This window comes from Haloarcula sp. MBLA0138, from assembly GCF_055632455.1.
Genome location: NZ_JBVMVU010000002.1, coordinates 391634 through 445772, shown reverse-complemented (window position 1 = coordinate 445772; position 54139 = coordinate 391634). Strand labels below are relative to the sequence as shown.

The 54139-nt window shown below is 68.2% G+C and carries 59 protein-coding genes and 1 pseudogene (2 of these 60 cut by a window edge); 27 read left to right on the top strand and 33 right to left on the bottom strand.

The window, feature by feature from the left end; translation table 11 throughout:
* From ACV7JO_RS17670 to ACV7JO_RS17645, 6 genes are all read right to left on the bottom strand, one after another.
* Nucleotides 1-439 carry the 5' portion of an HAD family hydrolase gene (locus ACV7JO_RS17670; protein ID WP_470355982.1) on the bottom strand. Its footprint begins 251 nt before the window's first position, so the window shows 439 of its 690 coding nt (coding positions 1-439); it begins with the start codon at nt 437-439; its stop codon lies off the left edge, out of view.
* A complete protein-coding gene (locus ACV7JO_RS17665) occupies nt 429-1532 on the bottom strand; it encodes an ATP-grasp domain-containing protein (protein WP_470355981.1) in 1104 nt (367 codons plus the stop codon). The genes ACV7JO_RS17670 and ACV7JO_RS17665 overlap by 11 nt, the downstream gene beginning before the upstream one ends.
* Nucleotides 1529-2605, bottom strand: coding sequence for a glycosyltransferase family 2 protein (locus tag ACV7JO_RS17660; protein ID WP_470355980.1), 1077 nt, complete (start codon nt 2603-2605; stop codon nt 1529-1531). Before ACV7JO_RS17660 ends, ACV7JO_RS17665 begins: the two co-directional genes overlap by 4 nt.
* A 23-nt stretch (nt 2606-2628) precedes the next feature.
* A complete protein-coding gene (locus ACV7JO_RS17655) occupies nt 2629-3369 on the bottom strand; it encodes a polysaccharide deacetylase family protein (protein ID WP_470355979.1) in 741 nt (246 codons plus the stop codon).
* An 85-nt stretch (nt 3370-3454) separates the two neighbouring features.
* On the bottom strand, nt 3455-4030 hold the full coding sequence (locus ACV7JO_RS17650; protein ID WP_470355978.1) for a metal-dependent hydrolase: 576 nt from the start codon (nt 4028-4030) through the stop codon (nt 3455-3457).
* A gap of 134 nt (nt 4031-4164) precedes the next feature.
* Nucleotides 4165-4995, bottom strand: a complete 831-nt coding sequence (locus tag ACV7JO_RS17645) for a formyltransferase family protein (protein ID WP_470355977.1) — start codon at nt 4993-4995, stop codon at nt 4165-4167.
* A 108-nt stretch (nt 4996-5103) separates the two neighbouring features.
* Here ACV7JO_RS17645 and ACV7JO_RS17640 point away from each other — a divergent pair, with 108 nt between their 5' ends.
* The 4 genes from ACV7JO_RS17640 (at nt 5104) to ACV7JO_RS17625 (ending at nt 7473) form a co-directional block, all read left to right on the top strand.
* Nucleotides 5104-5448, top strand: coding sequence for a DUF7344 domain-containing protein (locus ACV7JO_RS17640; protein WP_470355976.1), 345 nt, complete (start codon nt 5104-5106; stop codon nt 5446-5448).
* 34 nt (nt 5449-5482) lie between these two features.
* Nucleotides 5483-5680, top strand: coding sequence for a DUF7511 domain-containing protein (locus tag ACV7JO_RS17635; protein WP_470355975.1), 198 nt, complete (start codon nt 5483-5485; stop codon nt 5678-5680).
* A 111-nt stretch (nt 5681-5791) separates the two neighbouring features.
* A complete protein-coding gene (locus ACV7JO_RS17630; protein ID WP_470355974.1) occupies nt 5792-6367 on the top strand; it encodes an acyltransferase in 576 nt (191 codons plus the stop codon).
* Nucleotides 6364-7473, top strand: coding sequence for a DegT/DnrJ/EryC1/StrS family aminotransferase (locus ACV7JO_RS17625; RefSeq protein ID WP_470355973.1), 1110 nt, complete (start codon nt 6364-6366; stop codon nt 7471-7473). The genes ACV7JO_RS17630 and ACV7JO_RS17625 overlap by 4 nt, the downstream gene beginning before the upstream one ends.
* Nucleotides 7474-7590: 117 nt before the next feature.
* Here the strand turns inward: ACV7JO_RS17625 and ACV7JO_RS17620 are convergent, their stop codons facing one another.
* From ACV7JO_RS17620 to ACV7JO_RS17610, 3 genes are all read right to left on the bottom strand, one after another.
* Nucleotides 7591-8118 carry an Hsp20/alpha crystallin family protein gene (locus ACV7JO_RS17620; RefSeq protein ID WP_470355972.1) on the bottom strand — a complete coding sequence of 176 codons (528 nt, stop codon included), beginning with the start codon at nt 8116-8118 and terminating at the stop codon, nt 7591-7593.
* Between the two features lies 1 nt (nt 8119).
* The gene (locus tag ACV7JO_RS17615) at nt 8120-8890 is read right to left on the bottom strand and encodes a hypothetical protein (protein ID WP_470355971.1); all 771 of its coding nucleotides are present in this window, start codon (nt 8888-8890) and stop codon (nt 8120-8122) included.
* A gap of 294 nt (nt 8891-9184) precedes the next feature.
* A complete protein-coding gene (locus tag ACV7JO_RS17610; protein ID WP_470355970.1) occupies nt 9185-9844 on the bottom strand; it encodes a helix-turn-helix domain-containing protein in 660 nt (219 codons plus the stop codon).
* 173 nt (nt 9845-10017) lie between these two features.
* Here ACV7JO_RS17610 and ACV7JO_RS17605 point away from each other — a divergent pair, with 173 nt between their 5' ends.
* Nucleotides 10018-10248, top strand: a complete 231-nt coding sequence (locus tag ACV7JO_RS17605; RefSeq protein ID WP_470355969.1) for a hypothetical protein — start codon at nt 10018-10020, stop codon at nt 10246-10248.
* A gap of 78 nt (nt 10249-10326) precedes the next feature.
* Here ACV7JO_RS17605 and ACV7JO_RS17600 read toward each other — a convergent pair whose 3' ends face one another.
* A complete protein-coding gene (locus ACV7JO_RS17600; RefSeq protein WP_470355968.1) occupies nt 10327-11241 on the bottom strand; it encodes an NAD-dependent epimerase/dehydratase family protein in 915 nt (304 codons plus the stop codon).
* Nucleotides 11242-11573: 332 nt separating this feature from the next.
* Between ACV7JO_RS17600 and ACV7JO_RS17595 the strand changes: the two genes are divergently transcribed.
* Nucleotides 11574-11738 carry a DUF7837 family putative zinc-binding protein gene (locus ACV7JO_RS17595; protein ID WP_470355967.1) on the top strand — a complete coding sequence of 55 codons (165 nt, stop codon included), beginning with the start codon at nt 11574-11576 and terminating at the stop codon, nt 11736-11738.
* Nucleotides 11739-12042: 304 nt separating this feature from the next.
* Here ACV7JO_RS17595 and ACV7JO_RS17590 read toward each other — a convergent pair whose 3' ends face one another.
* Nucleotides 12043-12666 carry a DUF7344 domain-containing protein gene (locus tag ACV7JO_RS17590; protein ID WP_470355966.1) on the bottom strand — a complete coding sequence of 208 codons (624 nt, stop codon included), beginning with the start codon at nt 12664-12666 and terminating at the stop codon, nt 12043-12045.
* Nucleotides 12667-13122: 456 nt separating this feature from the next.
* Here ACV7JO_RS17590 and ACV7JO_RS17585 point away from each other — a divergent pair, with 456 nt between their 5' ends.
* A complete protein-coding gene (locus ACV7JO_RS17585; RefSeq protein ID WP_470355965.1) occupies nt 13123-13404 on the top strand; it encodes an ArsR family transcriptional regulator in 282 nt (93 codons plus the stop codon).
* Here ACV7JO_RS17585 and ACV7JO_RS17580 read toward each other — a convergent pair.
* The 3 genes from ACV7JO_RS17580 to ACV7JO_RS17570 form a co-directional block, all read right to left on the bottom strand.
* The gene (locus ACV7JO_RS17580; RefSeq protein ID WP_470355964.1) at nt 13401-13676 is read right to left on the bottom strand and encodes a HalOD1 output domain-containing protein; all 276 of its coding nucleotides are present in this window, start codon (nt 13674-13676) and stop codon (nt 13401-13403) included. The genes ACV7JO_RS17585 and ACV7JO_RS17580 overlap by 4 nt on opposite strands.
* 101 nt (nt 13677-13777) lie before the next feature.
* On the bottom strand, nt 13778-14632 hold the full coding sequence (locus ACV7JO_RS17575; RefSeq protein ID WP_470355963.1) for a 3-keto-5-aminohexanoate cleavage protein: 855 nt from the start codon (nt 14630-14632) through the stop codon (nt 13778-13780).
* Between the two features lie 56 nt (nt 14633-14688).
* Nucleotides 14689-14886, bottom strand: a complete 198-nt coding sequence (locus ACV7JO_RS17570; protein ID WP_470355962.1) for a hypothetical protein — start codon at nt 14884-14886, stop codon at nt 14689-14691.
* A gap of 436 nt (nt 14887-15322) precedes the next feature.
* Here ACV7JO_RS17570 and ACV7JO_RS17565 point away from each other — a divergent pair, with 436 nt between their 5' ends.
* Nucleotides 15323-15832, top strand: a complete 510-nt coding sequence (locus ACV7JO_RS17565; RefSeq protein WP_470355961.1) for an HTH domain-containing protein — start codon at nt 15323-15325, stop codon at nt 15830-15832.
* Nucleotides 15833-15839: 7 nt separating this feature from the next.
* Here ACV7JO_RS17565 and ACV7JO_RS17560 read toward each other — a convergent pair whose 3' ends face one another.
* The 4 genes from ACV7JO_RS17560 to ACV7JO_RS17545 all read right to left on the bottom strand — a co-directional run bounded on the left by ACV7JO_RS17560 (nt 15840) and on the right by ACV7JO_RS17545 (nt 18200).
* A complete protein-coding gene (locus ACV7JO_RS17560; protein WP_470355960.1) occupies nt 15840-16205 on the bottom strand; it encodes a DUF5658 family protein in 366 nt (121 codons plus the stop codon).
* Between the two features lie 72 nt (nt 16206-16277).
* Nucleotides 16278-16562, bottom strand: a complete 285-nt coding sequence (locus ACV7JO_RS17555) for a HalOD1 output domain-containing protein (protein ID WP_470355959.1) — start codon at nt 16560-16562, stop codon at nt 16278-16280.
* A 176-nt stretch (nt 16563-16738) separates the two neighbouring features.
* Entirely contained in the window at nt 16739-17374 is a 636-nt protein-coding gene (locus ACV7JO_RS17550) for an IS6 family transposase (RefSeq protein ID WP_470354639.1), read from the bottom strand.
* 298 nt (nt 17375-17672) lie between these two features.
* Nucleotides 17673-18200, bottom strand: a complete 528-nt coding sequence (locus ACV7JO_RS17545) for a DUF7344 domain-containing protein (protein ID WP_470355958.1) — start codon at nt 18198-18200, stop codon at nt 17673-17675.
* A 523-nt stretch (nt 18201-18723) separates the two neighbouring features.
* On the opposite strand from ACV7JO_RS17545, the gene ACV7JO_RS17540 reads away from it, so the two are divergent.
* On the top strand, nt 18724-19110 hold the full coding sequence (locus tag ACV7JO_RS17540) for a DUF7344 domain-containing protein (protein ID WP_470355957.1): 387 nt from the start codon (nt 18724-18726) through the stop codon (nt 19108-19110).
* A 7-nt stretch (nt 19111-19117) separates the two neighbouring features.
* Nucleotides 19118-19804 carry a DICT sensory domain-containing protein gene (locus ACV7JO_RS17535; RefSeq protein WP_470355956.1) on the top strand — a complete coding sequence of 229 codons (687 nt, stop codon included), beginning with the start codon at nt 19118-19120 and terminating at the stop codon, nt 19802-19804.
* 41 nt (nt 19805-19845) lie between these two features.
* Here the strand turns inward: ACV7JO_RS17535 and ACV7JO_RS17530 are convergent, their stop codons facing one another.
* Nucleotides 19846-20085 (bottom strand): hypothetical protein, encoded by a 240-nt coding sequence (locus ACV7JO_RS17530; protein WP_470355955.1) that lies wholly within the window; start codon nt 20083-20085, stop codon nt 19846-19848.
* Between the two features lie 141 nt (nt 20086-20226).
* Here ACV7JO_RS17530 and ACV7JO_RS17525 point away from each other — a divergent pair, with 141 nt between their 5' ends.
* The gene (locus ACV7JO_RS17525; RefSeq protein WP_470355954.1) at nt 20227-21558 is read left to right on the top strand and encodes a permease; all 1332 of its coding nucleotides are present in this window, start codon (nt 20227-20229) and stop codon (nt 21556-21558) included.
* A 45-nt stretch (nt 21559-21603) separates the two neighbouring features.
* On the opposite strand, the gene ACV7JO_RS17520 is transcribed toward ACV7JO_RS17525, so the two are convergent.
* Nucleotides 21604-22608 (bottom strand): alcohol dehydrogenase, encoded by a 1005-nt coding sequence (locus ACV7JO_RS17520; RefSeq protein WP_470355953.1) that lies wholly within the window; start codon nt 22606-22608, stop codon nt 21604-21606.
* Between the two features lie 174 nt (nt 22609-22782).
* Between ACV7JO_RS17520 and ACV7JO_RS17515 the strand changes: the two genes are divergently transcribed.
* Nucleotides 22783-23232 carry a TRAM domain-containing protein gene (locus ACV7JO_RS17515; RefSeq protein WP_470355952.1) on the top strand — a complete coding sequence of 150 codons (450 nt, stop codon included), beginning with the start codon at nt 22783-22785 and terminating at the stop codon, nt 23230-23232.
* Between the two features lie 295 nt (nt 23233-23527).
* On the opposite strand, the gene ACV7JO_RS17510 is transcribed toward ACV7JO_RS17515, so the two are convergent.
* Nucleotides 23528-24145 carry a nucleotidyltransferase family protein gene (locus tag ACV7JO_RS17510; RefSeq protein WP_470355951.1) on the bottom strand — a complete coding sequence of 206 codons (618 nt, stop codon included), beginning with the start codon at nt 24143-24145 and terminating at the stop codon, nt 23528-23530.
* Between the two features lie 148 nt (nt 24146-24293).
* Here ACV7JO_RS17510 and ACV7JO_RS17505 point away from each other — a divergent pair, with 148 nt between their 5' ends.
* Entirely contained in the window at nt 24294-25979 is a 1686-nt protein-coding gene (locus tag ACV7JO_RS17505) for an adenine deaminase C-terminal domain-containing protein (protein ID WP_470355950.1), read from the top strand.
* A 3-nt stretch (nt 25980-25982) separates the two neighbouring features.
* On the opposite strand, the gene ACV7JO_RS17500 is transcribed toward ACV7JO_RS17505, so the two are convergent.
* The 7 genes from ACV7JO_RS17500 to ACV7JO_RS17470 all read right to left on the bottom strand — a co-directional run bounded on the left by ACV7JO_RS17500 (nt 25983) and on the right by ACV7JO_RS17470 (nt 33550).
* Nucleotides 25983-26492 (bottom strand): hypothetical protein, encoded by a 510-nt coding sequence (locus tag ACV7JO_RS17500; RefSeq protein WP_470355949.1) that lies wholly within the window; start codon nt 26490-26492, stop codon nt 25983-25985.
* Nucleotides 26489-27013 carry an aromatic-ring-hydroxylating dioxygenase subunit beta gene (locus ACV7JO_RS17495; RefSeq protein ID WP_470355948.1) on the bottom strand — a complete coding sequence of 175 codons (525 nt, stop codon included), beginning with the start codon at nt 27011-27013 and terminating at the stop codon, nt 26489-26491. The genes ACV7JO_RS17500 and ACV7JO_RS17495 overlap by 4 nt, the downstream gene beginning before the upstream one ends.
* Nucleotides 27014-27018: 5 nt before the next feature.
* Entirely contained in the window at nt 27019-28377 is a 1359-nt protein-coding gene (locus tag ACV7JO_RS17490) for an aromatic ring-hydroxylating oxygenase subunit alpha (RefSeq protein WP_470355947.1), read from the bottom strand.
* A gap of 105 nt (nt 28378-28482) precedes the next feature.
* Nucleotides 28483-29607, bottom strand: coding sequence for a BMP family ABC transporter substrate-binding protein (locus ACV7JO_RS17485; RefSeq protein WP_470355946.1), 1125 nt, complete (start codon nt 29605-29607; stop codon nt 28483-28485).
* Between the two features lie 207 nt (nt 29608-29814).
* The gene (locus ACV7JO_RS17480; RefSeq protein ID WP_470355945.1) at nt 29815-30807 is read right to left on the bottom strand and encodes an ABC transporter permease; all 993 of its coding nucleotides are present in this window, start codon (nt 30805-30807) and stop codon (nt 29815-29817) included.
* Nucleotides 30807-31910 (bottom strand): ABC transporter permease, encoded by a 1104-nt coding sequence (locus ACV7JO_RS17475; RefSeq protein WP_470355944.1) that lies wholly within the window; start codon nt 31908-31910, stop codon nt 30807-30809. The genes ACV7JO_RS17480 and ACV7JO_RS17475 overlap by 1 nt, the downstream gene beginning before the upstream one ends.
* The gene (locus ACV7JO_RS17470; protein ID WP_470355943.1) at nt 31910-33550 is read right to left on the bottom strand and encodes an ABC transporter ATP-binding protein; all 1641 of its coding nucleotides are present in this window, start codon (nt 33548-33550) and stop codon (nt 31910-31912) included. Before ACV7JO_RS17470 ends, ACV7JO_RS17475 begins: the two co-directional genes overlap by 1 nt.
* Nucleotides 33551-33815: 265 nt before the next feature.
* Between ACV7JO_RS17470 and ACV7JO_RS17465 the strand changes: the two genes are divergently transcribed.
* From ACV7JO_RS17465 to ACV7JO_RS17440, 6 genes are all read left to right on the top strand, one after another.
* Entirely contained in the window at nt 33816-35309 is a 1494-nt protein-coding gene (locus tag ACV7JO_RS17465) for an amidohydrolase family protein (protein ID WP_470355942.1), read from the top strand.
* A gap of 102 nt (nt 35310-35411) precedes the next feature.
* Nucleotides 35412-36536, top strand: coding sequence for an XdhC family protein (locus tag ACV7JO_RS17460; RefSeq protein ID WP_470355941.1), 1125 nt, complete (start codon nt 35412-35414; stop codon nt 36534-36536).
* A 131-nt stretch (nt 36537-36667) separates the two neighbouring features.
* Complete coding sequence (locus tag ACV7JO_RS17455; protein ID WP_470355940.1) at nt 36668-37162, top strand: (2Fe-2S)-binding protein; 495 nt, start codon at nt 36668-36670, stop codon at nt 37160-37162.
* Nucleotides 37155-39539, top strand: coding sequence for a xanthine dehydrogenase family protein molybdopterin-binding subunit (locus ACV7JO_RS17450; protein WP_470355939.1), 2385 nt, complete (start codon nt 37155-37157; stop codon nt 39537-39539). The genes ACV7JO_RS17455 and ACV7JO_RS17450 overlap by 8 nt, the downstream gene beginning before the upstream one ends.
* A 1-nt stretch (nt 39540) precedes the next feature.
* Nucleotides 39541-40416, top strand: coding sequence for an FAD binding domain-containing protein (locus ACV7JO_RS17445; RefSeq protein ID WP_470355938.1), 876 nt, complete (start codon nt 39541-39543; stop codon nt 40414-40416).
* Nucleotides 40417-40679: 263 nt separating this feature from the next.
* Nucleotides 40680-41594, top strand: a complete 915-nt coding sequence (locus tag ACV7JO_RS17440; RefSeq protein ID WP_470355937.1) for a D-2-hydroxyacid dehydrogenase — start codon at nt 40680-40682, stop codon at nt 41592-41594.
* A gap of 13 nt (nt 41595-41607) precedes the next feature.
* Here ACV7JO_RS17440 and ACV7JO_RS17435 read toward each other — a convergent pair whose 3' ends face one another.
* The 3 genes and pseudogenes from ACV7JO_RS17435 to ACV7JO_RS17425 form a co-directional block, all read right to left on the bottom strand.
* Nucleotides 41608-42942, bottom strand: a complete 1335-nt coding sequence (locus ACV7JO_RS17435; RefSeq protein WP_470355936.1) for a 5'-deoxyadenosine deaminase — start codon at nt 42940-42942, stop codon at nt 41608-41610.
* Between the two features lie 55 nt (nt 42943-42997).
* A complete protein-coding gene (locus ACV7JO_RS17430) occupies nt 42998-44374 on the bottom strand; it encodes a dihydroorotase (protein ID WP_470355935.1) in 1377 nt (458 codons plus the stop codon).
* 64 nt (nt 44375-44438) lie between these two features.
* A pseudogene (locus ACV7JO_RS17425) lies at nt 44439-45290 on the bottom strand (uracil-xanthine permease family protein); the annotation flags it as partial.
* Nucleotides 45291-46197: 907 nt separating this feature from the next.
* On the opposite strand from ACV7JO_RS17425, the gene uraD reads away from it, so the two are divergent.
* From uraD to ACV7JO_RS17395, 6 genes are all read left to right on the top strand, one after another.
* The gene (gene uraD, locus ACV7JO_RS17420; protein ID WP_470355934.1) at nt 46198-46713 is read left to right on the top strand and encodes a 2-oxo-4-hydroxy-4-carboxy-5-ureidoimidazoline decarboxylase; all 516 of its coding nucleotides are present in this window, start codon (nt 46198-46200) and stop codon (nt 46711-46713) included.
* Between the two features lie 174 nt (nt 46714-46887).
* Nucleotides 46888-47847, top strand: a complete 960-nt coding sequence (pucL, locus tag ACV7JO_RS17415) for a factor-independent urate hydroxylase (protein ID WP_470355933.1) — start codon at nt 46888-46890, stop codon at nt 47845-47847.
* On the top strand, nt 47844-48176 hold the full coding sequence (gene uraH, locus ACV7JO_RS17410) for a hydroxyisourate hydrolase (RefSeq protein WP_470355932.1): 333 nt from the start codon (nt 47844-47846) through the stop codon (nt 48174-48176). Before pucL ends, uraH begins: the two co-directional genes overlap by 4 nt.
* A 14-nt stretch (nt 48177-48190) precedes the next feature.
* Complete coding sequence (locus ACV7JO_RS17405; RefSeq protein WP_470355931.1) at nt 48191-49483, top strand: hydantoinase/carbamoylase family amidase; 1293 nt, start codon at nt 48191-48193, stop codon at nt 49481-49483.
* Nucleotides 49484-49562: 79 nt separating this feature from the next.
* Nucleotides 49563-49982, top strand: coding sequence for a DUF3830 family protein (locus ACV7JO_RS17400; protein ID WP_470355930.1), 420 nt, complete (start codon nt 49563-49565; stop codon nt 49980-49982).
* Between the two features lie 144 nt (nt 49983-50126).
* Nucleotides 50127-50939 (top strand): IclR family transcriptional regulator, encoded by an 813-nt coding sequence (locus ACV7JO_RS17395; RefSeq protein ID WP_470356243.1) that lies wholly within the window; start codon nt 50127-50129, stop codon nt 50937-50939.
* A gap of 396 nt (nt 50940-51335) precedes the next feature.
* Here the strand turns inward: ACV7JO_RS17395 and ACV7JO_RS17390 are convergent, their stop codons facing one another.
* Nucleotides 51336-52145: an ABC transporter permease gene (locus ACV7JO_RS17390; protein WP_470355929.1), complete on the bottom strand. Its 810-nt coding sequence runs from the start codon at nt 52143-52145 to the stop codon at nt 51336-51338.
* Nucleotides 52146-53222, bottom strand: a complete 1077-nt coding sequence (locus tag ACV7JO_RS17385) for an extracellular solute-binding protein (RefSeq protein WP_470355928.1) — start codon at nt 53220-53222, stop codon at nt 52146-52148.
* Nucleotides 53223-53287: 65 nt separating this feature from the next.
* Between ACV7JO_RS17385 and ACV7JO_RS17380 the strand changes: the two genes are divergently transcribed.
* A complete protein-coding gene (locus tag ACV7JO_RS17380; RefSeq protein WP_470355927.1) occupies nt 53288-53986 on the top strand; it encodes a TOBE domain-containing protein in 699 nt (232 codons plus the stop codon).
* A gap of 104 nt (nt 53987-54090) precedes the next feature.
* A protein-coding gene (locus ACV7JO_RS17375) for an MmgE/PrpD family protein (RefSeq protein WP_470355926.1) crosses the window boundary here: on the top strand, nt 54091-54139 show its 5' end (the start). It continues 1304 nt past the right edge of the window; the window shows 49 of its 1353 coding nt (coding positions 1-49); its start codon is at nt 54091-54093; its stop codon lies off the right edge, out of view.

Genomic DNA, 54139 nt, shown 5'->3' with positions numbered 1-54139 from the left:
TCCCCAGCGGCGGTGTGACGACGACGGCGTCGAACCGGTCGCCCAGCCCCAGCGCCGCGAGCTTCGCGCGCCCGTTGCGCCCGTCGGTCACGAGTCCGAGCCGGCGGCCGGGGGCGAGTTCCGCCAGCGCCGCCGTGGCGTCGGCGTAGGGCTCCAGCGGACCGACGGCCCCGTGAAACGCCGCCACGAGGTCGTCGACGAGCGACGCGGACAGGTCGTGGCGGTCCAGTAGCCGGTCGAAGGTGCCGTCGACGACGCCCTCGTCGAAGTACAGCGCCCGCAGTTCCCCGTGCAGTTCCCGCCCGGTCGCGGCTTCGAGGCGGTCGGCGGCGTTTCGCAGGCCCGCCGCCGCGTAGTCGCGGTACGGGTACAGCGTGTCGTCGAGGTCGAAACACACCGCCGCGGCCCGCCCGCTCCGGGGCGTCGCCTCAGACCCCATCGTCGTCCCCCGGCCGGAGCGGTGCCGCGTCGAGGCGACGGGTCTCGCCGTCTGGCGTCCGGAACAGCTCCTGCCAGTACCGGACCATCCGCGTCCCCCACTCGATTTCGACCTCGGGAAGCTCCTCGCCCAGCGCGTGTTTCAGCCCGAGATACGGCATGTTCACCCCGGCCCCGACGCACATCACGATGGTTCCGGCGACGCGCGGGTTTATCTCGATGACCTTCGGCGTCCCGTCGGCGTCGTACTTGAACTGGACGTTGACGTTGTACTCCAAGCCGAGTTCGCGGCAGATGCGGTCGGCCGCGGTGACCAGTTCGACGCGTGGCTCGACCGTCCCGGCGAAGGAGATGCCGGCCCGCGTCTCCGAGCGCGACCGGGGGACCACCGGCCCGGTCAGGTCGCCCAGCGCCAGCACGTCGACGCTGTACTCCTCGCCCGGCAGGTACTCCATGACGACCAGTTCGGGGAACGTCTCGGCACCCTCCAGCACGGGCCGGACCTTCTCCAGCGTCGTCACGGCGCTGTTGGGCTTCTCCGAGAGCAGCCGCTCTAACCGGTCGGTCTCGGGTTTCAGCACCCGAAAGCCGCGCATCCCGCTCGCCACCGGCCGCTTGAGACAGACCGGCCGGTCGGGGTAGCCCAGTTCGTAACAGGCCGTCTCGAACGCCGACAGCGAGTCGACGCGGCGATACACCGGCGCGCTGACGAAGTCGTTGTCCGCGAGGAACTCGTAGAGCCGCCCCTTGTCGTTGGCGACGCGCAGGGGCTCGGGGTCCGAGACCATCACCGTCGCGTCGAAGGCGTCGCGGTTCCGGGCCAGCGGCTGTAACTCGGCGGTCGTCAGGGGCAAGACCACGTCCGCGTCCGTCCGCTCGGCCAGCGCCGTCATCCGGGGGACGTACTCGTCGTCCCCGCCGCGGGGGACCGTCGCGTGTTCGTCGACGAGTTCGAACCCGTAGGCGTCGGGGTCGGCATCGACGCCGACGACCCGGACCGAGCGCTCCTCGGCCAGCCGGAAGCTCCGGACGATGCCCGAGGCACCGGGTGCGCCCGCGCCGGTCAGCAGCACCGTCACCGGGTCGGCGCTCATTCCGCACCTCCCTCCCGGTCGCTGCGTCCACCGTCGGCAGCCACGCCCGGCGGCTCGGTCTCCGTTCGGTCCCGCGCGACGCCTCCCGTGTCGGTCGGCTCCGCGTCGACGGCGACCTCCAGATGGTCGTCGTCGGCCCGGTCGAGCATCGTGGCGTAGACGAACACCAGCGTACCGGCGAGCAGGCCCAGCAGCCACCCGGCCGCCCCGTCCGAGCGGTCCCGCAGCGCGGCCAGCAGGCCGAGCGCGCTGGCTCCCGCGGCACCCGTTCCCAGCGGGTACAGCACCGAGACCGGGTGGTAGTCCGCGAGGACGTCCTTCCGGAGGAGGCGGCGACCGAACGCCCGCAGGAGCATCAGCGAGACGCGGGGGACGTACTCGTCGTACTCGATGTGGCTCTTCCAGTCGCCGGCGTAGGCGAACTCCGAGGAGCGCGGCACGTCCGCCACGCGCATCCCGGCGGTGTTGAGTCGGACGAGCAGGTCGTTGCAGTAGCCGTAGTACTCGTACATCCCGTCGATGTCGGTCGCTTCGAGCGCGCGCAGCGAGATGGCGCTGTAGCCGTTTTGGGAGTCCATCGTGTGCCAGTAGCCGCTCGCTATCTTGGTGAGATACGAGAGGACGACGTTGCCTACGAGGCGAAACCGAGGCATCCCCGTCCAGTGGGCGGGCCGCGAGAAGCGGTTCCCCTTGGCGTAGTCGGCCCGGCCGGCGACGACGGGGTCGAGGTAGCGGCCGAGTTCGTCGGGGTCCATCTGCCCGTCGCCGCCGAGGACGGCGGTCACGTCGATGCGCTCCGCGCGTGCGCGCTGGTACCCCGTCTTGATAGCGCCGCCGACGCCGCGGTTCTCCTCGTGCTGGATGGGGACCACGAGGTCGTCGAACTCACCGTCGTGGTCGGCGTTGCGCTCGGCCGCGTGGGCCTGTATCTCCGCCCACGTGTCGTCGGTCGAGCCGTCGTCGACGACGTAGACGCGGTCGGCGACGGCGGGGAGGTCGTCGATGACCTCGCCGACGTACCCCGATTCGTTGTAGGCCGGGACGACGACGCCGACGGTGTGGCCGTCGTACATTCACCGGCCCTCCGTCGCGGCCATCAGTCGTGCACCCCGTCGACGAACTCCAGTTCGGCCCGCGTCCGGGCGTGGCCGGTCGAGCGCTCGATAGCCAGTTCGACGCGCTCCTCGAACGTTCGGTCCTCCGGTCCCCACAGGCCCGGGTGGACCAGTATCTGGACGGTCTCCGGGAAGTCGGACACGTCGGGTGGCGCGTCCCGCCACCGCTGGCCGGAGTCGGCGACGTAGCCGATGTCCGAGAAGTACTCCGGGGCGTAGGTACTGTGGATAGCGTCGAACGAGCGGTCGAGTACCCACTCGGGCGGGATGTGGAAGGAGACGGCCGAGCGCACGTCGCCGGCACCCACGCCTTCGAGCGCCGTCTGTTCGGCCTCGACCCGGTCGACCAGTTCGGCCGCCGTCGCCGGCCGCTCGCCGTCCCAGTAGCCGTGGGTGTCGAAGTGCAACGCCACGTCGTGGCCCAGCGCGTCGATGCGCTGTATTCGCCGTCGGGTGGCCGAGTCGAAGGGGTTGTACAGCGGCGACGAGAGCAACACGTGATACGTCGCCCGAACCCCCAGCTCGGTCTCCAGTTCGGCCATCCGGAGCGCGGCCGGGACCGACAGGTCGACGTCGTGTCTGAGAAACACGTCGCCGGGGTCGCCGCCGTCGCCGAACGTCCGGAACTGGTAGCCCGCCGCCGAGAGCGATTCGAGCAACTCCTGATACCGGTCGAGCGTGAACGCGAGTGCGTCCGCCTGCCTGCGTGCGGGTTCGCTCATGCTACTCCGAGGGGCGGGCGGAAACCGGCATTGTAATGTGTCACATTCCCGGTGCCTTCCGCGAGTAAGCGGGGGCTTCGGCGGCTCACCGCCGAGCCGCGACGAGCAGGTGGTACAGCGCCCGGGTGCCCGGCGCGCCGTCGGCGAGCCAGAGCAGCGCCGCGAGCGCCGGCAGCCCGAGGTAGAGCCCCGCCGGCCCGGTCAGGTCCATCGTCGGGACCGCGGCGACGAACTCCCGGATGTAGACCAGTCCACGGCCCAAGCCCAGTTCCTCGTCGTAGGGGTGCTGTTCGACGACGGGCCACAGCACGCGCGAGAGGGCCACGCCGCCGCCGTACCGCAGCGGGTCGATGACGTCGGCGACCAGATGCGACCAGTAGCCGACGACGAGCGCGACCGGGACGCGGGGCCGGCCGACGTGTAGTCCAGCGGCGACGAGGGTCACCCCGCCCGGCAGCGCGACGAGCGCCGAATGCCCGACGGCGTACCCGGTCGGGAAGACGCCCAGTCCCCACGACAGCGACTTGTCGACCACGTCGGGCAGCACCGTTCCGGCCACCAGCGCGAGCGCCGTCCGGTCGTCGGGAGCCCGACCCACGACCAGCCGGGAGAGCGCTGAGTACCACAGGTAGCCAAACGCCGCGTGTTCCCACGGCCACATCAGCGCCGCACTCACCTACCCCGAGCGTGCCGCCCGTCTCGGGCGCGTCGGTGTTCGGCAAGCCGACACAGCGCAGTGTCCATGTCCGGCGGTTGCGCGAGCGCCCACAAGAATATACACCGCGTATCGCCGGCCTACGCGGAGGTCGGGTGGTCGGCCGGTTCCCCGTCCAACCACGCCCGGAGGTGGCCGGCGGCGTTCTTGCGGGCGAACGTCGCTACGGGGCGGCCGGTCGGGTGCGTGTAGAGGTCGCCGAGTTCCGCCGGTGCCCACGTCTCGCCGGCCGCCGCCGTGCGGACCGCCTCCGTCAGCATGTCCCGGGACGCGGCGAACAGCCGCCGCTTGACCGCCTCCCACGTCCGGCAGTCGTCGATTCGGACCGTCTTGAGCGCGGCGACCCGGCCGGCGTCGAGTTCGTCGGTCAGCTGCTGGACGGTGACGCCGGCGGTCGCCTCGCCGTCGACGAACTCCCAGAACCCCATCGGCTGCCCGCGGTAGGCCCGCAGGTCGCCGTGGTGGTAGCTCAACACCCCGTGGTCGAACGTCGTCAGCACCGGTCCGACGACGAACCCGAACCCGAACCGGACCGCCACGTCGGCGGCCTCGGCCAGCGGGCGGACCGCCGCCGCCGGCAGCCGCTGTTTCCACCCGTCGACCGGCGTCGGCGCTATCGTCCGCGTGGTCGCGTCCGTCACGTCACAGACCGTCGACAGCGACACGCGGGCACCGGTCGGGTCCGTCGGCCTGACGGCCTCGTTTACCGCGCCGACCAGCGCCCACTCCCGTAGCTCCGCGGCCCGCCGGAGCCGGTCGGCCAGCGAGCGCTCGGTCTCCGTGCCGTTGTACCCCACTGCCGTCACCCGCGCGTCGGTCTCGTCGAGCAGGTGTGTGAGCGCGTCGGCCTGCCACTCCGGGACCGTCGGGCCGTTCACCAGCAGACAGATGTCGGGCGTCTCCGTTGCCATCGCTTTGACCCAGCGCCCCGTCTGGGGTTGTTATATCCGGGCTACCGCCGCTCAACCCAACCAAGTAGCCTCGCAATAACAATTCCGACACCACCACCGGGACGGAGTATGCCCCCGGACACTTCCGACCCCGGCTCACCCACTGTCGACGTGACGACGGCCCACGAACTGCTGGCGTCTACCCCCCGCCGGGAACTCCTCCGGGACCTCCGCTCGCGGCCCGCCGAGACAGCGGCCGTCGCTACCGTCGCCGCGGCGCTCGACGACCATCCGGCGACGGACGGCGACGCCGACCAGCTGCGCGGCCGGCTTCACCACCTCCACCTCCCGAAGCTCGACGCCGCCGGCGTCGTCGCCTACGACCCCGCCGCCGAGACAGTGACGTACCTCGGCGACGACACCGTCGAGCGCCTCCTCGACTGCTCGGCCGACCGCGACGAAAGGTCCGCATAACCAACTCGCCGCGGACGGTGCGTAGCTGACGACTATGCGAGACGATACGCGAACCGAGACGCCCTCCGAGTCGCCCACCGAGACGCCGACGCTCGCCGCCGTCGTCGAGCGCTACGACGACCGGCCCGACGAGTGTACCATCTTCGCGCCGAACCCGCCCGAATCCGCCCGCCTCTCGACGTGGATAACGGCCACCGAGGGGTCGTACGTCGACCTCCGTTCGCGTCGTTGACGCCCCGTTTTCGTCCTCGCTCTCCCCGGTCGGCGGCGGCCGTCGGTCCCGGCGTCCGGAAAACGCTGCATAACAAAACGGTCACTCGGCGACCCGATAGACGACACTGCTATGACACGAGTGACGATAGGCGACGGGAGCGACGTCTCCGAGGCCGCAGTCGTTGGCCGCGACGGCGAGGGCGAGACGACCATCGGCGCGGACGCGACGGTCCGCTCGGGAACAGTGATATACCGGGGCGTCACGGTCGGCGACGGCTTCACGACCGGGCACAACGCGGTCGTCCGCGGCGACACCACCGCGGGCGACGACGTGCTGGTCGGGACCAACGCCGTCCTCGACGGCTCGGTCACCGTCGGCTCCCACGTCAGCCTCCAGACCGGCGTCTACGTCCCGCCGGAGACGACGCTGGGCGACGAGGTCTTTCTCGGCCCCCACGCGACGGTGACGAACGACCCGTACCCGATACGGGACGACAGCACCATTGAGTCGACGACTGTCGAGCGCCACGCCTCTATCGGCGCGAACGCATCCCTGCTGCCCGGCGTCACCGTCGGCGAGGGCGCGTTCGTCGCGGCCGGCGCGGTCGTGACCGAGGACGTCCCGCCTCGGACTCTCGCCGTCGGCGCACCGGCCGCCCACGAACCGCTGCCGGGCCACCTCGACGGGGGGAACCGAATCGCATGAGCCGACAGGACACCGTCGACGTGCCCATCGCTGCCCCGTCGGTGAGCCGCGCCGCCGCCGAACGCGTCCAAGCGGTACTGGAGAGCGGGGACCTCGCGGCCGGCGAGGTCGTCCGGCAGTTCGAGCGGGAGTTCGCAGCCCACGTCGGCGTCGACCACGCCGTCGCCACCGCCAACGGCACCGCGGCGCTGCACGCGGCGCTGGTCGGACTGGGCATCGGGCCCGGCGATACCGTCGTCACGACGCCGTTTTCCTTCGTCGCCACGGCCAACGCGGTCCGACTGGTCGGGGCCACGCCGCTCTTCGCCGACGTGGACCCCCGGACGGGGAACATCGACCCGGACGCCGTCGAGCGGACGGCCCGGGCGGCCGACGACGGTATCGACGCCGTCCTCCCCGTCCACCTCTACGGCCGCCCGGCGGCGATGGATCACCTGCGGGAACTGGCCGAGCGCTACGACGCCGCGCTCCTCGAGGACGCCGCGCAGGCCCACGGCGCGCACCACCGCGGCGTCCCGGTCGGCGGCATCGGCGACGCCGGCTGCTTCTCTTTCTACCCGACGAAGAACATGACGACGGGCGAGGGCGGGATGGTCGTCACCGACCGCGACGACGTGGCTCGGCGGGTGCAGTCGTTCACCAACCACGGCCGGACGCCCGACGACGGCTCCGTCCACGAGCGCGTCGGCCACAACTTCCGGATGCCCAACGTCGCGGCGGCCATCGGCCGCGTCCAGTTGGAGCGACTCCCCGACTTCGTGGCCGCGCGGCGCGACCACGCCGCGACGCTGACCGACGCGCTGGCGGACACGTCGCTCTCGCTTCCGGCGGACCCCTCGCGGGGCCGGCACGCTTTCCACCAGTACACCGTCCGAACCGAGGAGCGCGACCGGCTCCGCGACGCCCTCACCGAGTTCGGCGTCGGCACCGGCGTCTACTACCCGACGCCGATTCACGAGCAGCCGGCCTACGACGACGTGACCGCGTCCGCGCCCGCGGCCGAGCGCCTCGCCGACCGGGTCCTCTCGCTGCCGGTCCACCCCGACCTGTCCGCGGAGGACTGTCGGACGGTGGCGACGGCGGTGCGGTACGCGCTCGGAGAATGAGCGCCCGGGACCGCGCCCCGGGTGGGTATCGCAGCGTCGAACGGAGTGGTGTCGCCGCGTCGCGGTAGCCGCCGGCGCGGGCCGACGGACCGCCGACACGGACGACGGCGGGCAGCGTCAGTGGAACCCGATTCTGTGGCCCCGGACCTCTTCGAGCTTCGGAATCTCGACGCGGCAGACGCCGTTCTCGAAGGTGGCGTCGGCGTCCTCGACGTCGACCGGAATCGGGAGGCTCACGACGCGCTCGGCGCGCGCCGTCCGCTCGCGCAGGTGGAGCGTAGTGTCCTCCTCGACGGCCAGTTCGCGCTCGGCGAGTATCTGGAGCCGTTGGTCGATACCCTCGATGACGATGTCTTCCTCGGTGAACCCGGGGAGTTCGACCAGGACGACGACGGCGTCGGCGGTCTCGAAGATGTCCACCGGCGGGACGGCCACGGGACGACCGCCCGAGGGTGGCCCGCCCGGCTCGCCCGGGACGAACCCCTGTGGAACGGCGACGCCCTGTGGTTGGACCGCCTGTCCCCCTATCGTCACCGTGTTGGCGGGGCTCTCCGACCCCGCGTTGGGCACGCTTCCGCTGGCCCCGGTGTAGGGGGACGACGCGGTCTGCCCGCCCCGCGGTGCGACCGTCTCCTTTCGGCTCATCTCAGAGCCCCTGTGTGTTCGGTTGTGTCGTCAGTTCGGCGGCCTCGCTCCCGTAGGCCGGCTGCGCGACGGGCTGTTGGGCGGCCGGCTGCGCCATCGCCTGCTGGCCCAGCGGTTGCTGTGCCATCTGTCGCTGTTCCGCCAGCCGCTGTTGTGCCATCGGCTGTCGCGTGACCGGCTGCTCCGTCAGCGTCGACTGGGACGCGCCCGCCGATGTCGGAATCTGCTCGGCGGTCCGGCCGGGGAACTGTTGGGCGGACTGGGCCGGGAGTTGCTGAGCGGACTGGGTCAGCGGCTGCTGGACAGGCTGTGTCGACACCGGCTGTGCGGGGACCTGTCCCGCGGCCTGTCCGGGGTTCGCGGATGCGGTTCCCGGATTCGCAGACAGGCGCTGTCCCGGGTTCGCGGACGGGAGCTGTCCAGTCGCGTCGACGCCGCTCGACGCCGCCGGAATCGACTGCGGGGCGGGCTGGCGCTGTTCGGCGTGGGCCTGCACCGGCTGACTCTGACGCTGCTGGGGTTGCTGCCAGACCGGCTGTGTCTGTGCCGCCTGCGGCTGGAACTGTGTCGGCTGCGATTGGTACCCTTGGATTGGCTGATTCTGTGCTTGGATGTCGGCTATCTGTGGGTGAATCTCGCTTGGCTGTGCTTGTATCTGGCCGAAGCCGTACTGTTCTTGTGTCGGTTGTACCGCTCCCTGTCGGAACTGTCCCGTCTGGGAGACGATTTCTCGTGGTTGTGCGAGCTGTGGTTGCTGGAGCTGTTGGGTCATCTCTCGATGCCTCCGGGCGAAACGATACGCGGCGCTTGTATTGTTATACCGGTGGTATCCGCGGTAATCCCGAAATATGCCCGGATATTCCTCGGTATGTCGGTCATACTGTCAACGAAACTCACATTATGTAGCGGAGGAACCGCGGGACGCCGGCGTTCCGGCTGATTCGACGGCCGGTCGCGGTGTGATGTGGCAGCGTCCGCGACGCCGACGGCGCTGTCGCGGTTCGCCGTCCCCCGACGCGCTCCTCGAGTACGACCCGGCTACCGGTCGATAACGAACGTACTACTGTTACACCGTCTCGTCGCCGGGCGCTCGGCCGAGATGGCCCCGCACGAGCGACTCTATCCCCCGGCGGAGCCGCTGTGAGGTCGCCGTATCGGAGACGCCTAACTCCGTCGCCAGCTGTTCGAGCGTGACCGCGCGCGGCACCTCGAAGTAACCCCTCTCTAACGCCGCCGCGAGCGTCTCGCGTTGGCTTGTCGTGAGCGCCGCGACCCGGTCACGGCGGCCCGACACGCTGCCCTCGCGGACGCGTTCGAGGGTCGGCTCGGCACCGCGGTCGCTACACCGTTGATACCACTCGACGAGCGACCCGCGGTCGGGGAACCGCAACGTCAGCCGCCATCCCGTGTCCGCCCCGACGGCCGACAGACACGTCGCGTCGCTCGCCGCGACGGTCTGGACCCACGACGCTTCGGCGGCGGCCCTGTCGACCCGGACGAGGACGGTGTCGTCGGCCGCGTCGACGACGCGGCAGTGTCGGGACTCCGAGAGTCGCTCGACCGTCGCGGCGCGGTCGGCCGCGCCGTCGGCGACAAGGTACAGCCCTGCCGGTGCGCTCAGCGGTACGGCGCGCTCGAACTCGATGTGGGCCGCCGGCGCGGCGTCGAGCACCGCCGAGAGCGCGCTCGGGCCTGCGGGAACGGTGACCGTTGCACGGACGCTCATGCGCTCCGAGTTCGCCTTCGGGGTATATAAATGCGGGCCACGCTCGCTTCCGGGGGGTGTCGCGGCCGTCTGAAAAACGGGTTCGATGTCGATACACAACTATGAGGGACTGGTCGACAGACTCGTAGTACACCGGCTCGCATGACCAGCGAAGACAGCATCGGGTGGTCCCCGTGAGCGGGACCGATCCGGCCGACGAGACGGCACAGAGCGTCAGTCACCTCCGGGAGATATTCGCCGACGTGACCGGCGGGGACACCTTCGTCGAGGAACAGGAACAGTCGGCGACGACACAGCGCCTCGTCAGCGAGGGCGACCCCGCCGAATACGTCGCGCGGATGGTGCAGGCTAACGGGCTCTCCGAGACGCTGGCCGACCCCGAGCAGGAGCGCGAACCGGACTGACCGCGTTCACGCCGCGCCGACGGCGGCAGTCGAACCGATTTACGCACCGACCGCGCCGCCGTGTAGTCTGGCGTGTCGCTACGCGAGCCCGGTCAGCCCCTCTCGAAGCGGCGTCGTCGCTTCGAAGCCGAGGTCCTCGCCCGCCCGCGTCACGTCGGCCTCGCTGTGGCGCACGTCGTCGGGCCGCCCCTCGACGTGGGTCACGGGCGCGTCGCCGCCGACGGCGTCGACGACGGCCCGCGCCAGTTCGTTGACGCTCACACGCTCGCCGGTGCCGACGTTGTAGGCCCGCCCGGTCGCCGCCGTCGTCGCCGCCGCGAGGTTCGCCCGCACCACGTCGTCGACGTGGACGAAGTCCCGCGTCTGCTCGCCGTCCCCCTCGACGGTCACCGGGCCGCCGCTGCGGGCCTGTTCGAGGAACGCCTCGACGACGCCGGCGTAGGGGCCGCCGCTCTGGCCCGGTCCGTAGACGTTGAAATACCGCAGCGCCACCGTCGGCAGGCCGTACCGCTCGGCGTAGAGCCGGGTGTAGTGGTCGCCGGCCAGCTTCTCGACGCCGTAGGGTGAGGCGGGCCGCTTCGGGGCCACCTCGGGGACCGGGACCGGGGCGGACCGGCCGTATATGGCCGCGCTGGAGGCGAAGACGACTCTGGCGTCCGCCCGCCGCGCCGCCTCCAGCACCGCGAGCGTCCCGGTCCCGTTGACCGCGTGGCTGTCCTGTGGCCGGGCGACTGTCTCGGGGACGCTCACCAGCCCGGCCTCGTGGAACACTACGTCGGCGTCGGCCGCCGCTCTGGACACCGTCTCGTCGTCGCAGACGCTCCCCTCGACCAGTGTCGCCGCCTCGGGCACGCGTTCGGCCGCCCCGCTCGAGAGGTCGTCGAGGACGCGGACCTCCGCCGCGTCGGCGAGACGGGCGGCGATGTGCCCCCCGATGAACCCCGCCCCCCCGGTCACCAGTACCGTCCGCCCAGCCAGTTCGTCGACTTCCATGTGTCCAGTGGGTCCCGGCGCGGGCAGTAGTAATACTCCCCGTACCGGTCGGCCACCGGCGCGGTTCGGCGGCCCCGGCGACGCCGTCCCGACCTGTCGCCCGCTCGCCCCGCTGCGGTACGCCCGGCGTACGCGGTGGCCGCGTCGCCAGCGGCCCGCTCGCCCCGCGTCGAACCGCGATACCGGCGCACGGACCGTCGTTAATGACTCCTTACTACCCGGTTCGAGCGGCTTACTCGGGGACTCGACCGGGGACTGGCGTCCGCCGGCGACCGCACAGCGCCGCGAGAAACCGGGGCATTACAAAGCGTTCGCAGGCCCGAGTCGGCGTGATGTGCGCGAACCGCGACGGCGAACCGCGGGCGGCGCTGGGCGCGTGCCCGAACTGCGGCAGCCCGCTCCCCCCGGGAAGCTCGCTGATAGAGTACGACCGCGAGGGCACCGAGACCTGTTACGCCGAGTGTGGCGTCTGTGGTTCGGTCGTCCACCCGGTGTGACGGGCCGTCGCCGGTAGGTGCCGCGTTACTAATCGGCCTCCCGCGGTAGCACTGGTTGCCGACGCACCCCGTCGCGTCGGCGACTGCTGTACCCTGACTCGGTGGTCGGGTGCCGGAGACGCACGTTCCCACCCGTGTACACCACCCGGCCACGTCCCGTCGTCCAGCCACGCCACCCGGGGCGTCGGGACGAACGCGGGCAGACCCGTCCCGCGCTCCGCCTTTCGTACGGACTGCCGTGGCTGTGCTGAAGCGAGGTTTCGACCCCGTTTTGCCGTCGGTATCCGACCGCCGCCGGTCGGTATCACTGCTGGTCGTCCGTCGACGTGACGCGCCAGTGCCACGCCGCACACGCGCCGACACAGACCACGACACCGCCCAGCAGCGCGGTCACGGCTGTCTCCGGGAGCGGCGACGCCGCGGTCAGTGAGAGCGCGGCGACCCCCGCCACCGCGATGGCCCCGTAGTACCGGTACCACGGCCGCTCTGGCGGTTCCGCCGCCCGGTCGAGGTACTCCTCGAAGTACTGTGCCTGTTCGGTCCGCTCGATGCGCCCGCGGGCCTGATTGTACTCGACAACGCCTACGTCGTCCATCTTCGGGAGATGGCACTGGTAGAGACCGACGTACACCCGCTTGCGCTGGCTGGAGGTCAGTTGGTCCGGCGTCGTGTCGTTCTCGATGGCTGCGATGTGTTCGGCCAGTTCGCTCAGCGTCACCTCACCGTCGCTGTCGGCGAGGTAGCGGACGACGCGCCGCCGCCGCCCGTTTTTCAGTATCCCGAACACTAGATCGAGTGACGGCATCTCGGGCGCGGTCGGTTCGGCGTCATCCGCCACGTCGGTACCCGTTGATTCGTTTCTGCTCTGTTCTCCCCTCCCGTCGGCCGTATCGGCGACAGTCGTCGGCGAGTCGCTCTGTGCGCACATGTCCTATCTTCCACTCCCGCCCCCGGCGTGCCGGGAACCCGCGTTTTCGTCGGCAATCATCGTCCGTCCAGTACCCCGAATCGCACACCCATACCACTTAATTCTTTGTTATGTCTCATTCCGTATCGTACTCCGAGTTCTCTTCTCCGTTTCGGCTAGGTTCCACGTCGTCTCCATTAGCGGACACTATTTAAATCTAGGCCGAACGCTCCGCCGGGTCGATAGCTCAGACACGGCTTTTACCTATCGTTCGCGCCGCTGCCGACGGTCGACTACGACGGGCCGTCGCCTCGCCGTCGCACGCTTCCCGTCCGGCTGTTGTCGGTCGGTTTCACGGCGACCGACGGCGGTTCGTCCGCCGCTTTATCCCCCGTTGAGCGAAACCGTTATTCGGGGGCCTCCGATACGTACACACGCACGGCCCAAGCACCGCCGCGGTGCGCGCGGCCACACACGATGTCAGACTCCGATAAGTGGGACGAGATAAGCTACGTGATTAGCTCGCAGTACCGTGTCGAGACGCTTCAGCGGCTCTCGGACGGGCCGGCGACGCCGTCGCTCATCGCCGAGGACACCGAGATGAACATCGCCCACATCTCGCGGGCGCTCCAAGAGCTCAAGGCACTCGAGTTGGTCACGCTGTTGGTGTCGGAGGACCGCAAGAAGGGGCGCGTCTACGGCATCACGGAACGGGGGTCGACGGTCTGGCAGACCATCGAGCGCCGGAACATGACCTAGTCACACGCGGCCACCTGGCGGGTCACGTCGACCGACGGGACTGCCCCGCCCACGTTGATCTCTATTCGGCACTGCGCGTGCGTGAACGCCACTGTCGCCGCCCCCGCGGACGCGGCGACCTCGTCGAGCGCTTCGGGGTCAATCGAGTCGGCGAGTGGCGCGATGTCCGTCGGCTCGCGGTCGAGTTCGTCGGCGAGCCGGTAGACGACCCGCATCGATACTGTGTCGGCTGCGCTGCTTCGGGAATAGGCGGTCCGCTCGGCCTTTCGCATACCGGTCAGTAGTTGTGAACTGGTATATATCTACTGGGAAACTCACTCAGAAATGAAGCTCTGATATCCATTTTGGATTACATAGATGGGGCGGGCCCACGTCACTGCACGACCCCGAACTGGGGCCGGTCCACGCCCAGTCGGTCGGCTGCCCCGGGAGCGTCCGCGGCCGACCGCTGGCCGTGTCGGAGCACCGCCGCGACGCGGTCGACGAGCTGGGCGTTGCGCTCGACCGGCTCGTCGAGCGAGAGGTACCGGTTGTCCGCCATCCCCACGCGGACGTGCGCGCCGAGAAACAGGGCCTGTGTCGTCAGCGGGAACTGGTTCGGGCCGGTCGCAGCGACCAGCGGCGTCACCGACCCCGGCAGGGCGTCGAGTACGGCGGCGAGCGTCCGCGGCGTGGCGACGCCCCCGTCCCGCGCGCCCAGCCGGACCGTGACGACGGGTTTCGACACCACGTCGCTCTCTAACAGGCGGTAGACCGCCTGCGCGTCGCGTCCGTCGGTCACCAGCAGGTTCGGTGTGACGCCGCGCTCGCGCAGCTCCGCGACGAAGCGCTCTACGTCACGGCGGCTCCGGGCCGCGACGCCGCGTCGCCCGTACTGGGTCGGCCCGACGCGGACCTGTGCCAGCGCCGGCGTCGGGCCGGCGTCGACGGCGTCGAGGTAGTCGCCCAGCGGACAGGACGGTCCGACGCCGTACTCGACGAGTACGTCCGCCGTCCGCTCTCGGACCGCGGCCGCCACTTCGGGTAGTGCCGCGGCGGTCTGTGTTCCGCCGTCGGTCCACCCGTACAGATGCGCGACCGTCGCGCCCAGCAGCGCCGACTCCTCGACCTGCGTGGCTATCTCGTCGGGCGTCGTCGGGAGCGCGGCGTCGGTCTCCAGCCGCCGGTAGCTCGTCGGGGCCACGGACACCACCGCGTCGTCCCCGGAGAGGTAGTCCTCGTAGGACATCGGACGCTCGGTCGGCGCTCTCGGGGTTAGTTAGTTCCCCGCTGACGCCGGCGGGGTCAGCGGTCGAGCGGACACAGCGCGTCCTCGTCGGCCACGATGAACTCCTCCTCGCCGAGGTGTGCGTCGTCCTCCGGGAGGAAGATGTACCGCGCGTCCGTCGGTGACTCGACGACGACCAACTCCTCCATTCCGTAGCCGAGGTCCGACTGCGGGTCCGGGTCGTCGGGGACCGCCCGCCACTCCTCGGTATTCATCTGTCACCGGTACGGCGTTCGTACTTCGGGGCCCGTTCCGACGGCGCTCCGCCGGCCGGTCGCCGGTCGTTCCCGCGCTCGGTAAGCCGCTCCTTCCGTCGACACCGCCGACGCGTGTGTTCGGCCATACTCTTGGAAACCCGACCCTACCGGATTATACCTTCCGGCCGCGTCCGTACCCGGTTCGTACCGCGTACGTACCACACGCTCACCAGACGCTGATGGTCCCGGTAATCCCGTCGTACCGCGGGTCGCGCAGTCACCGCATGCTAGAAATTCACACCAGTCTAGTGCTGGCGGCCCCGGAACGGCGGCGACGTGGCCGGCACAGGTCTCGCTTATTCGACGGTATCGGCTGTTTCAGGCCCTCTTTGACGGTAATTACTGACGCAACGACCCTACACATTTATACGGATGGTCGGCGACCGTCGCACCGATGACCGACACAGTCACTGCGGACGGTGTCATCGACGAGTTCCTCCCGGCGGCCGACACACGGAGCGAGGTCGACCTCTTCGTTCGCTCGCTCGCGCCGACGACCGGCCACGACGCACAGAACGACTGTTTCGACCGGCTCGTGCGACTGCGCGACGCCGGGGACGTCGACGTGTCGCTGCACGTCTGGGGCGACGGCATCCGCACGGACACGACCGAGGTCGACGAGATACAGGAAGCCGTCGCCACCGTCGCCGACATCTACGCGTTCAGCGCCGAGGAGGACGCGTCTATCACGCCGTTCTTCCGCGTCCAGCGCGTCTCGGGTTCTCTCCCCGACGTTTCCTTCGAGCGAATTGTCCCTCCACACCGAACGCTCGTCGTCTCCCGAGACGACGCTATCGTCGGCGTGTTCCCCTGCCAGGTCGGCGACCAGACGCTCACGCCCGCCGACGCCATCGAGCGCCTGCTCGAACTCGCCCGCGTAGCTCCCCCTCCGGCGACCGAGTGACGCCGGGCTACCCCGGACACAGCGTCCCCAGCGAGGAAATCAAGGCGGCGTTGGACGCCACTGCGACCGCCTGCGTCAGGCCGAACCCCGCGAGCGCCGCTCGTTCGTAGCGCGGCGGTAACACGCGCGTCGACCCGGCCAGCACGGCCAGTCCGACGGTCTTCAGGCCGACCAGCCCGGGTGGTCCGAATGCCGCGAACGCCGACGCGGCGACGGGATTGCGCTCGGTCAGGCAGGCTCGAAGCCCGACGACGGTCAGCGCGATATCGGCCGCGGCGAGCCCGAAAACGAGCGTCCACGCGGCTGTCGGCGACCCCAACACGGCCAGCGCGCGGTCCGAACGGCTCCGTTCCTCGTCGTCGCGTCTCCACATACGCGCCTCAACGCGGTCGACACTCCTCGTTACGGAGGGATTACCGGCCCGTCGGCGGCGCGTCGCCGCGTCCTACGGCGGCGTGATGTGGCCCGTCAGGTCGGACCGGACGGTGACCGTACAGGACCCGATGGCGAACTCGACCTCCAGCCGCGTCCCAGCGGACTCGATGAGGGTGTCGAGCGCCTCCACGTCGACGCTCTCGAACAGCGGCTGGAGGTCGTTCACGTCCTCGCCCCGGACCGCCGCCAGCGCCTCGGGGAGCGTGGACTCGAGCGCTCGCCCGGGCGGCAGGGAGATGGCGTATCGCTCCTCGCGGGGGACGTACTCTACGGTCGGCTGTTCGGGTGTGGTCATTATCATCTTATCTCGCTTCGGCTGCCGCGGGCAGGTCGGTGGCTTCGCTTGCCGTCGCCGGTAGGGTAGTTGTTCTCGCCACGGACCAGAGTTACGTCGAAATTATAATAAGCTTTGTCGCTCCCACCACCGTGGGCGAGCCGTGGTACCGAACCTGTTACCTCTCGGGGTAGTGTTTAGTTAGCAGCATTGTGCCAGACGGCGAAGGTTCGCAACCATGTTTCAGCTGTCTCTGGGTCAACGTGACTAAAACAGTTTGAAAAAGAGGATGTCCGTCGTTTTACTTCTCGAAAAACACGTTCGACAGTATTCCGATTTCCATGGAGTTCGTATCTGAAATCGAGGCCGTGTCGTTGCAGGGCTGTTTTGAGCCAGTCCGCATCATCGACAAGAAACACGGCGTCGTCGACATCGTGTTTCTCACGAAGTTCTCCGAGAAAGATTTCCGTCAAAGCAGTTGTGTACGTGGCAAAAAGCCGTATATGGAGAAATTTGTTTGTGGCAGGATCGATAGCGGCGTACAGCCAGTATTGCTGATCATTGATGCGAATCACGCTCTCGTCAAGCGCGACCTGATTCGGAGCTTCATCGCCGTCTGGCTGTAAATCAGCCTTCTGTACCCAATCGTGGACGGCCTTTCGAGACCGTTTGACACCCAACTTACCAAGAACAGAGATTGTATTCGAAAGTGATAGTCCAGCCACGTGCATCTGAATACCGAGCTTCATCGCTCGCTCGGGTGTCCGCTCGCGCTCCACAAAGTCCAAATCTATCCAGTCGCTACTACCGCTGAGGCGGACGATTTCTGGCATAGAGCACCAAGAAATTCGCCCGCCTCACTTTTCACGCTTAACTAAACACCGTCCCTCTCGGTATCCGAGGTATTACTAATAGATACTATGCGGTGTAAACGTCTGATGCCAAAACACCTCTCCGAGAGCGAGATGGAACGTATCGCTCAGTTCGTGGAAACACCGCCCTACGAGCGGAGCCCGGACCTCCTCGTCCCCGACGACGCGACCACCGACGACGACTGACCGCCGCGGCCGCTGTAGCCTCCGCTCGGCGTTCGCCGACCCGGCGACGCACGGACGCGGCTCCAGATCCGCCTCAGAACTCCCGAAACTCGGCGTCGTTGTTCCGTTCTCGAATCCGCGACACCGTGTGAGCGACGGCCAGCGCGACGAACGCGCCGGTGACGAGGACGGCTGCGACCGTCAGGTCCAGCGGGACGACCCCGAGCAGAACGGTGCCGAGCAGGCCCGCGCTCGCCAGCGCGACGAGTCCGTAGTACCGGTACCACGGCCGCGGGTCGTCGTTCGTGCCGATGTACGGGTCGATGACGCCCTCGGCCCCGGTGAGCCACACCGTGCCCGCGTCCGCGTCGTACTCGACGAGGCCCGCCTCGCGGAGCTTGGGGACGTGCGTCTGATACAGCGAGACGTACACCCGCTTGCGGGCCTGCGTCTCCAGTTCTTCGACTGTCGTGTCGTTTTCCCACGCTGCGAGCTCCTCCGCGAGCGCCGTCAGCTCCACGCGCTCATCGCGCTCCCGTAGGTAGTACAGGACGTAGCGCCGCCTCGTGCTACTCAGAATATCGAACACGTGGTCGTGGGAGAGGCCTTCCTCGTCTGACATTGGTCAGCTCTACGTCGCTGTCGGCGGCAGGACGAAACGCCGCGTTCTAATCGACCCCTGTCGACTGTATTGTTACGACCACGTTACTCCGAGATGCGGCGCACTACTCGCCGACGATACGGGCGACTGACCCGTCGCCCTCTCCGAGGTATCGACGAACCGAGATTATCCGGGGAGATATCGTTCCATATTCGGCTTTACGAGTCAGGATTTTCGCCCCCTTGTCGGTACTGGCGACTATCTATGCACACACTCCCCGAATACGAACCCATATGTGCCGCATAAGTGGCTTCGTAAGCGACTCTAGGAATCGGCTTTCGGAGTGGCAGTCGCGGCGACGGGCGGTCAGAAACGGGCGGTGCCGCCGTGTCGAAACCGTCAGCCGGCGCGGGGCATCTCGGCGATTCCTGTCGCCGTTTCCGACCGTTCGCTTCCGGTCCTACGAGTTCAGCACGCGGACGGTCGCGCTCGACCCGGAGCGCCGATATATTTATACAATTGTACATCTTTATCCTATGGTGACATGAACGGGGAGCGAACGGAGGGTGGTCGGACATCGGATAGCGCGGGAACAGACTACACAGACCGCCTGTCGGACGATTCGGTGTACCGGGCGCTGGCGTCGGCCACGCGCCGGCGCGCGCTGTACCTCTTGCTCGAAGAGGGGCGCCACTCCCTCGACGAACTGGCGACCGTCCTCGTCGGGTGGGACGCGACCGAGACGGAGATGCCGGCGTCGCCGGCGGACAGGGAGCGGACGGCGGTGAACCTCCATCACGTCCACGTGCCGATGCTCTCGGGGGCGGAGCTGGTCAGCTACGACCAGCAGAGCGAGACCGTCGAAGTCGCCGAGGTCCCGCAGGCAATCGCCGACATCGTCCGCGAGAGCGTCACCGCGGAGACGCCGTAGCGGACCCATGCTCGACGCCTTCCTCGAACACGACGCCGACAAGCGGTTCACCGTCTACGCGGCCGACGACGAGACGGCGACGGTCGACTTCCTCTCGACACACGGCGTGGCCGTCGAGCGGCGGCCGCTCCCGCCCGGGGGGCCGGCCCCCTTCCTCGTCGTCGCGGTCGACGACGAGTTCGTCGGCGCGTTGGCGCTCGCCTCCCTCGACGCGCTGTTCGAACCCCGTTCCGCCCGTCCCAGCGGCGGGAACGGGACGACGGTCGGTGCCGCTCTCTACGACGTGCTCGACGGGACGCTGTTCACCGCGCTGAACCGCCGGCAGTTGCTCGCGGTCAGCCGCGAGACGGAGGAGCGGGCCTACCGGGTCGGGTCGGGGACGCTCCGGGCCGGTTTCCAGCGCCTGTCCGTCTTCGAGTCACAGGCCGATACGTACCGGTATCTCGCCGCGGAGACGGCCCTCGACATCCACATCTACGGCGTCGACGACTGGTCGCCGCCGGCCATCGACGGCGTCACGTACCACACCTTCGACTCCGGGCCGGACGACCGGTACTGGGTGCTGACGTATCTCGGCGGCGACGGTACCGCGTGCGGGCTGGTCGCCCGCGAGACCGACGACGGGTTCGACGGCGTCTGGACCGACGACCCCGAGACGACCGCCGACATCGCCGCGGCGCTCGAAGCGCTCTGAGTCCGCCGGTGCGCTCCGGCATCGGGGCCCGGACCCGGGAGCTACGGACGCGCTCCCGAACCGACCTCGTCGCGGACGACGTAGTACAGCACCCAGACCACGAGGCTCCCGAGGAACGCGCCGGCGGCCCACGCCAGCGCGTGGCGGCTGTTTCGCTGCTTCGCGTCCCGGTAGACCAGCGCGGAGACGACCAGCGGGACGACCAGCGAGAGGGCGGTGACGAGGAGAATCACGAGTATCTCGATACCGCCGGGGACGGCGGCTTGGAGGGGCAGTGTCATCACGCCCCCCGTTCTCGGCCCGTTGACAAGAACGTTCCGCCCCGCCGAACGCTTTGGATTCCAAAGTCAGCCCCTCCGATTGCTCCCGCTCCGCTAGTCACAATCCCGTTAGGTCGGGACGCCGTACACGTCCGTGCACTCATGGACCGACGGGAATACGGCATCCTCGCGCTCGTCGCGCTCACGACGGTCGGTGTCGGCTTCCTCACGACCACGCAGCCGCTGTTTGCCTTCCTCGCCGAGAGTGTACGAGAGTGGCTCACCACCACGGTCGCGATGGCGTGGATAACGTGGTGGGCGCTGGTGGTCGGGTTCGCCGTCGCCGGCGGCGTCGAGGCGTGGACCTCGGACGACGAGGTATCGGACCTGTTGGCGGGCCACGGCGTGCGCGAAATCGGCTACGGCTCGCTGTTCGGATTCGTCTCGTCGTCGTGTTCCTACAGCGCCATCGCCACGGCGAAGAACCTCTTCAAGAAGGGCGGCTCCGCCGCGGCCACGCTCGGGGCGTTCATGTTCGCCTCGACGAACCTCGTCATCGAGATCGGGGCCGTCATCTGGCTCCTGTTGGGCTGGCAGTTCCTGCTCGCCGACGTGGTCGGCGGGATTGCGCTCATCGGCCTGATGGCCGCCGGCTTCGTCTACCTCGTCCCCGACGACCTCGTCGAGACGGCCCGGGACAACGTCAGCGACGACGACCGGACCGTCCGGGACCCCGTCTGCGGGATGGAGGTCGACACCGAGGAGGCCGACCACACCGTCGACCACGACGGGCGGACCTACTACTTCTGCTCGCAGTCCTGTAAGGAGAGCTTCGACCCCGAGGCGGCCGATACGACCGTCCGCGAGCGGGCGACCTCGCTGTCCGGGTGGCGCGCGCTGGCCGACAAGCAGTGGAAGGAGTGGGCGATGCTCTGGGACGAGATAGCCGTCGGCTTCGTCTTCGCCGGCCTCGTCGCCGGCTTCGTCCCCGAGAGCGTCTGGACGACGGTGTTCTCCGGCGCGACGTTCGGCCTCCCGGTGTACGTCGTCTGGACGGCGGTCCTCGGCGCGGTCATCGGGGTGGCGACGTTCGTCTGTTCGGTCGGCAACGTCCCCTTCGGCGCGGTCCTGTTCGCCAACGGCCTCCCCTTCGGCGCGGTGCTGTCGTACATCTACGCCGACCTCATCGTCCCGCCCATCGTGGCCGCGTACCGCGACTACTACGGGGCGACGTTCGCCGCCGTCCTCTCCGGGATGATATTCGTCGCCGCCGTCCTGACGGGCGTGGCCGTCCACTTCGTCTTCCTCGGCGCGGGGCTCATCCCCGACCCCGGAAGCGTGCGGATAACCGAGGTGGCGATAGAACTGAACTACAAGACGGTGCTCAACGCGCTCGCGACGGTCCTGTTTCTGGCCCTCTACTGGCTCCACCGGACGGGCTCGGCCAACGGCGCTGGCGGCCACGGCGACCGGACCCACAGCGCCGGCGACTGAACCGGTCGGTGCCGGCCGGTCGCCGAAGACTCCGGTCGCCCGGCCTCAGGGCTCGAGCACCGCGCGGAACCGCGCGTCGTTGTCCATCATGCGCTCGTAGGCGGTCCCGACCTCGTCGAGCGCGTAGGTCTCTATCTCCGGCGTGATGTCCCGGAGCGCGCTGAACGACAGCGTCTCCTCGGAGTCGAGCGCGTGGCCCGACGCCCACCCCTCGACGCTGCCGCGGGCCCCGACCAGCTGTTGGGCGTTCACCTCGACCGGTTCACCCGGAACGCCGACCACGACGACGGAGCCGTCGACGCCGATGCCGTCGACGACGGACTCGATGGCGGCGCTCGACGGGGCCGTCGCCAGCACCACGTCCGCGCCGCCCAGCTCCCGCAGCCGTGCTCCGGGGTCGGTCGCCGACGCGTCGACGAAGTGGTCCGCGCCCAGCTCTCGCGCCAGCGACTCCTTCTCGGGCGTCCGGGAGACGGCGACGGTCTCGAATCCGGCCGCGTGGGCGTACTGGACGCCGAGGTGGCCGAGCCCGCCGACCCCCTGTACGGCCACGAGGTCCCCGGGACGCGCGCCGCTGTTGCGCAGGGCGTTGTACGTCGTCACGCCCGCACACAGCAGGGGGGCGGCCGCGGCCGCGTCCAGCGACTCGGGCACCGCCGCCAGCGCCTCCGCGGGCGCGGTCATGTACTCCGCGTAGCCGCCGTCGTAGCTCAGCCCGGTTATCTCGCCGTTCTCGCACTGGAGGTAGTTCCCTTGCCGGCACTGTCGGCAGGTGAAGCAGTGGCCGCCGTGCCAGCCGACCCCGACCCGGTCGCCCGCTTCCCACTCGGTCACCGACTCACCGACTGCGTCGACGCGGCCGGCGACCTCGTGGCCCGGTACCCGCGGGTACGAGACGGCCGGGTTGGTCCCCTCCTTGACGTAGGCGTCGCTGTGGCAGATACCACACGCCTCGACGGCGACCCGGACCTCCCCGGCCGCGGGGTCGGGCACGTCGCGCTCGACGATTTCGAAGTCGGCCTCCGGTTCCGAGACGACTGCCGCGTGCATAGTGTCGGACACGTCCCGACTACCAGCGTGGCGCTGATAAGCGGCCGGGCGGGGGCGGCGGCCACCTACGCGACTGGCCCACGCTAGCGCCCTCGGAGCGAGTCGGTTCCGCGTCGCGGTCCGAGAGGTACACCCAAGTACCTCGCCTCACAAGGTCCGCGACAGAGCTGTCTCATGGACGTTCCCGACCGACTTCAGTGTCTGTTCTCTGCGACTGTCGAGCGACGCGACGGCGCGTACGTCGTCGAAATACCCGAGCGGGAAGTACGACTCGGCGAGGTCGACCCCGGCGAGACCCACCGCGTCGCGCTCGTCTCGACCGGTGCCGACGAGTCGTCCGCCGACGACGGCCGCGAGAACCGCGCGACCGGCTCCGGGACCGACCGCACCGAGACACCCTCGCGCCGCGGCGCGCGCGAGCCGCCGGTCAGCGAGGGCGAGGAGCGCACCGTCGAGATATCCGACATCGGCGACCAAGGCGACGGCATCACCCGCGTCGAGCGCGGCTTCGTCGTGGTCGTCCCCGACACCGAGCGCGGGGAGCGCGTCGCCGTCGAGATAACCGACGTACGCGAGAACGTCGCCTTCGCCACCGTCGTCGAGCGGCTGAGCTACTACGAGTGAAAACCGGTTCGGGGCGGACCACAGCCCGCCGAGCCGTTTGACGAGGCGATCCGACTGTTGCTGTCGCTTTCGTCTCCGCAAAACGCGGATTGGACCCCACTCACACATACGTCTATGTGCGCGAATATATGACCGAATGGGGCCATTAGTAAGCAGAAGATAGGAATATATGGGTATATTCTCCTTCTGTAGGAACCTTCAATCTATACAAATCAAATTTAGTTTTGAAAACTGCCCTATATGTGTACAAAACCTCTTTAAAATGCATGTGTGGTCGAAATCACACTCTTCTCCGTCATCCGTCGTCACCTATATTTTCCTCGCCGCATTTGTCGGCCCGCGTGTCGATATCCCGAACCACGCCGGGGTCGTCGGTCTCGACGCGAACGGCCCCGTCGTGGTTCACTACGAGGTCCCGCCCGCCCCGGTCGCCGCTGACGCCACACAGCGCGTCGAAGTGGCGGCTGTCGAACAGCGCGGGATTCCCTCGCTGTCCGTCGAACCACGGCACGACAATGCTCCCGGTTCCCAACCGATACGCGCGAACGAGCCTGTCGACCGTCGACGGGGCGACGAACGGCATATCCCCCAGCAGGAACGCGGCCGCGTCCCAGTTCGCCTGCCGGGCGAACTCGACTCCCCGACGGACTGACGTACTCTGACCGGCGTCGTAGTCCGGGTTGTGGACCACTGCGGAGACCGCCCCGTCGACGACCGACTCGACCGCTGCGGCGTCGTGGCCGACGACGGCGACGGTGTCGTCGAGCTTCGAGTCGGTGGCGACGTTCGCCGCCCGCTCGACCATCGGCACGCCGTCGACCGGCGACAGGAGCTTGTTCCCGCCGTCGAACCGCGAGCTCCGACCCGCCGCGAGCACGACGCCGCCGACGGTCGCGTCGGTGTCTGTACCCATGGTCGCGCGTCGAGCCCCGCGTACTTGCGCTTTCCGGCGACGGGTCGCCGCGGCCGTATTCGCGCCCTCCCGTAGCTATATCCGACCTACTCCTGTACGCGACTGACATGGACACTCGAACGCGCGCCAGCGGCGGGAGCGACGGCCTGTGACAACCACACCGTCGGACCCGGTCGACTTGCTCGTCGAGGGCACGCTGGTCAACGTCACCACCGGTGGTACCGAGACGCGGTCTATCGCCGTCGACGGCGGGAAAGTCGTCGGTTTCGGCGACCGGCCCGCCCGTCGCGTCCTCTCGGCGGCGTACGTCACGCCGGGACTCATCGACGCCCACACGCACGTCGAAGCGTCGATGGTCACGCTCCCCCAGTACGGCGCGGCGGCGGTCCCACACGGCGTGACCAGCGTCGTCCACGACCCCCACGAGATAGCGAACGTTCTCGGTCCCGACGGCGTCCGGGACTTCTGTGCCGACGCGGACCGAACGCCGCTCAAGGCCCGGCTGACGGTCCCCTCGTCCGTTCCCGCGACGGCGCTACAGGACAGCGGCGGCACCGTCGACGCGGCCGCCGTCGACGAGTTGCTGGGGATGGACGATGCAGTCGCGCTCGCGGAGGTGATGGACCTCCCCGGCGTTATCGAGGGCGACGAGGGCGTCCACGCGAAGATCGCGGCGGCGCGGGACCGCGGGCTGCCGGTCGACGGTCACCTCCCGGCCGTGACCGGTTCGCGGCTGGACCGACTCGCCGCTGTTCTCGACACCGACCACGAGAGCGTCACCCGCTCGGAGGCCCGCGCCAAGGTCGACGCCGGGCTCCGGGTCTTCCTCCGGGAGGGGTCGACGAGCAGGAACCTCGACGCGCTCGTGGACCTCGTCGACGCGGTCGACACCCGCCGCCTCTCGCTGTGTACCGACGACCGGAGCGTCGTCGACCTCCGCGACCGCGGCGGCGTCAACGTCGCCGTCGAGCGCGCGATGGCACTCGGCGTCGACCCGGTCACCGCCGTCCAGATGGCGACGCTGAACACGGCGGAGGCCTACGACCTCCCGTTCGGCCGGGTCGAACCCGGCGCGCCGGCCGACCTCGTCTTGCTCTCCGACCTCGAGTCGTGGGACGTCGAACACGTCGTCGTCGACGGGGTCGTCGACCCGACGGCCGACGAGCCACCGACCGGGTCCGAACTACCGACCGATACCGTCTCGTTCGACCGCCTCGACCCGGCCGACGTGGCCATCGAACACGACGGACCGGGCCCCGTCGAGGTCCGCGTCGAATCGGCCGTCGGGAGCTTCCGTACCGAGGACCTGACCCGCACCGTCCCGGTCGAGTCGACCGAGGCCGGTCGGGTCCTCGTGGCCGACCGCGACGCTGACGTGTTGCCGATGGCCGTCGTCGAGCGCCACGGCGGTTCCGGCACCGTCGGACGCGGGTTCGTTCACAATCTCGGTCTGGAGCGCGGCGCAATCGCAACCACGGTGGCTCACGACGCACACAACTGCGTCGTCGCCGGCGTCACCCACGACGCGATGGCCCGCGTCGCAAACCACGTCAAGGAAATCGGCGGTGGTATCGCCGTCTTCGACCCGACGACCGACGAGTTCACGACGCTCCCGCTCCCCGCGGCCGGGCTCCTCTCGACTGACTCGCTCGCGGAAACGGCACGGTCGTTCGAGGCCGTCGCCGAGGCGGCCGAGACGGTCGGGCTGTCGGTTCCCGGCGGGCTCCTCGAACTGACGTACCTCGCGCTCGAAGTCATCCCGACTCGCCGCCTCACTAACAACGGCCTCGTCGACGTCGCGTCGCGGACCTACGTCGATGTCGTCGTCGAGTGAGCGTCACAGCGGCCCCTCGACCGGCGTGTCCTCCGGCCCGAACGGCGTCTCGAACCAGACCGAGAAGACGTAGGTGTCCGGCACGGCCGCGAGGCCGCGAAGCGATTGCGCGCCGAGCGTGACCGCGGTCCCGCGGCTCGGCGTCGCCACCTCCACGCCCGGCCCGGCGGCCGTCCTCACTTCGCGGACGTGAACGTGCGCGTACTCGTTCGACACCGATGTCCCGCTCTCGGGTTCGTTCGCCGGCGGCTCTGTCACGCTCCCGACCGGGTCCGCCGCGACTGCGCCGTCGGCGTCGAGCAGTTCGTCGACGGCCGCCCCGTCGCGCTGCCACGACAGCCCTTCGAGCAACAGTGCGTCCAGTTTCACGTTGTCTTCGCCGCTGTCGATTTCGAGCCGTTCGCCCTTCGAGACGAGTTTTCGGACGGTGACTGTCCCGTCGTCGTCTGCCACCTGAATCCGGTGGGTCGTCTGCGTCCGGCCGGCGGTGTGGTCGTCCCCCGGCACGGTCACAGGAGGGGCAGCGTGAGGTTCTTCGTGTTCAGAACGGTGTGGTCGAGGTACACCGTCCGCGCGGTGATGGTGTAGGTGTCCGGCCCCGGTCGCAGTACCGTGTGTCGCTGAGCCGAGAGCAGGTCGTGGTCGGCGGTGTCGCCGTAACTCCGGAACACGTGCTGGTTGTTGGCGACGGTGAGCGTGTCGTCGTCGGTGTCTACGACTCGGACGTTCCCGATGACGTGGCGGACCCGAGACCGTGGGTTCTCCGACCACGCGTACTCCTTTTCCAGCCGCCCGACGCGCTCGCGGATCATCTCGTAGTCCTCTCTGAGGTAGTTCGACTCGGGGCTGAACGCCGGCCGCTCCGACCCGGGGTGTGGTGTGACTCGGACCGGCACCTCCAGCAAGATGTCCTCGTCCAACAGGTCGAGCCACTCCTCCAGCGCGAACGCGTCGAGGAGGTCGGCCTCGCGGTAGAGGAACTGTTCGACCCGGTGTTGGGTCTCGGCGTTGACGCTCGCTGTCGTCTCGGGCATCGCGTTCACGGCTCGCCCTCGCGCATCATCTCGTACCACGACTGGAGGACGGTCCGGGAGTTGCGCTCGTCGAAGTACAGTCCCTTCGACGTGACCGTCGCAGGGCCGTGGAGCGGCTCCTCGACCGTCTCGACCTCGTCGGTCATCGCTCCACGGCCTTGCTGGAGGTTCCCCCGGGTATCGCGGAGTTCGTGTGTCACCGCGTCGCCGCTATCGGCGATGCCCTCCCAAATCGTGAGGTCGTCGGACTCGAACGCGCCGCCGGGGCTGAGGCTCTCCCAGCCGCGGTGGGAGTCTTCGAGAAACGACTCGTCGCCGGCAAACTCGTTCGGGACGAGCCACCAGCTCGTGGTTTCGGTCGTCCCCGGACCGCGGGGGTTCCACTTCCGGATACACGCCCACGGCCCGCCCCAGCCGCCCGACTGCACCCCGTGGATGATGGACATGTTCGGGAAGACGGTCCCGAAGTGAAACACCGACCGCCCGAACAGCTCCCGCTGGGCGTCGCTGAGCGAGGGGTCGAGACAGTCGGTTATCCGGTCGGGGTAGTCCATGAACGTGTCGGCGTCCTCGGCGAGGTAGTAGCCCACCGAGTGGCGGTCCGTACAGGCGAGATACGACGCCCCGGGGAAATCGGTCAGCTCCTCCCACGGTCCGCGTTCGAGGGTCTCGGTCTCCAGCCCCGCCTGATGGGTCGTGAGCACGTGATAGGAGTCCCCCGAGAAGTTGTCCGCGGAGGTCTTCCAGTCGTGGTCTGACTCCCAGCGGTGTGGCTCTCCCACGACGGTCATCCCCTCCGCCGTCGCGCCGAACAGCACGTCGAGATACCACCTAAAGTCACCCAGATACGCCTCGAGCGACGGTCCCTCGTCGGCGATACGGCCGAAGACGAGCCCCTGATAGCTGTCGATGTGGGCCGCTTCGAGTTCGATGTCGTCCGGGTCGAGGTCCTGATAGGCCTCCGCCATGTGGGGCATCCCTTGGAGCGTCCCGTCGTTCTTGTAGGTCCACCCGTGGTACGGGCACCGGAAGTGCGAGGTGTTCCCGCTTTCGGCGGTACAGAACTGCGCCCCGCGGTGCATGCAGCTATCGAGGAACGCGTGGAGTTCGCCGGTCTCGTCGCGGGTGACGATGAAGGGGTCCTCGCCGATGTACCGGCGTGCGTAGTCCCCGGGCTCCGCGAACTCCGACTCGTGGCCGAGGTAGTTCCACGCGCGCCCGAAGACGCGCCGCAACTCCGCTCGGTACACGTCGGGGTTGTTCGTGAGCGCCAGCGGGTACTGCCCGTCTTTCAGTGCCGCTCCGGTCCGTTCGACGATGTCAGCGACCGCGGTCGGGTCGCCCTCTCTCTTCGGTTCACTCATGTCGGTCTCGTCTCTCTCGTCCGTGTGTGGCGGCTTCGCTCTCGACGGCGAGATTCGGGGGGTGGGCCGTCTCACGCCCGCGTGCATCACGCGCCGGTCGTCGCGTCACGACTGGGGTACTTCCCCCTCGATGCCGTCAACGTAGCTGCTCATCTCTCCGAAGAGGAACGGGTCGGATTCCCCTTCGAACTGCGTGCCCTGCCAGACGGTCCGGTCGCCGCCAGTGAGTTCCGACTGTTTCGTCTCGACCTCGCTGACCACCTCGTCAGGGACTTGCGGCCCGAAGTCGTCGACGCCGACGACCCCCGAGTCCAGCCCGTCCCAGTACGCGTCGGACTCCCACGTCCCGTCGTGGATTGCTTGCAGGGTCGGCCGGTAGAACTCCTCCCAGTTGAACAGCGCGGAACTCCCGTACCAGTCCCCGCCCGCTTCGGCCATCGAGGTGGTGTAGGTGAACGCCCACGCTTCGTTTTCCGCCGCCGTCTGAACGGCCGCGGTGGAGGTCTGGTGGTTGTTGATAACGTCGGCCCCGTCGTTTATCAGTGCGTTGACTGCCTGCGTCACGGCGGGCGGGTCGAGCCACGCGTTGGTCCAGCGCACGCTGGCGGTCACGTCGGGGTTGACGACTCTGGCTCCCCGGACGAAGGCGTTTATCTGCCGGACGAGTTCCGGAATGGGGAACGCGGCGACGTACCCCAGTTGGTTCGTTTCCGTCAGCAGGCCGGCGGCGACCCCACACAGGAACCGTGCTTGATACAGCCGTCCGTAGTACCGCCCCATGTTCTCCCGCGTCTGGAACCCCGAGCAGTGCTCGAAGACAGTATCCGGGTACTCCGGGGCCATCTCGTACATCGGGTCCATGTACCCGAACGTCGTGCCGAAGATGACGTCGGTACCGTTGGCGATGTACTGTTCCATCACCCGCTGTACGTCCCCGGTAGCGACGGCCTCGGAGTACTCCGTCTCCAGCCAGTCGAACTCCTCGGTCACGGCCTGCCGAGCGTCCTCGTGTGCGCGGTCCCAGCCCACGTCGCTGACCTCCGCTTGGTAGATGAACGCCGCGGAGAGCGGGTCGTTCCCGTCGGTGCTGGTCCCATCGCTGGTCGTGGTTTCGCCGGAGGACCCGTCGCCGCTGGTGCCGCTACTGTCGGAACAGCCGGCGAGCCCGACCAGCCCGGCGCTCGCTCCCGCCTTCAGTGCGTCTCGTCGCGTCAGCGTTCTCCCGTTCATTGTTTTAATACTTCAACTTCTGAGCCCATTATTTGCACTAACATCTTAACATCTAGCATTTTTCCACTCACATGACCACGTATCCCCACGTAGGTATAAGTATTGTCGATGCGATGGATTTTGCGGCCGCAGCCGGACGGGTCGACTGTGACGTTCCCGGTAGTCGTGGTCCACGCCGACGGAACGCTGGCCCGAACGACACCGGCCTCAGTCCGTCTCGCGGCTGTACGACTGGACCAGCGCCGACGGCTGAGCCAGTTCTCTGTTCTCCGCCCGAACGACGGTGACGACCAGCACGACCAGCGTGACGAGGTACGGATACGTCGACATTATCGTCGGGTTCAGGACGAAGGCGACGACTGGGTTGACGACGCCGGCGAGTGGCGTACCGGCCGCGAGACTGAGGTCGAGGCCCTGTGAGTACAGTTGCAGGGCGTTGAACAGGCCGAACAGGTACGCGCCGAGGAGAATCCGTTCGGGTCGCCACCGTGCGAAGATGACGAGTGCCACCGCTATCCACCCGCGGCCGGCGGTCATCGTCGCCGACCAGATCTCGTTGAACGCCAGCGAGAGGTGTGCGCCCGCCGCCCCGGCCAGCATCCCGCCGATGACGACGGCCAGATACCGCATCCTGAACACGTCGACGCCCATCGTGTCCGCCGTCTCCGGGTCCTCCCCGACCGAGACGAGTTCCAAGCCGACGTTCGTCCGGTAGAGGAACAGCCAGACGGCGGGGACGAGCAGGAGCGCCACGTAGTCGGTTACGGTGCTGTGAAACAGCGCGGAGCCGACCACCGGAATCTCGACGAGGGCGTCGCCGACGAGTGGCAGCGTTCGCTCCGGGAACCCCGAGATGGACTTGCCGGACCAGCTGTTGCCGAAGTACGTCGTCAGCCCCGTCCCCAGCAGCGTCAGCATGATGCCGCTGACGGCTTGGTCGGAGTTGAGCGAGACACAGAGGAAGGCGTGGATGAGCGACATGAGGCCGCCGGCGGCGACGGCGACGCCAAGGCCCAACCAGTGGCTGCCAGTCGTCCACGTGGTGACAAAGCCCGACAGCGCGCCGACGAGCATGATTCCCTCGACGCCGAGATTGAGTACACCGCCCCGTTCGCTGATGAGTTCTCCGAGGCCGGCGAGAATGAGGACCGTACTCGCGTTGACCGTCGCGTTCGCCAACCCGGTGAGCAGTCCCGCCATCAGACTTCTCCCTCCGGTCGACCGGCCGTCTCACGACCGGGGCGTCGGCGCACCGAGAGGTCGACGCTGTACTGCTTGAAGAACTCGGCCGTGATGAGAAACAGGATGATGAGCGCCTGCACGATGTCGACGATGGCCGCTGGCACGCTCAACAGCGTTTGGATGCTCGACCCGCCGACGAACAGCACCGCGAAAAACAGCGCGGCCAACAGCACCTGAACCGCGCCGTTGCGGCCCAACAGCGCGATGGGGACCGCGGTGAAGCCGTAGCCGGGCGCGAACTGCGCGCGCAGTCGGCTCTGCACGCCGGCTATCTCGCTGATGCCGGCGAAGCCGGCCATCGCACCCCCGACAAGTAGCACGAGCGTATACACCTTGAGCTTGCTCATGCCGGCGTGTTCGGCCGCCTCGTCGTTGGACCCGAGGACGGTAATCTCGAACCCGAGCCGCGTCCGGTTGACGAGGAGGTAGGTCAGGCCGACCAACAGCACTGCAAAGACGATGCCGACGGGGTAACCGAGTCCGGGAATGTCCGGTAGCTGAGCTGCCGCCGGGAGCTGTGCCGTCTGCGGGAAGTTCGCACCCGACGCCTGCATCGGGCCGCGAACGAGGTAGTTCTTTATCTCGGCGGCGACGAAGACGAACAGCAGCGTCGTGATTATCTCGTTGATACCCAGCCTCGCCCGGAGCAGGGCCGGCACCGCTATCCACGCTGCCCCGGCGAGCCCGCCGGCGACGAACATCAGGGGCAACAGCGCGACCGCGGGCAGTGACACGTTCAGGCCGACCCACGTCCCCGCTATCGCGCCGAGAAACAGCTGTCCCTCCGCACCGATGTTCCACAGTTGGGCCTTCAGTGGGAGGTACACTGCCAGCCCGACGAGGATGAGCGGGACCGCTTTCGCTATCGTCTCTGTCAGCCCGAAACTCGTCGTGACTGTCTGCACGAACAGTATCCGATAGGCCGACAGCGGGTTCACTCCCAGTGCCTGCAACGCGAGCCCGCTCACCGCCAGCGCGGCCAGTATCGTGAACACCGGCGTCCCGTAGGCCATCCAGCGTGGCACCTCCTCTCGCGCCGTCAGTTCCACGTCTACCCGCATCACTCGCTCCGCCCGCCGTCGGCGGCGGCTCTGGGCGACTGTCGGCCGTCGCCGCCGTTCATCTCCAGCCCGATGCGCCGCCGGCTGGCCGCTTCGGGCGTCGTCTCGTGGACGATTTCACCCTCGTAGACGACGAGAATCCGGTCGCTGAGGTCGAATATCTCGTCTAAGTCCTCCGAGAGGAGCACGACGCCGGTGCCGCGCTCGCGCTGTTCGATGAGGCGCTCGCGGATGAACTCTATCGCGCCGACGTCGACCCCTCTGGTCGGTTGCGTGGCGACCAGCAGACTGGGGTCCCGAACCATCTCGCGGGCGAGGATGAGCTTCTGTAGGTTCCCGCCCGAGAGGTCGCCGGCCTCGGCGTTCCGAACGTCGCCGACGCCGCGCACGTCGAACTCCTCGACGAGCCGCTCGGCGTAGTCGGCCGTCGCCTCGTAGTCTATCCACGGCCCCTCACAGAACGCCTCGTCGGCGTAGCTCTTCATCACGGCGTTGTGCATCACCGGGAGGTCCCCGGCACACCCCTCTTCGTGGCGGTCCTCGGGGACGAACGACACGCCGTTCTCGATGAACGCCCGCGGCGACTCGCCGGTGAGGTCCGTTCCGCCGACGGCGATACTCCCGTCGGTCGTGTCACGGACGCCGACGAGCGCCTCGGCGAGTTCCTTCTGACCGTTGCCGCTGACGCCGGCGAGACCGACGATTTCCCCCTCGCGGACGGTCAGGTCCACCCCGGAGAGCACCTCGATACCGCGGTCGTCGACGGCCCGGACCCCGGCGGCGTCGAGCACCACGTCACCGGTCGGGACCGGGTCTTTGTCCAACTCGAACAGCACGTCGCGGCCGACCATCATCCGCGCGAGTTCGTCGGAGTCCGTCGCGGCCGTCTCGACGGTACCGACCCGCTCGCCGTCACGGAGAACGGTCACGCGGTCGGTCACCGCGTCGACCTCGTCGAGCTTGTGGGTGATGATGACGATGGTGAGACCTCGGTCCGCGAGCCGTCGCAGCGTCTCGAAGAGCCGGTCGGCCTGCGTCGGCGTGAGAACCGCCGTCGGTTCGTCGAGGACGAGCAGGTCGACGTCTCGGTAGAGGGCCTTGAGTATCTCCGCGCGCTGGCGCTCGCCGACGCCGAGTTCCCAGACGTTCGCAGTCACGTCGATATCGAAGCCGTAGTCGTCGGCGAGGGTCTGAATCTCCGCCGCCGGCGCGTCGAGACCGAGCGTGAATCTGGTCGCCAGCGCCCTGAGGAACCGGTTCGATGTCAGCGACGAGAGCGGCCCGGTCCCGCCGTCGTCACGGAACGGGGCCGCCGGCTCGCGCATCCCGAGGACGATGTTTTCGGCCACGGAGAGACGCGGGATGAGCTTGAAGTGTTGGTGGACCATCCCGATGCCGGCGTCGATGGCGTCCTGTGGCGACGCCAGTTCGAGGCGGTCGCCGTCGAGGTAGACCGCGCCGCTATCGGCCGAGTAGAGCCCGTACAACACCTTCATCAGCGTGCTCTTGCCGGCTCCGTTCTCACCGAGGAGACCGTGTATCTCGCCGTGCTGAACCGACAGTGAGACGTCGTCGTTCGCCACCACTCCCGGAAACGTCTTCCTGATGTCTTCCATCCGGAGAAATTCGCCGTCACTCATACGTTCTGATTACGCAGAGAAGTCGGTGCAGTAGTATATAATAACACCCTCCACGGACAAATTTGCGAACGCACGGTCGGCAGATTTCGATACCGCTATTCTTTCGTCAATTTCTGGACTCCGCCGTCCGTCTCCGGTCGGTTCGCCCTCGGGCGAGTACGAGAAATACAGCATTCAGTCGCTTCTGTTGGCGGTTATTGACTCACCACCCCGCCCGCGGCGTTACCTGATAGTGAACGTTTATTTCTGTGGCTCCGAACTGCCTGTGTATGGAGCGGCAAGCACCAACAGTTACAGTTCCCGGACCGAGACGGCGGCCGCGCGGTCACCCGCGCCGGAGGCGGCGGTGACGGACCTCCTCGTCACGAACGGGCGGGTCGTCACGCAGAACGCCGACCGCGAAGTCATCGAAGACGGTGCAGTCGCGGTCGAGGGCGACCGGATAACCGCGGTCGGACCGACGGCGTCGGTCGCCGCCGACCACGACGCCGACCGCGTCATCGACGCCGAATCCGGCGCGGTCATCCCCGGCCTCGTCAATCCGCACACGCACGTCTCGGACATCCTGCTCAGGGGCTCGTTCGCCGAGGACCGCGGCCTGCTGGACTGGCTGTACAACGTCAAGCGGCCGGGCACGCTGGCGATGACCCCGGAAGAACACGAGACGGCGGCGACCCTGTACTGCATGGAGGCGATACGGGCGGGCGTGACGACGTTCGTCGAGAACGACACGGAACTGCTCTGGGACGACCTCTCGCCCGTCACGGCGAAACTCGGCGTCTACGAGCGCGCGGGAATCCGGAACGTCTACGGCGCTGGGATGGTCGACCGCGCGACCGACGAGGCGTTTCAGGACCTCCTCACCGACGTACAGGCTCGGGACGACGGCGTCGACCATCCCCCGTTCGACGCCTTCGTCGTGGAGACCGAACCGCTGTTGGACGAGGTGGCGTCGCTGCTGGAAGCGCACCACGCTCCCGACGGACGGCAGTCCGTCTGGCCGGCTCCCGTCGTCGTCGAGACCACGACGAACCGCGGGTTCCGTGGGGCCTACGAACTCGCCGAGGAGTACGACGTGATGACGACCGCTCACGTCGCCGAGGCCGAGGCACAGGAACAGCGGTCCCTGTCGAGCATCGAGCACCTGCGTAACGTCGGGTACCTCGGTGAGCGGGCGCTGCTGGGTCACTGTGTCCAACTCTCCGCGAGCGACGTGCGACTGCTCGCGGAGACGGACACGTCCGTCGCGCACAACTTCATGGCGAACATGCGACTGGCGACCGGGTTCGCGCCGGTGGCGTCGATGCTCGACGCCGACGTCACCGTCGGTCTCGGAACCGACAACACGACCCTGAGCGACACTGTCAATCCGCTGGACGACGCCCGTGCGATGGCGGGCGGCCACAAGGGGTACCACCGGGACGCTGGCGTCGTCCCGGCACAGACGGCCTTCGACATGCTCACCATCGACGCTGCCCGCGCCATCGGGCGCGCCGACAGCCTCGGCTCGCTCGTCCCGGGCAAGCAGGCCGACCTCGCCGTCGTCGACCTCGATTACCCGCACCTGACGCCTTGCCCCGACCCCGTGTTCGGCCTCGTCCACGCCGCACGCGGGTCCGAGGTCGAGACGGTCGTCTGTGCCGGCGACGTGGTGATGCGGGACCGCGAGATACGCTCTCTCGACGCCTCCACCGACGCCGTGCTCGCGCGGGCGTCCCGCTCGGCGACGGATATCGCCGAGCGAACCGGCTTCGACTAGCGGCGCGCTTTCTGACGCGGTCCGAACACTGAATACGACGGGCGGACTGGTATTGCCCGAGACGTGTTCGACATTGGTGAGCGAGCGTGGACGGTGAGATAGGTGGCTGACGATAGCTGGAGCGCGCCGGCGACCGTCCTCCGTCGCCGTATCGCGGCCGCAGTCGACCAGTCGGCTACCGGGGTCCTCGCGACGGTGGCCGATGTCGACGGGAACGCCTACCGGCGGCCCGGGGCCAAGATGGTGTTCGGTGCCGACGGTGCCGAGACCGGCGGCGTCACTGCCGGCTGTCTGACCGCGGAACTCGCGGCCGCGAGCGAGCGCGTCCGCTCTGAGGGGACGCCCGAGGTCGTCACCTACGACCTGTCGTCCGACGACGGCGACGCGTGGGGCCTCGGCGTGGGCTGTGACGGCGTCGTCACCGTCCTACTCGAACCGATTACGACCGAGTTCCGGCCCGTCGTCCGGGCGTTCGAGGCTCGGCAGGATATCGGGACGGTAACAGTGCTGACCGACGACGCCGGCGACCTCGAACTGGGCGAGAAGGCCTACCTGACCGAGGAGACGGACGGACTGACGGCCGACAGCGACGCGCTCCGGGAGACGACGGAACTGGCCGCGGCCGCGCGTCGGTGTGTCGAGTCCGGTCGCGCGGAGACCGTTGCGGTCGACCGCGATGGGGGGACGCTGACGGCGTTCGTCGACGGCATCTGCGCGTTGCCCGAACTCGTCGTCTTCGGAAGCGGGCGCGACGCCGGACCGGTGGTCGAACTGGCGACGAAAAACGGCTTCAGGGTCACCGTCGTCGGCTTCCGCGGCGGCGTCGACCTGCGCGAGCGGTTCCCCGACGCGGTGCGGACGGTCACGACGCGGCCGAGCGCTGTCGCCGACGCGGTGGAGCTGACCGACCGGACGCACGCGGTCGTGATGACACACAACTTCGTCGACGACCGGCTCACCGTGACCCGGCTCTTGGACACGCCGGTGCCCTACATCGGGCTGATGGGGCCCAGAGAGCGGTTCGAGGAACTGCGCTCGGCTCTCGACAGTCCTCTGACCGACGAGGACCTCGACCGCGTGTATGCACCCGTCGGCCTCGACCTCGGTGGCGGGTCGCCCTATCAGATAGCCCACAGCATCGTCGCCGAACTGCTCGCGGTGGCGAACGACACCGACCCGGGACATCTCGGGCACCGCGACGGTCACGTCCACCCGCGCGATACGTGACACGGTTCGCGGCCGGGCCGAGAAAGCGTTATTGACGCACGTTTTGTTATATGGCGAATTCTTGCCTATATATTCTACTACTACAGTCGAAGAGTATAAATCTGAGCTTCCAGCATGGTACAATAAGACACATGCAATCGGAGAAGGTAGACGTGACGCTGACGGTCAACGGCGAGTCACACGACCTCGCCGTCGAACCCCGCGAACTGCTGGCACAGACGCTCCGGGAGCGACTCGGCTGTACGGAGGTGAATATCGGCTGCGAGTCGACCATCTGTGGGGCCTGCACGGTGCAGTCCGACGGGAAGTCGCTGAAGTCGTGTACTCGGCTCACTGCACAGGCCGACGGCGCGGATATCGTGACGGTGCGTGGTCTGACCGACGAGGGTGACCTCGACGAGATTCAGACCGCGTTTACCGACGAACACGCGCTCCAGTGTGGCTACTGCACCCCGGGGATACTGATGGCGGTCGACGAGTTCCTCGACGCACACGACGACCCGTCCCGGGAGGACATCCGCAGCGACGCGCTGGCGGGCAACCTCTGTCGCTGCACGGGCTACGAGAACATCGTTGACGCGGTCGAGGTCGCCGCCGACACGCTGGACGAGTCCCGACATGACTGACGACAACACGCCGTCTGGCATCGGCAGCGACGGTCGGCGGACGGAGGATGCCCGGGTTCTCACGGGGAACTCGCTGGGGACCGCCGACATCACCCGCGAGGACGCCTTGCACGTCCAGTTCGTCCGCAGCGAGGAGGCCCACGCGCGCTTCAGCGTCGACGCCGGTGACGCGCGGGCGAGAGACGGCGTCGTCGCTGTCTACACCGCCGCCGATGTCGCGGCCAGCGAGACGCCGACGCCCGAGCCGTTCTCGCTGTACTCGGCACCGATGGTCGGCGTCGACTACCCGGACGACGCCTTCCTCCAGCGGTCGCTCGCCGACGACAAGGCCCGGTACCACGGCGAGATACTCGGCATCGTCGTCGCAGAGGACCGGCGAACGGCCCGGGACGCACTCGACGCGGTCGAAGTCACGTACGACCCGCTCGACTCCGTCGTCACGACCCGCGATGCCCTCGCGCCCGACGCGCCGGTCGTCCACGAGTCGGCGGGCGACAACGTCGTCTTCGAAGGCGCAGGCGGGGACGAGGAGCGAACGGCGGCGAACTTCGAGCGGGCGGCCTACACCGCCGAACTGGAGAAGGGGCCACAGCGCGTCTCGCCGTGCCCGCTCGAACCCCGGGCCGCGATTGCGAGCCACGACGACACCACGGGGCAACTGGAGTTCGTGGCGACGACACAGATTCCCCACGGCTACCGCCGGCTCATGTCGCGGATGCTCGACCACCCCGAGCACAGAATCGACGTGTCGGTGCCGGACATGGGCGGGGGATTCGGCAGCCGCCAACACCCGTACCCGGCGGACGTGCTCGTGGGCTGGTGTGCGCTCGACCTCGACGCGACCGTCCGGTGGCGCGCGACGCGCACCGAGAACCAACTCGTCGAGAACGACGGCCGGGGGTACGAGGGAACGTGGGAGATAGCTCTCGGGGAGGACGGCGACATCCTCGCTCTCAGGGCTGACATACGGTACGACCTCGGGGCGTGGGTGGCACGGGGGGCCTGCGGGCTCGCCCAGTCGGGCAACTCGGTGATGACCGGCCAGTACGACGTGCCGGCGGTGTACTCCCACGTCACCGGCGTGGCCACGAACACCGCCCGAATCGACGCCTACCGCGGGGTCACGGAGACGCCGATGCTGATGATGCTCGAACGGCTCGTCGACGCGGTGGCGGAGAAAGCGGGACTGGACCCGGCCGCGGTCCGGCGGCGGAACTTCGTCGCGCCCGACCAGTTCCCCTACGAGAACGCCGCCGGCGCGCGTTACGACAGCGGCGACTACGAGCGCAACTTCGACCTCGCTCTCGACACGGTCGGCTACGAGACACTCCAAGAGCGCAAGCGGGAGTTCCGCGACGAGGGGCGGTACCTCGGCGTCGGTATCTCCTGCTGGGTCGAGGGCGCGGCACTGGGGCCGTGTGGCGAACTCGACGTGCCCACGTGGGGGTACGGCCGCGTGCAGGTCCACCCGACGGGCGAGGTGACCGTCTACTCCGGGGGCGCGAACCACGGACAGGGGCACGAAACGTCACTCGCACAGGTCGCAGCGTCGGAGCTGGGGGTGCCGTTTTCCGACGTGCGGGTCGTCGAGAACTCGACGCGCGAGGTTAGCGACGGCGTCGGGACGTTCGCCAGCCGGACCGCCGCCCTCTGTGGCGGTGCCGTGGCCGAAAGCTGCCGGAAGGTGCTTCGGAAGGCCCGTGATGTGGCCGCACACGAGATGTCGGTCCCCGTCGACGAGGTCGCGGTCGACGACGGCCGCTTTCGCCACCCGGCCGGCGAGACGGCGCTGGACTTCGACACGGTCGCAGCGCTGGCCCACAACGGGGCGGAGATACCGGACGAGGTCGAGCCCGGACTGGAGGAACAGACGTACTTCGACCCGGCGACCCGCACGTGGTCGTTCGGGACCCACATCGCCGTCGTCGAGGTGGACCCCGACACCGGTGAGTTCGAGTTCGAGGACTACGTCGCCACGGAGGACTGCGGCGTCCAGATAAACCCCGAGATAGTCCGCGGACAGATACTCGGCGGTATCGCACAGGGGCTGGGGCAGACCCTCTACGAGACGGTCGAGTACGACGACGACGGCCGGCTACTGTCGGACACGCTGCGCGACGAGACGTTGGGGTCGAGCGGCGGCTACACGCTCCCGAAGGCCGAACACATGCCCGAGGTGACCGTCGAGAGCACCGAGACGCCATCGCCGAACACGCCCCACGGGGCGAAAGGCACCGGCGAGGCCGGCGCTATCGCCGCGCCCGGAGCTATCGTCAACGCCGTCGAGGACGCGATAGCGCCGTTCGACGCGGCACCGATGACGCCGCCGATAACTCCGGAGAAGGTCTGGCGAGCTATCGAGGAGGGGGGACAGTAGCGTGTACGCGAAACCCTTCGACTACCACCGCGCCGAAAGCGTCGCCCACGCCATCGACCTGCTCGCCGAACACGACGACGCGGCGCTGCTGGCCGGCGGCCACGGCCTCATTCCGGCGATGAAAAAGCGGGAACTGACGCCGGCGACCGTCGTCGATATCGGCGGTCTCGACGCTCTCGCCGGCATCGAGCGCCGAGAGACCGAGACGCGTATCGGTGCGCTCACCACCCACAGCGCCGTCGGCGAGTCCGCGGTCCTCGACGAGTGGGTGCCGCTGTTCCCGCGGACGGTCGCCAACATCACCGGCGGCCAACAGGTCCACAACTTCGCCACCATCGGCGGCAACATCGCCCGCGCACACCCGGGTTACGACTACGAGGGTGCGCTGCTGGCGACCGACAGCGAGGTCCTCGTCCGCGAACGGAGCGGCGAGCGGCGAGTGCCGGCGGCGACGTTTTTCACCGGCGCTTGCGAAACGGTACTCGACGGGGAGCAGGTCATCACGGGCGTCGCCGTCCCGGACGTCGACGGGGCGCGACGCGGTGGCTACGCCAAGAAGAAAGAGCCGGGGTCGGGCAACGCCGTCGTCGGCGTGGCGACGGACCTGACGCTCCGGAGCGACGGGAGCGGCGTCGTGGAGACGGCCCGTCTCGCCGTCAACGGCGTCCAAGCCAGCGCCGTCCGTCTGTCGGCCGCCGAGGACGCGCTCCGGGGGGCGCGACTCACCGACGACGCCATCGAGCGGACCGCCTCGGTCGCGGGCGACTCGCTCGACGCGGACGAGACACTGGACAACAGGAAGGCCTCCGCGGCGTACCGGCGCTCGCTGCTCGGCCCGTACGTCGAGCGCTCGGTCCGCCGAGCGTCGACGGCGTGAGCGGCCGGACCAACGGCGTCGTCCGGCGTTTGAAGCGAACCGCTTTTGTGCGTCGTCGGTCTGCTCCGTACTGTGAGACCGTCCCAGTCCGAGGCACGGTTCGCCGCTCGGGCCCGGAACGGAGTCGGTCGCGGGGCCAGTCGACGCTCTCGGAGGGCCGTCCCGCAATCTCACCGGAGACGACGCGTTATGAGAACCCACCAATCCGATTCACGACCCAGTCGAACGGACGCACGAACGACCCGCCAGTCGACGGGGGAACGATGACCGACATCGTCGTACTGGACCACAAGATACACGGCCTCTCTGCGGCCGACTACGCCGATACGCTCCGGGCGGCACTCCCGGACTACGATGTCACCCTCGCCCGGACCCCGGCCGAGCGCGACCGTCGTCTGCGCGAGGCGACCGTGGCGACGGGGTATACCGTCTCCGAGGCCGCGGTCGAAGCGTCGGAGTCGCTTTCACTGTTCGTCTGTACCTTCGCCGGTACGGACCACCTCCCGAGTGACGCCCTCGAAGCCAACGATGTCGCCGTCGAGAGCGCCTCGGGCGTTCACGGGCCGAACATCGCCGAACAGGTACTCGGCAACATCCTCACCTTCGTCCGGCGACTGGACCGGGGCTGGCGACAGGAGCGCCGCGGGGAGTGGCAGCACTATCAGGCTGGCGAGCTCAGAGGGTCGACGGCGACCGTCGTCGGTCAGGGCCCCATCGGGCGGACGATAGTCGAGCGGCTGAACGCCTTCGGTGTCACCACCGTCGGCGTCCGCTACACGCCGTCGAAGGGCGGCCCGGCCGACGAGGTCATCGGCTTCGACGACGAGGCCGTCCACGAGGCGCTGTCGCGGACCGACCACCTCGTGTTGGCGTGCCCGCTGACCGACCTCACCGAACGGCTGGTCGACGCCGAGGCGCTACGGCTACTGCCGACCGAGGCCACGCTGGTCAACGTCGCGCGCGGGGCGGTCGTCGACACGGACGCGCTCGTCGCGGCGCTGCGGACGAACGAGATACGCGGCGCAGCTCTCGACGTGACCGACCCGGAGCCGCTGCCCTCGGACCACCCGCTCTGGACGCTCGGGAACTGTCACATCACGCCCCACAACGCCGGCCACACGCCGAACTACTGGAAGCGGTGTGCGGACATCGTCGCCGACGCGGTCGCCGAGCGCTGACACCGCGGCGGGGTCACGGGCTCTCCCCTCGGGAGTCGGCCCGAGCCCCGTCGAGGTCGATGGCGTCGGCGACCTCACGCGCCGCCGCTCGTATCTCCTCCGCATCCGCGCTCCGTACCTCGCCGTCGGCCATGAGGACGTCGCCGTCGACCATCGTGAACTCCACGTCGCCACCCCGTGCGGCGAACACGACGTAGGAGAGTACGTCGTACAGCGGAGTCGCGCGCGTCCCGTCGGCCGAGAGTCCGACGATGTCGGCCCGCCAGCCGGGCCGCAGTTCCCCGAGGCGGTCGAAGCCGGCGGCCTCGGCACCGTTGACCGTCGCCATCTCGAAGACAGTCTCTACCGGCGTCGCAGTCGGGTCCAACTGATCGACCTTCTGGAGGGCGCTGGCCTGTTTCATCTCGGTGAACGGGTCGAGCGTGTTGTTACACGGCGCGCCGTCGTTCCCCAGCGCGACGTTGATGCCGCGGTCGAGGTAGTCGACGACCGGCGCGACGCCGCTGGCGAGTTTCATGTTCGACGACGGGCAGTGGGTGACGTGGGTCCCGGTCTCGGCCAGCAGTTCGCGTTCGGACTCGTCGGTCCAGACGCAGTGTGCGAGGACGACGTCATCGCCAGTGAGTCCGACCTCATCGAGCCAGTGGATGTTGCGCTTGCCGGTGTCTGCCTCCACCGTCTCTATCTCGTCGTGGTTCTCGCTGGCGTGGGTGTGGATTCGGACCCCGTCGTAGCGGTCAGCCAGCGTTCTGGCCCCCCGGAGACACTCCTCCGTGCAGCTGACGGCGAAGCGGGGCGTGACGGCGTAGCGGATGCGGTCGTCGAAGCTGCCGTGGTACCGCCGAATCAGTTCCTCGGTACGGTCGAGTCCGACCTGTGTCGCTTCCCGGAGGCCGTCCGGCGACCGCTGGTCCATCAACACCTTCCCGAGCAGTCCCCGTACTCCCATCTCGCCGGCCGCCTCGAACGCCCGGTCGGCGTGGTCGACCGAGAGGTGGTCGATGGCCGTCGTCGTTCCCGTCTCGATGAGTTCGAGATACCCCAGCCGCGCGGCGACCTCCATCTCGTCGGCCGACAGCGTCGCCTCCATCGGCAGCACGTAGTCGAACAGCCAGTCCAGCAGCTCCCTGTCGTCACAGAGGCCGCGCCCGAGGCTCTGGACGGAGTGGACGTGGCTCCCGACCAGCCCCGGCATGACGATGTCGTACTGTCGCTCTCGGTGGTCCGGATACCGGTCGGCGAGCGTCGCCCGGTCGCCGACGGCGCGTATCTCCTCGCCCGCTACCACGACGGCTCCGTCCTCGACGACCGTCGTCGAGTCCTGTATGACGGTCCCTGATACCAACATCCAACGTCCGTAGCACCGACGCTCTCAAAAAACTACGGGAACGCACCCCGCTCCGTCAGCGGCCCCAGTCCGGGACGGCGCGACGGAGGAACCGACCGTGGCCCGGTTCGGCGACGATGTCGCCGTCCTCGGCGACCAACTCCCCGCGGACGAACGTCTTCTTCACTCGGCCGGTCACCGTGTGGCCGTCGTACACCGAGTAGTCGGCGTTCGAGTGGTTCCGCTCCGCCGAAACCGTGTACCGTTCGTCGGGGTCGAAGACGACGAGGTCGGCGTCGGCACCGGGTTCGATTCGCCCCTTCCGGGGGAGGCCGAAGGTGTCTGCCGGGTTTCGGCACATGAGCCGGACCAGCGCCGGGTAGGAAAGCCCCCGCTCGTTGACCGCCTCCTCGTGGAAGACCGGGAGGCTCGTCTGGAGGCTGTTGACGCCGAAAGCGCTCTCCCACCACGGGCCGCCCGCCTTGCGCTCCCGCGGGAGCGCCACGTGGTCGGTCGAAACCACCGAGAGCGCCCCCTCGCGGAGGTGGTCGAACAGCGCGTCGGCGTCGCTGGGCTCCCGCAGCGGCGGCGACATTATTGCGAGGTTCCCGCGGTCCCCGTAGACAGACCGGTCGAGCGCCGTGTAGTGCGTACACGTCTCGGCCCGCACGTTGGTGCCGTCCGCCCGGACTGCTGCGATGGCGTCGGCCGCCGCCGCCGAGGTCGTGTGGACGCCGTAGTACTTCGCGTCGGCGGCGGCGGCGAGACGGGCGACAGACCCGGCGCTCATCGCCTCGGCGTAGTCCGGGCGGGAGTCGGGGTACGCCGTCGCCGACGCACCGTCCGGGGCCGCTTTCACCGCCTCCGTTCGGTGTTCGCACACCGAGTAGTCCTCGGTGTGTACCATGCCGACGGCCCCGAGGTCCGCGAGTTCGCGGAACACTTCGCCGATGAACCCGTTCGACAGCCTGATGCTGTCGGTCGTGAACATCTTGAACGACGTGACTCCGTCCGCGACGAGGTCTGGCAGCGCCGCCAGCACCTCGGGCGTCTCGCGCGTGATGGTCGCGTGGAGGCCGTAGTCGACCAGCGGCGACGCCGCCGACCGGTGGCGCTCGACGGCCTCGCCGAGGCGCTCGTCGTCGGTCCACGCCCCGTCGTCGTACCCCTGCCACGCGAACGTCAGCAGGCTGGTCACGCCGCCGGCGGCGGCCGCCGCGGTTCCGGTCTCGTAGCTGTCTATCGAGTTGTAGCCGAAGACGTGGACGTGGGGGTCGACCACGCCCGGTAACACGAGGTTCCCGTCCACGTCGATGCGGTTCCGGGCCGACGGCAGCGTGCGCTCGTCCCCGACGGCGACGATGCGGCCGTCGTCGACGCCGATTGCGGCCTCGAAGGTCCCGTCGGCCGTGACGACCGTCCCGCCCGCAAGCACCGTCGCTATCTCGGCCATCAGTCAGTGCGCTCCGCTCCGGTCGGCGCGGTGTTCGCGCGTCGCCTGCGGGTCGTCGGTGCGTTCAGTCATCGGACGACGGGGTGGCCGCGTCCGGGAGGTCCTCGCTCACGTCCATCGGCGTCTCCGGCGTGAGTCCGTCGGTGTACTCGGTCGGTCCCGTCCCGACGCCGCCACCCGGGATGACGACGTTCAACACGAGCGCCGCGATGCCGCCGGTCACGAGCGCGGAGCCAAACAGCGTCTGGACCGCCGTCGGGAACTGCTGCAGGACCTCCGGGCGGAAGGCGACGCCCAGCCCCAGCGCCATCGACAGCGCGAGGATGGTGGAGTTCCGGTGGTCGAGCGTGACGTTCTGGGAGACGATGCGCGCCCCCGAGGAGAAGATCATCGCGAAGAGTATCAGCGCGCCCCCGCCCAGCACCGCGTCCGGCATGGCGGAGACGACCGCGCCGACCTTCGGGACGAGCCCGAGCACGACGAGAACGACACCGCCGATGCCGACGACGTAGCGGCTCGCAACGCCGGTGAAGTTCACGAGGCCGACGTTCTGCGAGAAGGAGGTGTTCGGAAGCGCGTTGAACACGGCCCCGAGGGCGCTCATCACGCCGTCGGCCAACAGCCCGCCGCGCATCTCCTCGTGGGTGGCGTCCCGGCCGGTCGAAGCGACCGTCCCGGAGATGTCGCCGATGGTCTCCATCCCGGTGATGACGTAGAGAAACGCCACGGTGACGATGGCGCTCGGCTCGAAGGCGAGTCCGTACTTCAGCGGGACGGGGACGGTTATCCAGCCCGCCGAGGCGACGGCCGAGAGGTCGACGACCCCCAGCGCGAACGCGGCGACGTAACCCACGACGATGCCCGCGAACACGCTGATGACACGGAGGAAGCCGTCGAAGAACTGGTTCAGCCCGACTTATACGACTCCCCATCCCTCTATCCCTATTTATAACCTCTCCTTATCCTTCTCCTCCTTTCTTCTTTTCCCTTCTCTACTAACACTTAACTTTCATCTCTTTATTCCTCTCTCAACCCCCTAATCCTTTTCTCTCTTTTTTCCAGACCACCTTCCCTTACTATCCTCTTATCCCATTCCCCACACTCCCCTTATCCTCTCCCCCTTTCCCCTCCTTCCTTCTCTCTTCCTACCATTCCCTCACCTCTCATCTCTTTCCCCTATTCCCTTCTCTACCTACCCACCCTCTTTCTCTTCTTCCTTTCTTTTTCCCTCATCCCTCACTACTCCTCCTCCCCTCCCCCTCTTCCCAATTTACTCTTCCCACTAACTCCTTATCCTACCTCCCTCTCTTCCTCTTCAACAATTTTTTTCTAATCCTCCCCCAACTCCCCTATCATTCATCCCTATATTACATCAACTTTACTGATCCTTATTAGACGACGATGAAGGGTCCCTACGGATCACCTACTTACTCTTCACCCTCCTACCATTTTCATCTCACCACCACCCCATCCCCCCCCCCCCCCCTTAACTCTCTTATAACAATTACCAACCCACTATACAACAAACTCTACCTATAACATACCCCCCCCCCCCCCAACTATTATAAAAAAACCCCCCCACCCCCCCCCCCCCCCCCCCCCCCCCCCCCCCCCCCCCCCCCCCCCCCCCCCCCCCCCCCCCCCCCCCTCCCCCACACACACATTTTCTATTCCAGATTGGTGGAGATACACGGGACCAGTCCCGGATTAGGTGGACGTGCGGCCGGTTAGATCAGCTCGATGCGACCGGTGACGGCGGCCCCGCCGGCAGCCGTTGCGCCGACCGGGAGATACTAGTGGGCCGTGGACGGACGGCTAGCGGAATGACCGGAGTCTCGCTATCAGAACTCAACGGCGCGGACGAGACGGCTTTCGTGGAGCTACTGGGCGGCGTGTACGAGGAGTCCCCGTGGGTGGCCCGGCGGGCGGCCGCCGACCGGCCCTTCGAGTCCGCCGCGGACCTCGTGGCGGCCTTCGAGGCGGCCGTCGAGGACGCCCCACGGGAACGGAAACTGGAACTGCTGCGGGCGCACCCGGACCTCGGCGAGCGCACCGCGATGACTGACGACTCAGAGGCCGAACAGGCCGCTGCCGGCCTCGACGAACTCGGGCCGGCCCAGTACGAAACCTTCCAGCGGCTGAACGAGACCTATCGGGACCGGTTCGGGTTCCCGTTTATCATGGCCGTGCGGGACGAATCCCCCGACACGATACAGGCCGCCATGGAGGAGCGGGTCGAGCACTCGGCCGACGAGGAGTTCCGGACCGCGCTGGACGAAGTTCACGAGATCGCTCGCCTGCGTCTCGCAGAGCGTCTGCCGCCCGACGATTGGGACTGAAACGCACCGACAGCTTTCGCCGCGGTAGTTGGACATCCTTTCACCAAGACAAAGATACTTGTACAGGGCGACGGGATTTAGCGGTAGACGATGACAAACAAAAGAACCGCACCGAGAGGTCCGTCGACGCAGCGCCAGACCGTCCGACCGACGCAGTCCACGGGGAGCTGACCGATGGGCGATAGCTCACAGGGCGGTCGCACGATGAACTACGGGAAGGAGAAAATCGCCGTCTACCGGACGTACGCGACGCCGCTGGAGGGCGTCGGCACTATCCCCGAGTCCGAGTTCGAGGGCCGGGACAACACCCTCTTCGGGGTCGACGTTCGGGTGCAGGTCGAGGGCGAGGCGTTCCTCCCCTCGTTCAGCGAGGGCGACAACAGCGAGGTGGTGGCGACGGACTCGATGAAGAACTTCGTCCTCCACCACGCCGGCGAGTACGACGGGGCGACGGTCGAGGGGTTCTGTCACTACATCGCGGCGGCGTTCCTCGACACGTACGCCCAGATGAGCGCCGTCAGCGTCTCGGCCGAGGAGTTCCCCTTCGACGAGCGGCCGGTTCCGACCGAGGACGGCTTCGAGCCGAGCGACCTCGTCTTCCGGGTCTCCGACGACGAGTCGGCCACCGGCGAGATGTACCTCGCTCGTGGCGACGACGGGCCGGTCGTCGAGGACCACGAGAGCGGCGTCACCGGCATCGACCTGGTCAAGGTGTCGGGGAGTTCCTTCACCGGCTACGTCCAAGACGAGTACACGACCCTCCCCGAGCGGGAGGACCGGACGCTCTACATCTCGCTGGACATCTCGTGGACGTACGCCGACCCCGAGGCCGCGCTGGGCGAGGAGCCCGAGCGGTACGTGCCCGCGGAGCAGGTCCGGGACATCGCGCAGGTGGTCTTCCACGAGGTCGACTCCAACTCCATCCAAGACCTCATATACCGCATCGGGCTGCGGACGCTCGAACGGTTCCCGCAACTCGAAACGGTCGAGTTCGAGGCCAACAACCGCACGTGGATAGAACAGCGCGACGACTTCGAGGGCGAGGGGACGGTACTGACCGAGCCGCCGCGGCCCTACGGCTTCCAGCAGTTCTCGGTCGACCGCAGCGACCTCGACGGGGAGGACCCGGCATGAGTGGCGGGCTGACCACACACGTCCTCGATACCAGCCGCGAGCGGCCCGCTTCCGGCGTGGATGTGACGCTCCGGCGGGTCGCTGACGACGAGACGCTCGCCGAAGCGACCACCAACGACGACGGGCGACTCGACGAACCGCTGTTGTCCGCCGAGCGGATGGCGACCGGAACGTACGAACTGCTGTTCGACGTCGAGCGCTACTACGGCGGGGAGTCGAGCTTTCTCCAGACAGTTCCGGTACGGTTCGTCGTCGACGACCCGGACGAGCACTACCACGTCCCCCTCCTGCTGTCGCCCGGCGGGTACACCACCTACCGGGGTAGCTAGCCCGCCGACCCAGTATGACAGCCGACCAGCTTCCAGTCGACGGCGAGCGGCTCCGGCGCGACATCGAACGCAACGCCCAGTTCGGCGCGATGGCGACCGACGAGGGGCGGGCGCGGACGGTTCTCCCGGGGACCGAACCGAACGGGGCCGCTCGCAGACACCTCGTCGACCGCATGATACACGCCGACTTGGACGTGCGCGTCGACGCTGTCGGGAACATCGCGGGCGTGTGGGCCCCCGACGGTTGCGACCCCGACGCCGAACCGGTCGCCGTCGGGAGCCATCTCGACTCTGTTCCCTACGGCGGCATCTTCGACGGGCCGCTGGGCGTCTACGGCGGGCTCGAAGCGGTCCGGGCGTTACAGGCGGCCGGCGCGTCCCCGGCCCGACCGATTCAAGTCGTCTGTTTCACCGGCGAGGAGGGCACCCGCTTCGCGGACGGCGTCCTCGGCTCGTCGGTCGCCGCCGGCCGCCTCGACGCCGAGGAGGCGCTCGCGCGGTCCGACGGGGACGAGACCCTACGCGACGCGCTGACGAGCATCGGCTTCCACGGTGACGGACGCCTCGACGCGAGCGACTGGCACGCGTGGCTGGAACTCCACGTCGAGCAGAGCGAACAGCTCGAACGGCTGGGGCTCCCGGCCGGTGTCGTCACCACTATCGCCGGGACGACGCGGCTACACGTCACCTTCGACGGGACCGCCGACCACACCGGGACGACACCGATGAGCGAGCGCAGCGACGCGCTCGCGGCCGCGAGCGAGTTCGTCCTCGCGCTCGAAGCGGCGGCACAGCGCGTCGATGGGGGCGACGCGACGGCCGTCGCAACTGTCGGCGAGCTGTCCATCGAACCGGGAGCGGTCAACGTCGTCCCGGGACGGGTCACCCTCAGTGCCGACATCAGGGACGTCGACCGAGCGACCATCACGCAACTGCTCGAAACGGTCGAGGAGGAACTCGACGCTATCGAGTCGGACCGAGACGTCACAGCCGAGGTGCAGTGTTCCTACGACGTCACGCCGGTCGACATGGCACCGGTCTGCCGGACGGCGCTCCACGACGCCGGCGAGCGGGTCGGCGTCGAGACGACGACCGTCCACTCCGGCGCAGGACACGACAGCATGCAGGTCGCCAGAGCGACCGACGCGGGGCTCCTGTTCGCGCCCTCCCGTGGCGGCCACTCGCACAACAAGCTCGAATGGACCGATTGGAACGCCTGTACGGCCACGACTGAGATACTGGCGGCGGCACTCCACATGCTCGCCGGAGCCCCACGCCACAACCGAGAACCACCGACACACGACTGATGCCAACTGCTACCGTCTCCGTTCACGACCGAAGTCGAATCGCCCACAACAGACCGAACGACCGCGGGGAGGCCAGCCGATGACCGACCTCGAACTGGTCGTCGACGGGGACGTGCTGTCGGCCGAGTTCCGACAGACCGACGCCCCCGAGTCCGTCGCGGCGGTCAGAGAACTGGCACCGCTACGGACGGAACTGATGCACGTCCGCTGGAGCGGTCACGCGACGTGGATAAACATTGACGAGATAGAACTCCCGGACATCCCGCGGGAGAACCACACGGTGTATCCCTCATCCGGCGACCTCCTGCTGTATCCCGGGTACCGGAACGAACAGGAGATACTCGTCCCGTGCGGGCCGACCTGTTTCAAGAGTCCGGCCGGCGAACTGGCCGGAAACCACTTTGCCACGCTCGACGCGTCGCGCGACGAACTCGCGGCGATAGAGGAACGGACTCTCCGCGAGGGCGTCCTCGACGCGACGCTCCGGCTGGCTGACTGACAGCGACTGCACGCGACGCCACCCCACCCTCGCTCTGATTGCCTTTCAAAAATAACACTAATCGTTTGGTTATTCATTGTATAACACTACGAACATAGCACTATTGGCATTTACAATACGGGAACAGTAAAGTATGTGCCGGTAATACCTCACGATATGGCAACGAACGGACCGCGGACGCTGAAGACGGTCACGACGGCGACGACCGTGCTGGAGACGCTCGCGTCGATGGACGGCGCGGGCGTGACGGCGCTGGCCGACCGGTTGGACCTCTCGAAGAGCACGGCCTACAGCCACCTGAAGACGCTGGAGGAGGCCGGTCTGGTTACGAGACGCGACGACGAGTACCACCTCTCCTTCAAGTTCCTGCAGTTCGGTGAGTACGTCAAACACCGGAGCTTGCTCTACCGAGTCGGGAAGCCCGAGGTCGACGAACTGTCGGAACAGACGGGGCAGTACTGCCATCTCGTGACCGAGGAGAACGGACGCGGCGTCAACCTATACAAAGTGAAAGGCGAGACGGCCGTCGGTGACGACTATCAGGCGGCCAAACTCCAGCACAGGGACCGCCTGCACATGACCGCCGCCGGCAAGGCAATCCTCTCGGCGCTCGACCGGGAACGCGTCGAGGCCATCGTCGGGGAACACGGACTGGTCGAGTGGACGGACCAGACGATTACCGAGCCGGAGGAGCTGTACGAGGAGCTGTTAGAGATACGGGAACGCGGATACGCGTTCAACGACGAGGAAGAGGTCGAGGGTCTCAGAGCGGTCGGCGCACCGATACGAAACCGAGACGGTGAGGTGCTCGGAGCGGTGAGTATCTCCGGGCCAACGAGCTTCCTCGACGGCGAGACGTTCCGGGAGCGGATTCCGGAACAGGTCGTCAGTACGGCTAACGTCATCGAGGTCAACATCAATATGTCCGAACGCAGCGACGAACTCGTCGGCGACTGACGCGGCCGGCGTTCCCGAGAGGGGAACGCGAGCGACGTGCGAACGCCGTTCGAGATAACGGGAGTACGCATGTTATTACCGAGTCGTGCGGTCCCGACGGGTACCGGTACGGAACAGTCCGTCTCCGGGTTCGCCGGAACTCCGTTACGAACGCCTCCGTCGGACTGCCTCCCACTCCCCCAACGGGCGTTGACTTAGTGACCCGCTACGCACTCTCCCCATAGCCAGTGGGAACGCTAGGCTGTTACCACCTATGGCTAGTTGTACGCGAATACGCCGCTGAGTACTGTATAGAGCGCACTTCTAACCCAAATAAGATAAAAGAGATGTGGATATGGTAGTAATGAACTAATATTCCCCAATACCACTTAGAATATCCCACATCTGAGTTCGTATTCACTCCCATGGATTCGACGCCACGGTGTTGAGGACCACCAGCGCGGCGACGGCGACGACCACCAGCAGTATCGCCACCGGGTAGGCGCTGTCGAGCCCGAGTTCGACGAACGCCACCCATATCTGGACTGGCATCGTCCGGGGGTAGTACGCCACCATCATCGTCGCGCCGAACTCGCCCATCGCCCGCGCGAACGCGAGCGTCACCCCGGCGAGGATGCCGGGGGCGGCCAACGGCAGCGTGACGCGGCGGGCGGTCGCAAACCGGCTCTCCCCGAGCGAGCGGGCAGCGTGTTCGAGCGTCCGGTCGACGCTCTCGAAGGCCGCCTTCGCCGTCACGACCACGAACGGCGAGGCGACGAACGTCTGCGCGAGGACGACGCCGGCCAGCGACCGGGTGAGCGGGACGCCGGCGGCGCTGGCGGCCGCGCCGACGGGCGAACCGGGGCCGAACACCGTGAGCAACACGATACCGCCGACCGTGGGGGGCAACACCAGCGGGAGGACCACGAGCGCGAGAACGGCCTTCGTCGCCGGCCCCTCGCTTCGCGCCAGCCAGTACGCCAGCGGCAGGCCCAACAGCGTCCCGGCGGCCGTGCTTATCGACGCCGACAGCAGCGACGTGGTCGCCGCGTCCACGACGCTCGGGTCGCCCAGCCGAGCGAGCACGGCCCCCGGCGGGACTGAGAGCAGCAGCGACGCCACGGGCGCGAAGTAGTACAGCAGCAACACGCCGCCGAGCGCGAGCGCGACGCCGAGCCAGTCGAGCCCCGTCGTCGCCGGTCGCGTCAGGGTCCAGCGCCGCGGCATTCAGACTAACACGGTCACGTCCGCGACCGCCGACGAGAGCGCCGGCGGCCCGCGGCGAGACCGCGCTTCGCGGTCCTCGGTCGGTCGGTCGCCCGTCGCGCTGACCCGTCGCGGCACATCGCCCTCGTAGCTCGGGAACCGCTCGCGCAGGAGGAACCCGTACTCGCCGAGGTAGTCGCCGGTCACGAGCGCGTCGAACACGGCGACAGCGGCGTCGCTCTCGTGTCGAACGGTCGCCCCGTAGCCGACGAGTCCGCCACGGACCGACCGCCCGCCGGGCAGCGTGTACGAGACGGTCCCGTACCAGTCCTCGGCGTAGCGCGGGTCGCTCAGGTCGATCTCGCTCGGCAGGTCGACGAACTCGTAGCCCCGCTCGACGGCCATGTTGCGGTAGGCGAAGGCGGCGTCGATGGCACCGGTCTCGAACCGGCTTATCAGTCCCGTCTCGGGGTAAATCTGGTCCCGCCGCGGAATCGCCGCCGCGAGGTCCCCCGCGCCGTCGTAGTACCGCGAGGCCAGTTCGAGCGCGAACAGCGTCCGGTAGCCGAGCGGGTCCCGGTCGGGGTCGGTCCGGCCGAGGTCGACCCGTCCCGCGACCAGCGGCTCGTACCACCGCTCCGGGCCGGCCGCGGCCACGCGTCGCCCGCCGTCGGTCGCTGGGTTGTACGCGACGACGACGGCGTTGCTGGCGAAGACGGCGTGCCACGGGGGCGAGAGCGGCCCGTCGAACAGCGCCACGTCGGCGACCGCGACGATGTCGGGGTCGCGCTGACCCTCGGCGACCATGCGAGCGACCGTCGCCGAACCGTGGGCCTCGACCCGCACCGGCACGTCGAGGACGGGGGCGAGCCCGTCGGCCAGCGCGTGCTGGAGGCTCCCCGCGGCGAGGACGGCGACCGTCGCCGAGCGCCCGCCGTCGCGCCCGGCCGCTCCCGCCGTCGCGCCCGGCGCTCGCTCCCCGTCCGCACCGCCGGCGTCTCCGCGACAGCCAGCCACGCACGCAGCGGCCGCGACGCCGGCCCCGCGCAGAAACCGCCGGCGCGAGCGGTCTGATTGGCCGCTCGGTCGGTTCGCCATCGGAATACCGGTCGTTGTTTCCCTCGCGGCATAACCGTTTTGGTCACGGCGTGCGACGGGGTCGTATGGACCTCGACGCGGAGTTCGACGCCCGTCTGGACGCGGCCGGAGTGCGGTTCGCGGCCCGTGATGCGGCCCTGCTCCGGGCGATACGCGAACACGGCTCGCTCAACGCCGCGGCGGACGCGCTGGGGCGGTCGTACTCCCGCTCCCAGCAGCGCGTCGTCGAACTGGAGGACGCCGTCGGACAGTTGGTCGAGCGCCGACGGGGCGGTGCCGGCGGCGGCGGGAGCACGCTGACCGAGGCCGCCGACCGGCTCCTCGCGGAGTTCGACCGGTTGGAGACGGAGTTCGCCGGGCTGGCCGAGGTCGACGAGACCCTGTTCCGGGGGACCGTCACCGAACGGGACGGCGAACTCGGCTCGGTCGAGACGGCTGCGGGCACCGTCCGCGCCATCGTCCCGGCGTCTGCCCGCGACGTTCGGGTCGCGGTCCGGGCCGACGCCATCACGCTCCACCCGCCGGGGAGCCTCCCCGAGGCGGAGACGAGCGCGCGCAACCGGTTCCGCGGGACAGTCGGCGACGTGGTCACGGGCGACGCCCTCGCGCGGGTCGCGCTTGACGTCGGCGCGGACGCGGCCCTGACCGTCCTCGTGACGCGGACGAGCGTCGAGACGCTCGCGTTGGCCGCGGGCGACGAGGCCGTCGCGTCGTTCAAAGCGACGGCGACGCGGGCTTCGCCCGCCCCCTCGTCACCGGAGTGAGACACCGACCGCTCGGGGGTGAGACGGACCGCGAACCCGTGCCAGCCATGTTTTAGGTTGGACTAAAACAAAACAATTTTGAAGTTTTAGCCCAGACTAAAAACATGGCAACGACAGAGGAAGTCGCCGACTTCGTACAGGCCGTCGAGTTCG

Excerpts from the sequence above, each read along its gene's own strand:
- ACV7JO_RS17525 (WP_470355954.1), top strand. The coding sequence starts at position 20,227 with ATGGACCGACGGGAATACGGCATCCTCGCGCTCGTCGCGCTCACGACG.
- ACV7JO_RS17555 (WP_470355959.1), bottom strand. The coding sequence starts at position 16,562 with ATGACCACACCCGAACAGCCGACCGTAGAGTACGTCCCCCGCGAGGAG.
- ACV7JO_RS17665 (WP_470355981.1), bottom strand. The coding sequence starts at position 1,532 with ATGAGCGCCGACCCGGTGACGGTGCTGCTGACCGGCGCGGGCGCACCC.
- ACV7JO_RS17450 (WP_470355939.1), top strand. The coding sequence starts at position 37,155 with ATGACTGACGACAACACGCCGTCTGGCATCGGCAGCGACGGTCGGCGG.
- ACV7JO_RS17515 (WP_470355952.1), top strand. The coding sequence starts at position 22,783 with ATGGACGTTCCCGACCGACTTCAGTGTCTGTTCTCTGCGACTGTCGAG.
- ACV7JO_RS17455 (WP_470355940.1), top strand. The coding sequence starts at position 36,668 with ATGCAATCGGAGAAGGTAGACGTGACGCTGACGGTCAACGGCGAGTCA.
- ACV7JO_RS17630 (WP_470355974.1), top strand. The coding sequence starts at position 5,792 with ATGACACGAGTGACGATAGGCGACGGGAGCGACGTCTCCGAGGCCGCA.
- ACV7JO_RS17385 (WP_470355928.1), bottom strand. The coding sequence starts at position 53,222 with ATGGCGAACCGACCGAGCGGCCAATCAGACCGCTCGCGCCGGCGGTTT.
- ACV7JO_RS17565 (WP_470355961.1), top strand. The coding sequence starts at position 15,323 with ATGACCGACACAGTCACTGCGGACGGTGTCATCGACGAGTTCCTCCCG.
- ACV7JO_RS17580 (WP_470355964.1), bottom strand. The coding sequence starts at position 13,676 with ATGCGAAAGGCCGAGCGGACCGCCTATTCCCGAAGCAGCGCAGCCGAC.
- ACV7JO_RS17470 (WP_470355943.1), bottom strand. The coding sequence starts at position 33,550 with ATGAGTGACGGCGAATTTCTCCGGATGGAAGACATCAGGAAGACGTTT.
- ACV7JO_RS17430 (WP_470355935.1), bottom strand. The coding sequence starts at position 44,374 with ATGGCCGAGATAGCGACGGTGCTTGCGGGCGGGACGGTCGTCACGGCC.
- ACV7JO_RS17585 (WP_470355965.1), top strand. The coding sequence starts at position 13,123 with ATGTCAGACTCCGATAAGTGGGACGAGATAAGCTACGTGATTAGCTCG.
- ACV7JO_RS17440 (WP_470355937.1), top strand. The coding sequence starts at position 40,680 with ATGACCGACATCGTCGTACTGGACCACAAGATACACGGCCTCTCTGCG.
- ACV7JO_RS17595 (WP_470355967.1), top strand. The coding sequence starts at position 11,574 with ATGTGCGCGAACCGCGACGGCGAACCGCGGGCGGCGCTGGGCGCGTGC.
- ACV7JO_RS17635 (WP_470355975.1), top strand. The coding sequence starts at position 5,483 with ATGCGAGACGATACGCGAACCGAGACGCCCTCCGAGTCGCCCACCGAG.
- pucL (WP_470355933.1), top strand. The coding sequence starts at position 46,888 with ATGGGCGATAGCTCACAGGGCGGTCGCACGATGAACTACGGGAAGGAG.
- ACV7JO_RS17655 (WP_470355979.1), bottom strand. The coding sequence starts at position 3,369 with ATGAGCGAACCCGCACGCAGGCAGGCGGACGCACTCGCGTTCACGCTC.
- ACV7JO_RS17560 (WP_470355960.1), bottom strand. The coding sequence starts at position 16,205 with ATGTGGAGACGCGACGACGAGGAACGGAGCCGTTCGGACCGCGCGCTG.
- ACV7JO_RS17535 (WP_470355956.1), top strand. The coding sequence starts at position 19,118 with ATGCTCGACGCCTTCCTCGAACACGACGCCGACAAGCGGTTCACCGTC.
- ACV7JO_RS17640 (WP_470355976.1), top strand. The coding sequence starts at position 5,104 with ATGCCCCCGGACACTTCCGACCCCGGCTCACCCACTGTCGACGTGACG.
- ACV7JO_RS17495 (WP_470355948.1), bottom strand. The coding sequence starts at position 27,013 with ATGCCCGAGACGACAGCGAGCGTCAACGCCGAGACCCAACACCGGGTC.
- ACV7JO_RS17650 (WP_470355978.1), bottom strand. The coding sequence starts at position 4,030 with ATGTGGCCGTGGGAACACGCGGCGTTTGGCTACCTGTGGTACTCAGCG.
- ACV7JO_RS17600 (WP_470355968.1), bottom strand. The coding sequence starts at position 11,241 with ATGGAAGTCGACGAACTGGCTGGGCGGACGGTACTGGTGACCGGGGGG.
- ACV7JO_RS17660 (WP_470355980.1), bottom strand. The coding sequence starts at position 2,605 with ATGTACGACGGCCACACCGTCGGCGTCGTCGTCCCGGCCTACAACGAA.
- uraD (WP_470355934.1), top strand. The coding sequence starts at position 46,198 with ATGACCGGAGTCTCGCTATCAGAACTCAACGGCGCGGACGAGACGGCT.
- ACV7JO_RS17475 (WP_470355944.1), bottom strand. The coding sequence starts at position 31,910 with ATGCGGGTAGACGTGGAACTGACGGCGCGAGAGGAGGTGCCACGCTGG.
- ACV7JO_RS17510 (WP_470355951.1), bottom strand. The coding sequence starts at position 24,145 with ATGGGTACAGACACCGACGCGACCGTCGGCGGCGTCGTGCTCGCGGCG.
- ACV7JO_RS17490 (WP_470355947.1), bottom strand. The coding sequence starts at position 28,377 with ATGAGTGAACCGAAGAGAGAGGGCGACCCGACCGCGGTCGCTGACATC.
- ACV7JO_RS17550 (WP_470354639.1), bottom strand. The coding sequence starts at position 17,374 with ATGCCAGAAATCGTCCGCCTCAGCGGTAGTAGCGACTGGATAGATTTG.
- ACV7JO_RS17590 (WP_470355966.1), bottom strand. The coding sequence starts at position 12,666 with ATGTGCGCACAGAGCGACTCGCCGACGACTGTCGCCGATACGGCCGAC.
- ACV7JO_RS17480 (WP_470355945.1), bottom strand. The coding sequence starts at position 30,807 with ATGGCGGGACTGCTCACCGGGTTGGCGAACGCGACGGTCAACGCGAGT.
- ACV7JO_RS17575 (WP_470355963.1), bottom strand. The coding sequence starts at position 14,632 with ATGTCCTACGAGGACTACCTCTCCGGGGACGACGCGGTGGTGTCCGTG.
- ACV7JO_RS17570 (WP_470355962.1), bottom strand. The coding sequence starts at position 14,886 with ATGAATACCGAGGAGTGGCGGGCGGTCCCCGACGACCCGGACCCGCAG.
- ACV7JO_RS17610 (WP_470355970.1), bottom strand. The coding sequence starts at position 9,844 with ATGAGCGTCCGTGCAACGGTCACCGTTCCCGCAGGCCCGAGCGCGCTC.
- ACV7JO_RS17530 (WP_470355955.1), bottom strand. The coding sequence starts at position 20,085 with ATGACACTGCCCCTCCAAGCCGCCGTCCCCGGCGGTATCGAGATACTC.
- ACV7JO_RS17545 (WP_470355958.1), bottom strand. The coding sequence starts at position 18,200 with ATGTCAGACGAGGAAGGCCTCTCCCACGACCACGTGTTCGATATTCTG.
- ACV7JO_RS17380 (WP_470355927.1), top strand. The coding sequence starts at position 53,288 with ATGGACCTCGACGCGGAGTTCGACGCCCGTCTGGACGCGGCCGGAGTG.
- ACV7JO_RS17645 (WP_470355977.1), bottom strand. The coding sequence starts at position 4,995 with ATGGCAACGGAGACGCCCGACATCTGTCTGCTGGTGAACGGCCCGACG.
- ACV7JO_RS17485 (WP_470355946.1), bottom strand. The coding sequence starts at position 29,607 with ATGAACGGGAGAACGCTGACGCGACGAGACGCACTGAAGGCGGGAGCG.
- ACV7JO_RS17405 (WP_470355931.1), top strand. The coding sequence starts at position 48,191 with ATGACAGCCGACCAGCTTCCAGTCGACGGCGAGCGGCTCCGGCGCGAC.
- ACV7JO_RS17615 (WP_470355971.1), bottom strand. The coding sequence starts at position 8,890 with ATGACCCAACAGCTCCAGCAACCACAGCTCGCACAACCACGAGAAATC.
- ACV7JO_RS17620 (WP_470355972.1), bottom strand. The coding sequence starts at position 8,118 with ATGAGCCGAAAGGAGACGGTCGCACCGCGGGGCGGGCAGACCGCGTCG.
- ACV7JO_RS17625 (WP_470355973.1), top strand. The coding sequence starts at position 6,364 with ATGAGCCGACAGGACACCGTCGACGTGCCCATCGCTGCCCCGTCGGTG.
- ACV7JO_RS17390 (WP_470355929.1), bottom strand. The coding sequence starts at position 52,145 with ATGCCGCGGCGCTGGACCCTGACGCGACCGGCGACGACGGGGCTCGAC.
- ACV7JO_RS17435 (WP_470355936.1), bottom strand. The coding sequence starts at position 42,942 with ATGTTGGTATCAGGGACCGTCATACAGGACTCGACGACGGTCGTCGAG.
- ACV7JO_RS17540 (WP_470355957.1), top strand. The coding sequence starts at position 18,724 with ATGAACGGGGAGCGAACGGAGGGTGGTCGGACATCGGATAGCGCGGGA.
- uraH (WP_470355932.1), top strand. The coding sequence starts at position 47,844 with ATGAGTGGCGGGCTGACCACACACGTCCTCGATACCAGCCGCGAGCGG.
- ACV7JO_RS17520 (WP_470355953.1), bottom strand. The coding sequence starts at position 22,608 with ATGCACGCGGCAGTCGTCTCGGAACCGGAGGCCGACTTCGAAATCGTC.
- ACV7JO_RS17400 (WP_470355930.1), top strand. The coding sequence starts at position 49,563 with ATGACCGACCTCGAACTGGTCGTCGACGGGGACGTGCTGTCGGCCGAG.